Here is a 57,671-nt window from a genome sequence, read left to right on the forward strand (position 1 = left end):
CTGTTAACAAAACCTTAGTGCCTGAATAGCTTTTCTGGCTATTTCTCTCGCTTTTCTGTCCGGACTATTGATTAATTGAAATTAAGATTGAGCTACTATCAAGTGGCACTTGATGCTTGCGGAATTCATCTTCACTTACTTTTCGAGTTGTAGGAGCAACACTAATTTTCCCCTCAATGAGATTATTACCATTTATGAAAAAGTAGTCACCATTTTCATCATATTGCGGTGTTGAGTGTAATCCATCTCCGATCCTGGAGCTGTGATACTTAAGCCGAGACACTTCCCAATGCTTGGGCACTTCGCCGAGCCACTCGACGCCGGAGTCTCTCATGGGGGCGGTGGGGTCGAGGCCCTTGGTGACCGCATGGGAAATCACTGCCTGCCGCTTTTCCTTCAGCAGCTCGATCAGTCGCTCCTGCTCCGCGATCAAGGCGTCAATGCGAGTAGTCTCGTGATCGAGGAAGCGAGCGATTTGGATTTGTTCTGATACTGGAGGATAAGGAAGGTCTATCAAAACAAAATTTTGATAGTTTAAGTCCTGACCATCACGGATAAAGTTGGCTGTTGATTGCAATGCCTGAATGTAGTCTTCTGACTTAAACAAGCGTTGGTAATAACCTAGAACGAGATCTTCTCTTGGCTTCAATACAACATACGAAGAACGAATTCCTCCATCAGTCCAAGCACGTTCTAACCCTCCTTGAAAGCTTCGCATACTAATGACAAAGTCACCTACCTCTACGCGCTTTCTCTTGTCTAAGTGCTGGTTGAGTTGTACGACTCGCCTCCCTGCCAGACGCATAAATTCAGCCTGAGCAATAACACCATAATCCTGCGTAGCAGAAAGCTGCTTATCGCTTTCTGGTGCCCGTTCTTTTGACTCAGGAAAAAGGCGCTTTGAAGGAAACATTTTCCAGCGATTTGGAAAGTCACACGGCCATTTAACTTTCATGCTCATTGCCGCACCTCCACATCTGGAATTTGAGTTTTACACGCCTCATACCTCGGAAAGCTCATTCCCCCTCTCCTCCCACATTCAACGCATAAAACTCATGTAGCTTCGCCTGCAACAAGGCCTTATCCGGCAACTGCGTCTGATACTCCGCAATCAACGCAGGCGACAACGACCGATTCAGCGCATACTCCACCACCTCATCATCCTTACTCGCACACAACAACACCCCAATCGCTACATTCTCATGGGGCTTCCGCGCATCCCGATCCAACGCTTCCAAATAAAAATTCAGCTTGCCCAAATACTCTGGCTCAAACCGTCCCACCTTTAGCTCCACCGCCACCAGACAGTTTAGCCCCCGATGAAAAAATAGAAGATCTAACGCAAAGTCTCGCCCGCCTACCTGCACCGGATACTCCGACCCCACAAAACAAAAATCACGCCCCAACTCAATCAAAAAGTCCTGCAACTGCCGCAACAATGCCCGATGTAAATCTGCCTCCGTATGGCGCTCCGGTAAATCTAAAAACTCCAGCACATAGGCATCTCGAAACACATCCATCGCCGCCGGATGAGATTGTGTCACCGCTGGTGACACGTTTGCCGGATTCAACACCGTCCGCTCAAACAATGCCGCTTTCAACTGCCGCTCCAGCTCCCGCTTCGACCACTTTTCCTGAATCGCCAGCCGCAGGTAAAATTCCCGCTCCTCAGGGCGTTTGCTTTGATTGACAATAATTAAATTATGGGTCCAGGGCAATTGTCGCACCAGTGGTGCGACTTTTTCATCATCGTGGTAAGTCGCATAAAGCTTCCGCATTCGAAATAGGTTAGCCCGTGTAAACCCTCGCAACCCCGGCTGAGTCTGGGCCAAATAGTCCGCTAGCTGCTGCACCACCCCATCGCCCCATTCCGCCTGCTCCAGCTTCTGGCTAATGTAAGCCCCCACCTGCCAATACAGCTCCACTAGCTGCGTATTCGCAGTCTGGATGACCTTTTGTTTTGCCGTCTGGATCATCTCTGCCACTTCGACAAAGCTTTTCTCCATAGCAGGACTGAGCACGTCCGTCATGCCGACAGCTCCTCAATCATCTGCTTAATCCGATCCGTACAAAGCTTCAAATCGCGGTCAATCTCCTCCAACGGGCGCGGCGGCTCAAACACATAGAAATGCCGATTAAACGGAATCTCAAACCCGACAATGCCCACCTCACCATCCAGCTGATCGCATTTGCCCTGATCAATCCAGGCGTCGGGCACATGGGGCTTCACCTCCCGCTCAAAGTAGTCGGTGATCGACTCCCCCAAAGGCACATTTTCATAGTCCCGCAACCCCGTATCCGGCTCCGGCTCGCCCTTGGCCTTATCCTTAACCCGGCAAATATCCGCCTCAGGGTTACGCTCACCCAGGTTATTCAACAACGCCTTCAGCTGCGGTGCCTTTAGCTCCACATTCTGGGCCTTCAGTGCTGCCTTCAGCGCCTTGATAAACTTGCCCCGGTTGAGATGTATCGTTTCCCCATCCATCCCATTCAGTGCCGTAATCAAGCGGCTCTGCTCTTCCCCATCCAACTTTTGCATCTGCTTTTCCGCCAGGGCCGCCTTTACCCGCTCCTCCGTCACCTGAAACGCCAACTGCAACGGACGCTCAATGGTAATGCGCCGATAGCCAAACGCCTCTATGGGAAAAATCTTACTCTTAGCCGTTTCCTCAAATCGCCCGTAGATCCGCACCAGGTCCTCAATCTGCTCCTCGTTCAGGTACTGGCGCTTACTTCCCAAGGACTTTCGCATCTTGCTGAAATGCTCGGTGCCATCAATCAGCTGCACCTTCCCCCGGCGGGTCTGCGGCTTATGGTTCGACAACACCCACACATAGGTGGCAATGCCCGTGTTGTAAAACATATCCGTGGGCAGGGCCACAATCGCCTCCACCAGGTCATTTTGCAGCAGGTAGCGACGAATTTCCGATTCTCCGCTGCCCGCCCCACCGGTAAACAACGGCGACCCATTGAGAATGATGCCAATGCGCGATCCGCCATCACGGGGATCTCGCATTTTGCTTACCAGATGCAGCAAAAACAGCAGCGACCCATCCGACACACGGGGCAACCCCGGTCCAAAACGCCCATCAAAGCCCCGCTGCTGGTGCTCATCGGTCACCTGCTTTTTTACCTTTTTCCACTCCACCCCAAAGGGCGGATTACTGAGCATAAAGTCAAAGTGTTCAGAGGCCAGCTTATCTTCGGAGAGGGTATTGCCCAGCTTGATATTGCTAACCTTCTGCCCCTTGATTAGCATGTCGGCTTTGCAGATAGCGTAGGACTCCGGATTCAGTTCCTGGCCATGCAGCGAGACCGTTACCTGCTCACCAATCTCCTGGATGTATTCATCCCCCTCCGACAGAAAGCCCCCCGTACCTGCCGTGGGGTCGTAAATAGTAACAATGCTATTGGGCTTAAGCTTGTCATCCTGCCCCGTCATTACCAGGGACGTGGTCAGGCGTACGATATCGCGAGGGGTGAAGTGTTCCCCCGCCGTTTCGTTAGAACTTTCAGCAAACTCGCGAATCAGCTCTTCAAAGATAAGGCCCATGCCAAAATTTGAGATGTGCTGGGGGCTGAGATCGGTGGCCGCAAACCGCTGCACTACTTGGAAAAGCAGATTGCTAGCTGCTAGCTGCTGCACAAACTCCTCAAACCGGAAATGCTCAAAAATTTCCCGTGCATCGCTGCTAAAAGACTGCACATAGCTCATCAGGTCGTCTGCCGTCTGAGTGTCCGATAGCGTGCCCATGGTCAGAGGTGAAGCATTGTAAAACTGCTGTTTTGCCGCCCGCAGCAATAGCTTTTCCCGCACCTGGTCAGGCTTATCCTGATGCTTCTTAGCAGCATTCAGCACCGCTTGCTTGGTGGGCTCCATCACGCATTCCAGCCGTCGCAGCAAGGTAAACGGCAAAATGATGCGGCCATACTGAGATTGCTTAAAATCACCCCGCAGCAGCTCCGCGATTGACCAGAGAAATTTAGCAATTTGAGCATGGTTGATCGGATTCATTCGTTAGTCGCAAAATGAGCTTTACAGCAATTGGCCAAGGGTAAGGTCTAAAAACCGTAATAGTAGTCCTTGTAATAGCAGCTCTGTGAATTCTGCCAGTAAATATACGGTTTTTCTTCAGTAATAAGCACGTATCCGAGATGATTTGCCATACACAGTACTGATAAATCGATCTCTAATCCTTGGGTTAAGGAGCTTTAAAAGCCATCATGGAAAGGCGACCACCCCTTCTAGATCTGTATGCTCAACCTGCTTATCGGCGAAATAAAACGTACCTGGATTCAATTTATCCGGTATCCCAGCGAAATCATTGGCGGTGTGGTGATCATCACCACCGTTTTCTACGGTTTATTTATCAGCGCCCAATATATGGCGGGTCCCGCCATGAACTTTGGCGATCGCCTCGATTCCGTCGTCGTCGGCTATGTCCTCTGGACGTTAGCGCTCTACATCGTCAACGACATTGCTTTTAATATTCAATCAGAGGCCCAGACCGGTACGCTGGAACAAATTTTTCTATCGCCGTTTGCCGCCCCAAAAATCTTTTTTGCCCGGGCGGTGGCTAGCCTAGCCCTGCGCATGACCATCATTGTGCTGATCCTGTTTATCCTTATGGGCATTACGGGGAGCAAACTGTCGTTTCCGCTGGGGCTAATTTTGCCGCTATTAACCCTGCTTATGGCGGCCTACGGTTTAGCCTTTATCATGGGTTCCTGCGCGCTAATCTTCAAAAGGGTGCAACAGATTTTGCCCATTTTTCAGTTTGCCCTATTGTTTTTATTAGCCGCACCTACCGAAGAATGGAGTGGCCAAGCCAAAATAGTCGCTAACTTTCTACCCATGTTGCCCAGCACTGGGCTGTTGCGAGATCTGATGGCCCGTGGAGAGGGATTGGATATTGTGATGTTGGGTATAGCGCTAGTTAACGGGCTAGCCTATTTTGGGTTGGGGTTAGTTGTTTTTGGTTGGGCCGAACGGCAGGCAAAACGCAAAGGCATTTTAGGTGGATATTAAAGGGGACAGTATGTAGTAAATGACGCTGCACTGCACAATTGTTTGTTCTAACCTAAGTTCACTCGTATCGCAGGTAAGCTATGACATTCTGGGCTGGATGGTTCACGGTATTTGTTGTGGGGTTGGTAGCCGTCATCACCCCCGGCCCAGATTTTGCCCTCACCTTGCGCAGTAGTTTGGCCTATTCCCGTCGGGCGGGCATATTCACCGCAGTGGGCATTGGTCTGGGTAACACTATCCATGCCACTTACTGCCTGATTGGCATCGGGGCTATCATTTCCCAGTCAATCCTGTTGTTTAATGCCATTAAGCTACTGGGGGCTGGATATCTGATTTACCTGGGGTTAAGGTCTCTCCAGGCAAAGCCCGTTAAGGCTGACTCATTTCAAGACCATCGTCGCATTGTCAGTGCCTTTGCCGCATTTCGATTAGGGCTGTTGGGAAATTTACTCAACCCAAAAGCTACCTTGTTTTTCCTGGCGCTATTTACCCAAATTGTTCAGCCTGGGACACCGCTGATGGCCCAGGCGATTTACGGTGGCACGGTGGCGCTACAGTCGCTGGTGTGGTTTGTCTTGGTAGCATTGTTTATTTCCCAGGGCTGGATCAAGCAATTGCTGATCAAAGTATCCCACTGGCTAGAGCGGATGACGGGGGCCGTACTTATCTTGTTAGGCTTACGCTTAGCGGTGGCCGAACGCTAGCGGGATTGAAACATGCTGAGGCTAAAGGTGTAGCCATAGCCTGTCAGGAATAGGACCAAAAACGGTAGGGACAGATAATGGTGGTTGAGGAATGCGATCGCAATTGTCACCATTAAATACACCACCATGGTGAGTTCCAAATAGGGCACCCAGTTTTTGGCCGCTCGATATTTCCTATCGATCCATCGTTCCGTTGTGGTAACAATGCCGTGCTTGGGGGTGCGCACAAAATCATTGTTGGTGCCGATGAGGCCGTCGCATACCGCTAAGGACTGGTTAATACTCAGACCAATGCCCACCCCCATCATCAGCATCAGGTTGCGCACCAGCTGCCAGGATATCCATTTATCCTCTGGTTGGCGCTGGGCAATTAGATAAAAGCTAATTAAACTCAGGCTGGTAATGAGTGAAATTGGCACATGGAAAAATAGCGCATATTGCCAACTGTAGGGCGTTACATAGAGCTGATAGGGCAGGGCGAGAAACAACAATAACAACATTAGCAAGTAGTTGAAATTGTTAGTTAGGTGAAAAAAGGCTTCCCATTTAATATGGAGGGGAAAGTCGGCCCGTAGTATGGATGGTAACAACAGCTTGGCTACCTGGCTAGAGCCCTTGGCCCAGCGAAACTGTTGCGACTTAAACGAGTTCATTTCCATGGGCAGCTCGGCGGGTACTTGGATCTCGGGCATGTAAATACACCGCCAGCCGCACATTTGAGCCCGATAAGACAGGTCTAAATCTTCTGTTACTGTTGAATGTTGCCAGCCCCCGGCATCCACAATGGCGGCGGCGCGCCAGATGCCTGCGGTGCCGTTAAAGTTAAAAAAACAGCCGGTGCGGCTGCGAGATGTTTGCTCGGCAACAAAATGACCGTCTAACATTAGGGCCTGCAGTTCTGTTAGGGCCGAATAGCCCCGGTTGAGATGGCCCCACCGGGCCTGCACCATGCCCACCGATGGGTCTGAAAAATGATGCACCATTTTTAATAAGGTGTCTGGGACGGGAACAAAGTCGGCATCAAAAATTGCCACTAGTTCTCCCTGGGCCTGGTCGAGACCGTGGGCCAGGGCTCCGGCTTTAAAGCCTTGGCGCTGCTGGCGATGGATATGGTGAATATTGGGATTTTGGGTCTGGAGCTGTGCCACCATTTGTTGGCATACAAGCCGGGTTTCATCGGTGGAGTCGTCTAGCACCTGCACTTCTAGCTTGTCTTGGGGATAGTTGAGCTGGGCTACGGCAGTTAAGAGCCGTTTTACCACATTGATTTCGTTAAAGATGGGCAGCTGCACCGTGATGGTGGGTAAATCGACATCGGAGAAATAACGCTGGGGCTGGGGGGTGCGATGGCGATGGTGATAAAACCGCCAAATGATCAGCAGGCGATGGCAGCTGTATAGGCCGATGATGCATAGCAGTAGGTCATAGGCATTGGTAACCATGGTGGACAGGGGCATGGTGTTAGAAATCTGCGGTTAATGGGGGTGCAGGGGTATTATATTTGGCAAAATTATGAACTGCCTGGTTAGAAAATGAGTACCAGATAAATAACTGTGCTGCTGCTGGTTTACATCGGCAACGGTTGTTCTAGTCCAGGCGATGTTATGGATATTATTTTTGGCCTGTTAATGGCCTTTGTTTTTTTATTGCTGAGTGTGCTCCACGGTGTGGCGCTGGTGTGGCCCTTGGGGGCTGCGATCGCACTGTTTATCCTCATCCATCTGCGTCGCGGCTATTCCCTGGCCACCCTATGTCGCTTTTGCTGGCAGGGGGCCAAACAAGCTTGGCCCGTGTTTAGCATTTTGATGCTCATCGGTGCCCTAATGGGTACATGGCTGGCCGCCGGTACCGTACCCGCGCTGGTATATTACGGCACCCAGCTAATCCATCCACACTATTTTATTCTGTGTGCCTTTATTCTGTCGGCCCTAGTATCCACACTCATCGGCACCTCCTTTGGGGCCGCCGGTACCATCGGCCTAGCGCTGATGATTATGGCCCGCAGTGCCGGCATCGAAAACGTCGATATTGTGGCCGGTGCCATTATTGCGGGCACCTACGTGGGGGATCGCTGTTCGCCACTGTCATCCAGCGCCTATCTCGTCGCCATGGTGACCAAAACCCCCATCTATCAAAACCTCAAGCAGATGTTGCTAACGTCACTGTTGCCCCTGGCGCTGACGTTGCTGATCTATGGCGTCCTTTCCTGGTTTTATCCCCTAGAAATCTCTCAGCCATCGCAGATCAGCCGACATCTGGCCGCTGCCTTCAATCTGACGGCCATTACGCTGCTACCCGCTTTCCTAGTGTTGCTGCTGGCTAGCCTGCGGGTAAACGTAAAACTGACCATCATTTTGGGATGGATTGTCGCGGCCTGGTTAGGGATTGGGGTGCAAAACTATGGCCTAGGAGATATCATCCGCTTTACCCTATGGGGCTTTACCATCGATAACCACACCGAACTCGCCACTATTTTAGTGGGGGGTGGCCTGTGGCCCATGCTCAAGGTGTGTGCCGTTGTGTTGTTGTCCACCACCCTGTCGGGGTTGTTAACGGGAACCCAGAGTTTAGAACGGGTGGGGCGTTGGCTGCGGGTGGCGCGTCAACAGCGCACCCTCTTTGCCGGCACCTCTCTGATTAGCCTAATGGCCGGTGCCTTTGGCTGCACCCAGACGATTACCATTTTGCTGACCCATCAGCTCGTCGCCCCTGAGTATCGCAGACGGGGCTATGGAAATCAGCAGGTGGCCATCGACCTAGAAAATACAGCCGTTGTCCTTGCCCCATTAATTCCTTGGAACATTGCCGGATTAGTCCCGGCCACATTGTTAATGGCTGGCCCTGGTTTTATCCCCTTTGCGGTGTACCTCTATCTCGTGCCCCTGTGCAATTGGTTGTGGCCTAGCCGGTTAGACGCTCTGCCAATATCCACCATGGCCAACGTATCCAACGGTTAGCGCTGAGCGGCAACTGAGCCTAGGCCCGCTGGCTAGCCCATCGAGTGTGAGTCACGTTCATTCGCCATGGCCTGGCTAGAATATGCCGGCGTATTGGGCTGGTCAAAACCAATGCTAGTGGGTTCAAAGCCAACGTTAGGTTGTTCAAAACCCACATTGGTGGTTGGTCGATCGTAAACCCCAAAACGTCTAAAGAATCGACGCCAGGCTTTAGAGATTAACCATGCTCCAACTAGGGCAGGAATGACGAAAATAGCGATGGTGAGATTGGCAGAATGTTCACCTTCTAAAATTTTCGACTGCAAAATAATTAGAATTCTAGCGGGGCCAGTTTCTGTGGATACCCAATGCACAATGACGGCCATGCAAAAGCCGAAGAAGGCAAGGGGTAGAAAACAGCCGAGATTTTGTAACCAGTCTTTTAGGATTGGATGCATGCTTGTCATGGGATACAGACCCGCATAAGTGAGTATCGATAACGAAGGGACTTTGGAGCTGTTAAGAAACTACCTCACGGTTTAATCCTGAAAGGCTTGTTAAGCCATGATTTCAAGCCCATGATTTGAATTTCTGACAAGCCCTTTATACCTACAACCTTCCCGTAAATCTTCTTAAATCCAGGACTTTTGATGTGGCGTCCTTTACTGCGTACAATTCTACGTATTTTTAGGTAATAGCTGTTAGGGTTTGTTGTTTTTGTTGACTCTCTTTAATGCGGCTAAGCCTTGTGTAGATTGGCTTTTGCAGATGAAGTTAACTACAATAAGCTTCTGTGACTCATCGATGAAATTTATTTAAAGTAGATTACTGAGATTCAAAGTATCTTTTCTTACAGCCGTTTGTTGTCTGTTTTTTGGTCATATGCCCCCCAGGTCAGGCTTCTGGCTACGACATTGTGCCGATGCCGAAAACGGTGCTATGGGTTTAATAGATGTCGTTGCTGATGGAAAGGGGCAGCAACGACATAAAAATGACTCTGTATCCACACCCGGGGGGAGATACGGAGCCGGTAAAAATTTCTATATAGTGATGTGGTCAGGCGATTGTCTACAACTATAAACAGTTTTGAGACACCCTGGGGCAATGGTGGCCAGCTAACGGTGTCCTGGTTGTGGTGTCTGTTGTTACGAGAGTTTAGATCAGGGCCGCTGACTGCCAATGGGTAAAAATGTGAGTGCCTTGTACCCGTAAGGCACAGGTATCTAGATCAAAAATCATGGGGTCATATTTGGGGTTGGCAGCTTCTAGCACCACCACCGATTCTTTTTGGTAAAAGTGTTTTAGGGTAGAGCCTTGCCCGTCTACATAGACCGCAACAATTTCCCCTGGTTTTGGCAGGTAGTCGTCGGCTACTGGGCGAATGCCCACATAGGCACCATCAGGAATACCCGCCCCCACCATGCTGTCTCCTGAAATTTTGAGCACATAGTCGCTGTGTTTACGTCCGCTATATTCAATGTTGAGATAGCCATGGGCTTCGGTGGCGGGGTCGTGGCAGTAGCCTGCTGAAATTTCACCGCGAATTGGCAGACCATCGGGGTCGGGGGGACAGGGTAAATTGGCATCCTCAAAGTTAATGAGCTTAATGCTGCGGGACGTGCGTTTGCGGCGGGTAATGTATTGATGCTTTTCCAGCCATTTCAGGCTGTTTTGGATGCTGCCATGGGACCGCTCGGTGCCATTAATAATTTCACGCACCGTGGGACTATTGTGATGTTTTCGCCAGTAGGCTTCGATGAAGCTGAGTACAATTCCGTGGGGTTTGCGTACAGCCATGGGTCAACATCGTATAGGACGTTTGTATTGTAGTTCAAATGTCCTATAAATGCCTAGGGGGTAAAAAATCTGTGATTAATTGTTGTAAATTTGTTTGAACGCCGAAGTAAGAGGCTGCGATCTCAGCCCCTCACTTCGGCGTTTGATTAATAGAAATCTGTGGTCTGTGGCCTTGACTGGGCTAAGGGCGGCGACGATTCTCAATACACACCGGCAGTAGCTGGCAACCCGCAATGCGCCAGGTGGAGTCAGCCTGCTGTTGCATCATGTAAAGCGCCCGCACTAACGTGCCCCCTTTGGTCATCACCATCATCTGGAGGGTGGGACGCTTTTGGATGTGCACAATGCCTTCAAAAATCACCGCACGGGGGCTATACACTGGCTGATAATGGGTGCGCACCATTTCCATAAAGGCATGGGGTTGCCTCAGCTGGCGCTGCAGCTCGGGGCTGGCTAAGGAAAAAGCTGTTGTTGCGTCATTATCTTGAAATGCCTGTAGTTGTCGTTCGACAATGCTACGGATGGCATGCTTATCGTGGGTTGACAAATTCTTTCTATACACAATTATTTGTTGCCCCAAATCCGCTACGTGGGTGCTGTGTTTTTGAGCTTGATCGAGCCAATAAATTGAATAACAATCGCTGAATAAATTTGTTATTCATCCCTGTAAATCTATCACTCTAATGAAGGCGATAGCTGCTTCAGCCGCTGGGTTTGCGGTTTGATCAACAACATGTAAATCGTTGCTGAAGATTTCTATCCATTCCTATCGATTTGAGAGTTTCCCTTTTCAATAGACAACGCCCTCTTGATGGAATCAGGATGGATTCCCGGTGATTTGCTATAAACTTGGTCGCTGTATCGTTAAAAGATGCCTTGAGCTGATGCGTTTTGTCAGGATATCTCAGATGCCATTATCCCGAGACGTAGCGCCACCCAACATCGCCACCGTCTTATCTAATTGTAAAGTTTGTTTGATACACCCAAGTCCCTTCTCAGTGAATTAAACGTCTTTGGAGTAAGAAAAGTTCCCGGATGTCGGTGTGTGTTATATTTTGCCACCGGGGTGTGTGCTGGATTCAAGCCGATGTCTGCCATAGATGTTCAACAGTTAACCAAGGTCTATCCAGTTGCAATTAAACAACCAGGCCTCTCTGGAACGTTGCGTCACTTTTTTCAGCGTGACTATCGTCAGGTGAAGGCGGTTAATGAGGTTTCGTTTCACATAGAACCGGGTGAGGTGGTGGGTTTTTTGGGCCCCAACGGTGCGGGTAAGACCACCACCTTAAAGATGCTAACGGGGTTAATTTATCCATCTTCCGGCCAGGTGCGGGTGGCGGGGCAGGTGCCTTTTCAGCGGCAGCGTGCCTTTTTAGAGCAAATTACCCTGGTGATGGGGCAAAAGCAGCAGCTGATTTGGGATTTGCCAGCCCTCGATTCGTTGCGCATCAATGGCGCTATTTATGATCTGTCGTCCCAGGAACTGCGCCAGCGGATTCATGAGCTGGCTGAAATGCTGGACATTGCCGATAAGCTAACCCAGCCGGTACGTAAACTTTCCCTGGGAGAGCGGATGAAGGCGGAAATGTTGGCCGCCCTACTGCATCATCCTAAGGTTCTATTTTTAGATGAACCCACCCTGGGGCTAGACGTGAATGCCCAGATGGCGGTGCGCAAGTTTTTGCAGCTGTATAACCAGCGCTACCAGGCCACCATTGTGCTCACGAGTCACTACATGGCCGATATTACGGCTCTGTGCGATCGCGTTCTCCTCATCTATCAAGGCCAGCTAATTTATGATGGCTCCTTAGATCGCCTGGTGGAGCGTTTTGCCCCCTATCGGGAAGTGACCGCAGAATTAGCAGCAGAAGTATCGGCCGATGTCCTCAGTGCCTACGGTGAGATTCAGTCCATTGATGGTTGCAAAGTCGTACTCCTAGTCAAGCGCGAAGACCTAACCACAAAAGTTTCCCAGGCCCTTGCCCAGCTGCCAGTGCAGGACCTCACCGTGGCCGATCCCCCCATTGAAGACGTCATTGGCCGCGTGTTTGACGCAGGCAGCGTTTAGCTCATGGCTGAGCGCTGAGGCTTTGCTGAGCGCTCAGCCATGAGCACCTAAACCCCTTCCCCAATAAACGGCGTGCCCCAAAATTTCCAATTTTCCTTATTAAACGGAGAACGCCACTTATATATCAGGGCCGACTCCACTTTTTGCCGGGGACGGCGGTCTGCCGGCGCATGACGCCAAAATGCAATCCCTAGCTGACTATCGAGATCGTGATGGTAATGTGTTTGGCGATAGTTCATCAAATAGCGTTTGCAGTCATGTTCGCCCTTCCATCGCTGGTTCGATTTCACCGTTTCACCCACATATAGCAACAGCTCACTGTGGTAATCGACCACAAAATACAGGGCCGCCACCCCCACATCGCTAAACTGCCAACGCCAAAACTCCGTATTTTGTTGGGGCAGCGCAAACGGATCAATGGCCTCTGCCGGGTCAGGGGCCGCATCAAATAAACTGGCCTGCTCCATAATGGGTGCAGCTTTAACCGTTTTCTGGAACGTGGCAACCTTCTGTTTCCAGTCCATCAGCTCCTGTCGTCCCAGCTCGGTTTTCGGCAATAAATTCTGAAATCGAGATTGGCTAATCGCCTGTTGGGCATCCTCATTTAAGAGGGACGTTTGCTTTCGAGAACCCATGGGCATGTAAACTAAACGCTAGATGTAGGGGATGCATCATTCTTTGAAACGATGATACCTCTCTATCTAGTATCAAGAATACCTGCTTTACAACTGTCATCATTTCCTTGATCCGTAATTTTAGCCGGAGCGTTCTAGCGGCTGCGATAAATTGCCGGAAGTATAAGGTTTTACGTGATGACACGTCCTAGAAAGTGCTGGCCAGGACACAAAAATATGAAGACTCCTACCTAAACCCATGGCCTGTTTGTATTGATTGTGTAGACCCTACGCTTTTCGATGTCAGATTTGATTGTTGTTGCTTAATATTATTGACAGCGGAGGGTGGCTACCGAGTGAATACCGATTTGCATAACGCTAATTTCTATTTGCTCGTTTGGCTAAACGAGGCAAACAAAAGTTATAAATAACCCGTCTAATTGAACTTATGGGTAATCTGTAGGTTATCGATGGTTCTAAAAGTCTGTTGTAAGTATTGCTATTAGTTTTATGGTCGATAGTGTTAAGACGTCTTCTCCTGCGTCAGCTCTAATCCAATCGGAGTTTCAAACTATTCAGCTACCCGCCAATGTGACTGTGGTAGAGGCTACGGCATTCAAAAAGCAATGCCAGGATCTGTTTACTGAAAATCCCGACTTGTCCGAGTTGGTTCTGGACTTTTCGGAGACTCGCTTTCTTGACAGTAGCGGTATCGGAGCCTTAGTGATTTGCCATCGCTTAAGTGCGGCTAGAGGCGCTAGTTTGCGTCTAGTTGAGGTCCCCCCTCAAGTGATGATGGTGTTGTCGCTGACTGAGCTAGACAAGGTTTTTGATATTTCCTTAGCGGCTGAAAGTGACTCCACCGAAGGCCAGCAGATGCTGCCTGAGACCCATCCTTCAGTGAATTCCAAGGCTAAGCGTGCTTTGGACATTGTGGGCGGTCTAGTGGGACTATTGCTAACTGCGATTGTTTTTGTCCCCGTATTCATCATCATCAAGTTGGATGATGGCGGTCCTATCTTTTTTGCCCAGACCCGATGTTCTTGGCTAGGCAAGCGGTTTCAGATTTGGAAGTTTCGTTCCATGGTCACCGATGCTGAAGCCCGGAAAAAAGAGGTGGTCAATCAGGTTGAAGGCCCTCTATTTAAGAATGAGAACGATCCCCGAATCACGAAGATTGGTCGTATTCTGCGCAAAACCAGCTTGGACGAATTTCCTCAGTTCTGGAATGTACTTAAAGGCGACATGAGCCTTGTGGGTACACGGCCCCCAACACCAGACGAGATTGAGCAGTACGAAGTTGGTGCTTGGCAGCGTCTCAATGTGAAGCCCGGTATGACAGGCGAATGGCAGGTCAATGGTCGGTCTAGTATCACTAAGTTCGAGGATGTGATCAAACTCGACCTGCGCTATCAAGAGAACTGGAGTTTCTTCTACGATATCCAGTTGATTGTCAAAACCGTACTTGTGTTATTCAGCAAGGAATCTGGCGCCCATTGATATGCGCAGTCTGCATGCTCAATTGAAGCTTGAATAATTAAAAAAGCAGCAGGGTGACTACCCCGCTGCTTTTTTTTAGCTATCGGTTAGGTTTGGCAACCCTAACTTTAGCCAATTTCTACCTGGCTCGTGTCAACGGCAGTGGCGCCATCAACGCCTTTGGCAACGGTAACCATTTTGTCAAGAATCCCTTGGCTCGGTACCTTACCTTTGAGGACCACTTTGCTACTAAGCTGAGCAACCCATAGAGTTTCAACATCATCCAACTGAGAATCTTCGTCGAACGCTAGGGTGACGCGCTTAGCTAGGCCGCTCTCATCGAATTCACCGGTTAGGCCAATCTTGCATAGAGGAATATCCTCTTCTGCGGGGGCATTGTTGGCAGCGGTAGCGGTGGGTGCAGCAGCCGTGGTTTTAGGAGCTGTTTTTTTTGCACCGGGGCGACGACCAGCTTTGGTGCTAGCACCTGCAGGCTTGTCTTGCTTGAAAATACGCTTTAGAAAACCCATGAAAATTTCCTACGTGACTATCACAAGTGAGTAGAACAGATGTCTAACCCATACATAGGGTAGCGGTCGACTTTCGATCCCCGCCGCATCTTCAGAAACAAATAATTTTGATGGCGTAATTTTCTGCGCGGAATAGCAGATTTTCTTGATTCATTGGCTTAACCTCGTCAGCCTGGTACGTAATAGCTAAAGTTGATGGTGAAGCAACTTGCTATAGTCTGACAGCGGTTGCAGTATGTTTTCAATAGGGCGAACCATGGTACGAGACGGGCTGCAAACGGTCACAAATCGATATTTTGGTGGGCGGCGCGTGTCACCGATGGTGCTCAAGCACATGCGCGATAGCCTGATGAATGACTCGGAGCTAAACCGCGACTATGTGGTGATGACCATCGGCGCTTGTATCATCGCCACCCTGGGGCTGTTGTCGAATAGTGCGGCGGTGATCATTGGGGCGATGTTGGTGGCGCCGCTGATGTTACCCATTCGTGGCATGGCCTTTGGCTTTTTAGAAGGCGATATTGAGCTGATTCAGGAAGGGGCAAAGGCCCTGGGGTTTGGGACTTTAATTGCGATCGCGCTATCCACCGCCCTAGGCCTCATGCTGGGGCTATCGGAATATGGTTCCGAAGTGTGGGCCCGTTCGGAACCCACCCTGCTAGATCTGGGCATTGCCATCACGGCGGGCGGCATTAGCGGCTTTGCCAAGGTGCAGCCAAAGCTATCCAATACCTTGTCGGGCACTGCGATCGCCGTGGCCCTAATGCCGCCGGTGTGCGTCATTGGTTTGGGGTTGGCCCAGGCAAAAATGGCCCTCAGCTGGGGGGCCACCCTGCTCTATGTCACCAACCTGATCGGCATTACCCTATCTTGCATGTTGGCCTTTTGGCTCACCGGCTATGCCCCATTTCAAAAAGCACGTAAGTCGTTGCGATTTGTGTTGATGATGACAGCGGCATTGATTGTGCCGTTGGCCGTGAGTTTAGTGGAGCTGGTGCGCCAAAATCGAGCGGAGGACAGCGTGCGGGATGCGTTGGTCAATGGTACGGTCACCTTTACCCGATTAGAGCTGATCGATAGTGATATTAATTGGTTGTCCAGCCCGCCCGAGGTGCGCCTGACGGTGTATAGTGTCGAACCGGTGACGCCAAAGCAGGTGGCGTTGTTAGAGACCTATGTGAGTCAGCGGATGAAACGGGACTTTACGCTGATTTTTGAAGTGAGTGAAGTGAAGGAAGTGACCCGCGAAGAAGTGCAGCCTGCCAGTAGTGAACCGGTTAGTGAAGAATAAGCGGCTCTGGACTATATGATTTGTCGGCGGAGAGACTTTTTTATCCCTCACAGGCCAAATACACCAGAATCCCCAATAGCCGTTCCAATGGCTCCAGACCGTAGGCTTCCAAATCAATGGTCAAATCTGTTCCCTGGAGCTTTAGAAACTTCCACAGTTCACCATTGGTCACACAGCCATAAACAGTCTTCTCGGGCTGTTGGTTAAAAATCTGCGCCGCTACCATTTCAGCGGCGCACTGTCCCAAACCCGCATTCAGGTTTTCGGGTTTTGCCTCCACCATCATTATCACAGGCGATTCCAGCACTAACAACCTGGGGGAGCGGGCAATCAAAAAATCCACATACCCCACCAATTCTTGGCTTGGGTCAACGTTAAATTCTTTACCCGAAAACACACTGACCTTGGCATTGGCTAACCGTCGCACCGCAGTCAAAATTGGATTGATAATCCATTCACTGCGGGCCTTTTCATTACCCTGGGCCAGTGCCAGGGGCAAACTGTCTGCCAAGGTTGAAGTCAGCAGCGTATCTGGAGCAACCGTGGGTATCGTTGGCAAGAAGTGAATGGCCTCATGAACAACGAGACCAAACGCTTGCTGAACCTTCTGTAAGCTGAATTTGCTGTAGGGCATATGGCGACAGACCGGCTACACCGCGATCATAGCTCAGGCTTAGAACTTGCCATCTAAGGCATCCACACAGCGCTCGCAAATGGTGCTGTGCTCCGCCGACTCACCCACATGGGTGGAATAATTCCAGCAGCGATCGCACTTTTTCCCCTCCGCATCCACAATGCCAATGCCAAAGGCATCGGACTCGCTGCGATACTTGATGTCCTTGAGCCTGTCCGCACTGTCCAAAATCTCCACCTGGGACACCAGGAACAAGTAGCGGGCCTCATCCACATGGAGAGAACCGGGTGCGATCGCATCGCTAGGATTCATCGTTTCCAGCTGTTCCCGCAGCTGGGCATCGGCAATGTAGATCAGCGCCTTCGCCTGCAGCGAAGAGCCAATATCCTTGGCAGAGCGCGCCTGTTCCAACACCTTGTTCACCTCGTCCCGCAGCTCCCGCAGCTGGTTCCAGGTATTCGCCAGCTCCGGCTTGGCCCAGGCAGAATCAATGGTGAGCCAGCCCGCCTCAAACACCGACTTGGTGCCGGTCTCGTAGGGCATATGCTGCCAAATATCCTCCGCCATGTGGCACAGCACCGGCGCAACGGACTTGGCCAAATTCTCCAGGGCAACAGCAAGAACCGTTTGGCAACTGCGCCGCCGGGCAGAATTAGCATCGCTGATGTACAGCCGATCCTTGGCAATATCGAGATAGAAGTTGGAGAGATCTACCACACAGAAGTTCTGCACCGTTTGGAAGAACTTAAAGAACTGATAGGTGTCAAAGGCGGTTTCCACCTCTGCAAAAATCTCCGTCATCCGGTGCAGCATGTACTGATCCAACCCTGGCATCTCGTCATAGGGCACCGCATCCTGTTTGGGGTCAAAGTCGTGCAGGTTGCCCAACAAAAATCGCGATGTGTTGCGAATCTTGCGGTACACATCCGCCAGCTGTTTCAGGATGGTTTTACCAATGGGCACATCGGAGGAATAGTCCACCGAGGAGACCCACAACCGCAGCACATCGGCACCGTAGGGGGGATCCTGTTTTTTGTTTTTGCCGCCCTCAATAATCTCGTAGGGGTCCACCACATTGCCGATGGACTTACTCATTTTGCGACCCTTCTCGTCCAGGGCAAACCCGTGGGTTAGAACCGTTTTGTAGGGGGCATGGCCGTGGGTGGCCACACTGGTGAGCAAACTGGACTGGAACCAGCCCCGGTGCTGGTCCGACCCTTCCAAATACAGGTCCACCGGATACTTCAGGGCATCCCGCTGATCCGCCACCGCCGCCCAGGACGAGCCGGAATCGAACCACACATCCATGGTGTCAAACCCACGGATGTAGGTGCGGCCATTGTTGCGGTAGGTTTCGGGCAACAGCTCCTCCACGGACATGCTCCACCAGGCATCGGAACCATGCTCGGCAAAAATCTCCCTCACATGGGCGATGGTCTCCTGGTTCATCAGCACTTCGCCGGTCTCGTCGTCATAGAAGGCGGGGATGGGCACCCCCCAGTTGCGCTGGCGGGAGATACACCAGTCGGAGCGATCGCTGACCATGGGGGTGATGCGATTCTCTCCCTGGGCCGGGATCCACTGCACGTCGGAGATGGCTTTTAACGCCTCATCCCGAAACCCTTCCACCGAGGCAAACCACTGTTCCGTGGCCCGGAAGATGGTGGGCTTTTTGGTGCGCCAGTCGTAGGGATATTTGTGCTGGTAGGGTTCGTGCTTCAGCAGGGTGTTGGCGTCGGTGAGGGCCTTGATCAGCTCTTCGTTGGCGGTTTTCAGTACGTTCAACCCTTCAAAACTGCCCGCCTCGGCGGTGAAGTAGCCCCGCGCATCCACCGGACAGAGGATGGGTAGACCGTACTTTTGACCGACACCAAAGTCTTCCATACCGTGGCCGGGGGCGGTGTGCACCAGGCCGGTGCCGGACTCGGTGGTGATGTAGTCGCCGCCGATGACGATGGGACTTTCGCGGTTAAAGGTGTCCTCTTTGGTGTGCAGGGGGTGGTGGTAGGTGCATCCGGCCAGGTCCGCCCCGGTGATGTCCACCTTGGCGGTGAGGTCGGTGTCAAAGGAGGTGGCCAGGGTGTCGATCAGGTCCTTGCCCACAATCAAATATTTGTAGGGGGCACCGGTGGCCACTTCCACTACGGTGTAGGTCAGCTCTGAATTGACGGCAACAGCTACATTGGCGGGGATGGTCCAGGGGGTGGTGGTCCAGATGGCGACGCCCAGGTTGTCCATGTAGGGGGCTAGGGCATCCTGGGCAGCGTCGGAGGCGCTGACCATGGGGAAGCCCACGTAGATGCTGGGGGAGGTGTGGCCTTCGGGATATTCCAGCTCGGCTTCGGCCAGGGCGGTCTGGGACGACGGGCTCCAGTGGACGGACTTGAGGCCTCGGTAGATGTAGCCCTTGTGCACCATGGCCCCAAACACGTCTAGCTGGGCGGCTTCATATTCGGGCTGCAGGGTCATGTAGGGCTTGTCCCAGTTGCCCCACACGCCAAAGCGGCGGAACCCCTTGGCCTGGTTTTCCACGGTTTCCAGGGCGAATTCCTTGGCTTTTTGGCGCAGCTCCAACGGCGTCAGGCTGGCCCGCTTTTTGCGGTCAATGGTTTGCAGCACCTTGAGTTCAATGGGCAGACCGTGGCAGTCCCAGCCGGGCACGTAGCGTACTTTGCGATCGCGCAGCAGCTGGTACTTATTAATAATGTCCTTCAGCACCTTATTCAGGGCATGGCCCATGTGCAGGTTGCCATTGGCATAGGGCGGCCCATCGTGCAGCACAAACACCTCCCCCGAATTTTCCTGGGACAGGGTTTCATAAATTTTGCTCTGATCCCAAAAGGCCTGCAACTCTGGCTCACGCTTCACTGCGTTGGCCCGCATACTAAAATCGGTCTTGGGCAGTAGGACGGTGTCCTTATAGCTCTTAGCGTCGGCGCTTTTGGGGTCAGTCACGATACTGGAAAAACTAAGGGGGTTTTATCGTTTGCGCAGGAAACTAAAAGAATGAATCCAGCAGTTTCCTATATTACGCTCCAGTCATTCTGCCTTAGAAGTTCCTAATGCTTCAATAGTTTTAATTTTTTTCCCCTTGTTCAGCCCGGGCATTCCGTAAAGATGAATATCCCCAAGGAGTAGCCGGGAAATCCTGTTGGGTCACCCGTCAGCATTTAGCAGCGGCTGGGATGCTCCTTAACCCGACTGCTATGGGGGTAATTGTTTTCCCTTGGTCTAGATAGTGTGAATGGACAATCAAGTTACGTTTAATCGTATCGACGGTTACACCACTGTCCATGGATAGTTTGAAAACAATTGAGTGGGGAAACTCAATGGAAATAAGCAACTGCGATCGCTTGCCGCACTTTAAAAATCTATGCAACTTTCAAAAAAATATTCTAGCTTGGGGCTGGTTTCAGCTGCCTTTGTTATTTGGCTGAGTTTATCGTTGAGCGCATCGGCTCAATCGTTGAGCGCCGCAGACGTACAAGCGACGTTAGATAACGTTTGGGTAACCGTAGCAGCCGTTTTGGTCATTTTTATGAATGCCGGGTTTGCCATGGTTGAAGCTGGCTTTTGTCGGCGGAAGAATTCCATTAATATTTTGGCCAAAAATTTAATTGTGTTTGCCCTGGCGTCTTTAGCATTTTGGGCCACCGGGTTTGCCTTGATGTTTGGGGCCGGCAACACCTGGATTGGAAATTCTGGCTGGTTTTTAACGGACACCGTTGATAACTATATGCTGGGTGATATTAACCTGACCCTGCCTACATTTTTCTTATTTCAAACGGCATTTGCTGGCACCGCTGCAACAATTGTGTCGGGCACCGTCGCTGAAAGAATACGCTTTCGAGCCTTTCTTATTTTTAGTGTTGTCATGACCGGTCTGGTCTATCCCATTACGGGCCATTGGATTTGGGGTGGTGGTTGGTTAGGTAATTTAGGCTTTATTGATTTTGCCGGTTCGACGGTGGTGCACTCCGTCGGTGGGTGGGCCGCCTTGATGGGGGCGATTTTGTTGGGCCCCAGGCTAAATAGATATCAAGGGGTCGGCACCCTAAACCCCATGCCTGGCCACAGTTTGAGCTTAGCCACCCTCGGTTGTTTAATTCTCTGGATTGGCTGGTTTGGCTTTAACGCCGGGTCTACCTTGGCGGCAGATATAACGGTTCCTTACATTGCGGTCACAACAAACTTAGCGGCAGCGGCAGGCTTGCTCAGTAGTTTGGTGGTCGCGAGAATACGCTTTGGCACCCCCGATTTGTCGTTTGGCATCAATGGCGTGTTGGGCGGTCTGGTGGCCATTACCGCTAGCTGCAATGCGGTGAGTTATGTCAATGCCATATTAATTGGTGCCATTGCTGGGGTGTTAGTGGTTTTCTCGGTGAACCTTTTTGACCAACTCCAGGTGGATGATCCGGTGGGGGCCCTGTCGGTACATTTAGTTTGTGGTATCTGGGGCACCTTAGCCGTGGGCATCTTGTCTCAACAGGCCAGTTTTATCCAGTTTACGATTCAACTGTGTGGCCTGATTGCGATCGCTGTAGCTACCCTCTTGGTGAGCGGTTTAGTTTGGTGGGGGCTGAAGCAATTTGGTGGAATTCGAGTCTCTGCCCAGGAAGAAGAGGCAGGATTAGACCTGAGTGAACATGCTAATGTCGCTTACCTAGGGTTTTTGAATACGCCACCACGTTAGACACTGCAAAATCCCACGCTCCAAGGCAAGAGCAACCAAACCCATAGTTGTCACGGCTAGCCCTTGGGGGCTAGACGGTGTCGTATCAAATGACCACTCAAATCATGCCGAGGGAAATCAACGTTTGGAGGACGTTTTTGGGCTTGAAGGGTTTGCTCAAGAAATCTGAGGCCCCTGCCATTTTGGCCCGCATCCGTTCCGTCACACTATTGCCTTCCCCCACCATGACAATGGGGGTTTCCTTAAACTCAGGCATCCGTCGAATTTGGGTACATAGCTCGTAGCCAGTGACCACAGGCATGGCCACCTGGAGAAAGATCAGCTTCGGCTTTAGTTTCTGAATCTGTTTGAGCACCTCTAAGGGATCTGCAATGTTGCTGTAGCGATATCCTGCCGACTCAACAATGGTGGCCATTTTATGGCTATCGGCCAAACTATTATCCACGTAAACCATTCTGGCTTCCTTGGGGATGATAGTTTGTGCCAGCTTGACAGCAACATCGGTTTTGCCAGTTTTAATGGCTTTGCTAATATCGTCGCCTACGGGTTTTAGCTGGAGTGCATGATTCTGGATATGGGGCAAAATTGAAGACACAAATGGCATTAGCGGCTGATTTGTTTTCAGGGCAATATCTTGCAGGGTTTGATTGCCATCGGCTAATGCATTGAGTACCTGTAATAGCCGTGGAGAGGCCAGATCTTCCAGGGCGGCTAAATCTTCTATGACTAGGGCATCGTTGGGATTTACTTGAGCTAGGTTAGCGTTCTCCCAGGCTTGCCAGTTGCGCTTTGCTTCGGCCCATATGCGAACGTTTTGAAGATTAATGTAGGGAAAGTCGCAGGCTTTGTGGGTCTTAATCCGATAGCTCAGCTTTTGACCGGTTTGTTGCAAACACAAACTCCCCTGCTGTTGTAGGTCAAACAAAACTTCTGAGATATATCCAGAAACAATATCCGAGAAGATCTCTCGATTGAACTTTTTGCAAATTACCAAGCGTGATAACCGATTGTAGGTCCAATCGGGATAAGCACTTAGGCCATATCTAATGAGATCGGGGCGATACTTGAGTAGCTGACGATACCAGCGCCGTCTTGCATGGGTGCGGGTACTTGCCCAAGCTAGCTGGCCCGCCAAAAAATATAAGCGCCACTGGGGAATGTTCTCCCGTTTGAACGACAAAATGCCCGTCAGTTGTTTCTCTTTCGCTAGCTGTATTTTTTTGTCTAGCTCAGAAACAAGTATATTCGACGTGGCGGCGGCAGCTCCCATAAATCCTATCGTTCTTGCTCGGGCTTGTTCCCTAATTGTGCCCATAAATAAAACTAACTACAATCAGAGAAAACACTGAGAATGTAAGTATTTCAGCCTATTGGCTCGGGCCTGGGGCTAAGGGCAATATGGGGGCGATTTTGTGCAAAACGTTACGAACGCACCTGCTTGCTGGAGATAGATATTTGCGGGTGCTATGGTTCTTCGGTCAGGGGGCGGGCCTTGAGTCGAAAGATTGTTCTTTTGAACAGACGTTGAATTTTGTGAACAGACCTGGAAAAGAGAACTAAACAACATTTTTTGAAATATAAGGCTGGTTGTTGCTCGTTCGCTGGTGTTGTTATCAAAAAGTGTGCGTCAGCGCAATCTAGCAGAGACGGAGGATTACTCTATTTGTCGGTGTGCTGGTGGATTGTTCGTTGGTAAGCATGGGAAAGTCAGTCCCAAAATTCGTCATCGGGCCAATTGCTGTCTTCGTCGTCTTCCTGCGCCTCCACCTTTGATGTCCCTAAAGCTGGCTCTGTTCTAATCCTTTCTGGTTTTGGGGCCTCTAGGGGAGAGGGCTTGACATCATCGTCAGGCCAATTGCTGTCTTCGTCTTCCTGGGGCTCTGGTTTTGGTGCTCCCAAAGCTGGCTCTGTTTTGATCCGTTCTGGTTTCGGGGTGGCTAACGGGGAGGGCTCCGTATTCAAAGTCTCCCCTGGCCTGGATTCATCTAAAAGAGAAGAGGTCTTTGCTGTGTCCACAGGCGCACTGACGGTAGGTTCAGCGGGGGTAGATGAGGGTTTATTTGGGGCCGGTTCTGTATTCTCAACAATTTTTGTTGTTGCTTCAGATTGCCGATTGGGGGGAGATGGGCTGCTGGGCGACTCTGGTTTCTCTTTAGGTCCATCTGATTTTGGAATCGATGGTGGCCTTGGGGGTAGCTCAACCATGGGCTGGGCCGCTTTCTTTTTGGGGGTGACGATGTCTTTGAGCCAATTGGCAAAGATGCCAACGGCGGCCATGGGGTTGGGCTTTTCTGGCTTTTTGGCTGTGGGCGGTGCTGGCTGTGGGGCTGGGGCTGGGCTATCTGCCTCGATGACGGGTTTCGGTATCGCTGCAGGCACCACCATTGTGGGTGCGAATTCGTCTGCGGTGGGTTCAAGCAGAACCGGGCTTTCGGGATCTATGGCTGGCTCAACGGTGTCTTCGACGCCGTCTTCTACAAATTCATAGTCTTTGGCAATGGGGCGGTTGGCAGGGCGGCTGCGCTCAGTTTTGCCGAATTGAATGGGGGTTTGCTGGGCGGCTGGGGTGGTTTCCCGGCGTAGTAATAGGGTTTGGTAACCCAGCCACAGTAATAGGCCGACCGATGCGGTTTGGCCGAGCAAGACAGCCCCCTGTACCTGTCTGGCGCAGTACCAGAGCACTAGGGCATAGAACATGCCTACGCCGCTCCAGAAAAAGTCTGACCGGCGATGCACTTCTGGCAGGATGAAGGCCGATAGGTAAAAGCCTAGGCTACCTAGCCCCACTGCGATCGCTAATAGATTTGCCAACATCCGCTTCGACCCCGGCGCGATGAACAAAGGCCACTGACGCCTGGCTGGACAATTTAGACCCACGGGGGTTAATCCCATTCAGACCAAATTATTGCCGAATATCAGCAGCGCAGATTTAATTATTAACGATAAAGCCCACCTCAGCACTTAAAACTGCTGAGCACGGTTGTAAGATATCTGACTGTACTTCCCTCCCAGAACCATCATGAGTAATCAGTCCCAAATTCCTGTCGTGGTTAATGGTGCTATGGGCAGAATGGGGTGTGAAATTGTGAAGGCGATCGCCGCTGCCGACGACATGAAATTGGTGGGGGCGATCGACCGTAAGCCAGAAGCCGTGGGCCAAGATATTGGCGAAATCGCTGGCTGTGGTCCCCTTGAGGTGCCGGTGACCATGGATCTAGAAGCCACCCTGGTGATGGCCCAAAGTGAGGGCAATGCCGTCATGGTGGATGTCACCCACCCCGCCAAAATTTATGAACAGGTGCGGGCGGCGATTGCCTATGGTGTACGGCCAGTCGTGGGCACAACCGGGCTTACCCCAGAGCAAATTATTCAGCTGGCGGAGTTTGCGGAAAAGGCCAGCGTGGGCTGTTTAATTATTCCGAACTTTGCCATTGGGGTGATTTTGATGCAGCAGGCCGCCCTGAAGGCCGCAGAATATTTTGACCATGTGGAAATTATTGAACTGCACCACAACCGTAAGGCCGATGCCCCCAGTGGTACGGCGGTGAAAACAGCCCAGATGCTACAGGAAGTAAAGCCGTCGTTTAATCCACCCCAGGTGAAGGAAACGGAGACCTTGCCCGGGGCCAGGGGCGGCACCACCCCAGAGGGGATTAATATCCACAGCGTGCGCTTGCCGGGGCTGGTGGCCCACCAGGAAATTATGTTTGGTGCCCCTGGCCAGGTCTATACCCTGCGTCACGATGCCATGGACAGGGTGTGCTTTATGCCCGGTGTGCTGCTGTGCGTGCGGAAAATTTTGCCCTTAAAGTCCCTGCTATATGGTTTGGATAAACTTCTCTAGGTTGGGTCCCTAATCAAACCTACGTGATGGGGTTATCTAGGCCAATGGCGTCTTGGATATTGTCTAATCCATGGTGGTCTAGCGTTTGCACTAACCCCTGCAAAATAGTTTTCACCATCCATGGACCTTCGTAGATCCAGCCCGTATATACCTGGAGTAACGAGGCGCCAGCGACGATTTTTTCCCAGGCGTCGTCTGCGGTGAAAATGCCCCCTACCCCGACGATGGGTAGCTGACCGTTGGTTTGCCGATAAATATGGCGGATCACCTCAGTGGACCGCTGGCGTACGGGCGCACCGCTGATGCCACCGGCTTCGTCCACGACCAAATTGCCGGTTTTGTCTAGCCGTTTGGTGGCCAGCTGTGCTTTGGCAATGGTGGTATTGGTGGCAATGATCCCTGCCAGGTGATACTGCTGGGCCAGGTCTAAAATGTCGTCGATGTCCTCCCAGGCAAGATCGGGGGCGATTTTAATCAGCAGCGGTTTTTTCTGGGTGTTGGCGGTTTGTAAGGTGGCAAGGATGGGTTCTAGCTGGGATTTTGCTTGGAGCGATCGCAACCCTGGCGTATTGGGTGACGACACATTCACCACAAAATAATTGCCCAGCCCCTGCAGCCGCTGAAAGCTTTGTCGATAGTCCTCGGCTGCGCCCTCTAACGGGGTCATCTTCGACTTGCCCAGGTTAATTCCCCGAGGAAAATCCTGACTCGGAGGCAATGTCGCCAGTCGTGCTGCCAATGCCCTAGAGCCCTGGTTATTAAACCCCATGCGGTTTAGCGCGGCCTGGTCCTGGGGCAAACGAAATAATCGAGGTTGAGGATTGCCCGGCTGGGCGTGGCAAGTGACGGTGCCCAACTCCGCAAAGCCAAAGCCCATTAAGGGCCAACCAGTAGCGGCCACCCCATCTTTATCAAAGCCCGCCGCCAGACCTAACGGGTTAGTAAATGTTTGCTGCCAAAGGGTTTGACTCAGCCGCTGTGACTGAAATTGACAGCTATTTTCACACCAGGCCTGGGCAAAGCGTCGGGCGGGTTGGCTCCACCAAGGTTTGGCGTCAGGCGATTGACTAATCCAATCCAGCGTTTGTAACGTTTGCTTGTGTACCTGCTCTGGATCGGCGTTAAATTGCTTAAACAGCAGCGGCAACCAACTAAATTTATAGATATCTTGCAGCATTCACTACCCCCCCATAGCCCAATGGATTATAGCGTTCAATATCCACAGTGCTCTACGCTTCGCTGCATCCTCTAAATTACTCACACCGTATAACCAAAGAGGACCGCAGCTACTCCGGGCAATTACTGATATAAGTATGGGACCGTGATTGTGTCAGCAACTGGTCTATTCACCCTAGGGCAACGCTGATTGGGGACGTCTGGGACTTGGAACTTGGATAAATTCTACCTACTGCCCAATTTTCTAAACCTAGGCCGATTTCCGCCCATTCTCGATAATTTTGTCTGGGAAATATATCCTTGGTAGCACCATCCAGCAAGCTAGGCTAGCCTAAGCTATGTTCTGATCTTTTCCACAGGTTCATATGCCTGTTTTCTAAATTTTGAATTTTTATGGTCAGCCCTGTACCTCCTACGACGTGCGAACAACATTTGGCTAATCTTGGCCAAGTCCTCAAAAACGTGTGGGAGCAGGAAACGGTTGATGCGCAGCTACAAGAAATTGCCAGCTATATGCACCAGCTTTATCCCCATGAGCTGACGTGGATTGGTCGCTACGATGCAGACGAGCAAAGCCTATCGACGATGCTGGCCAAATCGTCTAGCGGTAAAAATTTTTTGTGGCAAACGATCCCTATCCAGCCTGACGATGCCATCCAACAGGTGATCGAACGGGGGGCTGCCGCTGCTGTTTACGACCTGCAAGAATCCTACCGGGCAGGGGAGTGGAAAGCCATCGCCAAACGCATGGGATTGCACGATGTGCTTTTATTTCCGATTCAACGGCAGCAGGATTGCTTGGGGGTCTTGCTGCTGGGCTCCAATCGCCGTGGTGCGTCGTTGTCCTCCGGCATTCAGAAAAAAACCTTTGCCATCCTAGTGTCCACCCTGGGGGCGGTTCTGCATCGCTATCGCCAAGACACCTATCTGCAGCAAGAAAAACGACCTTCTCAGCCCTTTTTTCAGTTATTAACAAAGCTAGAGGCCATTCAGGATCTAGAACCCCGTCTCCAGGCTATTGTCGACGCCACCCATAATTTTGTCGGGGCAACGCGCACCCATGGCTATTGGTTTGAGTCGCAGCAGCGGTTTTTTTGGCATCGGGTGGTCAACGGTGGCCACAATCGTTATGCCTATGCCACTCAAGAATCTGTTTTGGGGCAGCTTTCCGCCAGTGGCTACCAGGAAGTCTATCAGGCGCTGTGCTGTGGTGATGTCATCGTCATTGGCAATGACATCCATTCCCATACTGAGGCCGTGGTGGAGCCTCTGAGGTCAGGGTTTGACCGGCCATCCATGATGGTGGCACCGATTTTAATGCAGCGCGAATTGTTGGGATTTTTGCTAGTTGAGTCTAACCAACCCCGCGATTGGAGTCTGCCTGAAAAGCGCTATCTGACAGCCGCTTCCCAGGTGGTGAGTTTGGGCATGCCCATGTCCGCTTTGCAGGAACGGGTGGCAGATCTAGAGGCGAATCATCAGCTGTCGGCCGGTATTGCCCAAAGTATCCATGGCGATCGCGACTGGCAATCGGTCATGGCTAGATGTGCCGAGCAACTGATTGCAGCCCTAGACATCGATGGCTTAATGGTGCTGATTCCCGACTTAGAATGCGGTGGATTTGAAGTGGGCTACCAGCACCACGGCACCCAAAGTAAACCGACCCCAACTACCTGGCGCACCCTCCATGACATTGACTGGCAGCTGCTAGCCCGGGAAACAGTCCCGGTGTGCATCGAAAACTTGGATGACGATTTAAAGCTGCGGGCCTGGCGCTCTCAATTTTTGCAGATGGGCATGCGGGCCGCGATGGTGTACAACCTATCTCCGGGCCAGGCCCCAGAAGGAGTCTTGGTGGTTACCGATGTAGATACTCGCCGGTGGAACCAGACAGAGCAAGAGTTGCTGCAGTCAGTGGGGCGTCAGATTGGGTTGGTGTTACACCAGTGGTCTCTCCAGCGGCAAGCCCAGCAGCAATCCCAAATGAGTGAAACCATGCAGTGGGGATTGCGTAATCTACAGCGCATCTTCGATGTGCCTCAGCTAGAGCAAGCGGCTACCCACCACATTAGTCAGCTATTGCGGCTGCCCCTTGTCCTACTCCTGACCTGGGAAAAGGATCAAAGTGACGCCCGCTTGGCCTCTTCGGTCATTCGTGATAAACAGTTTGCCGCCCAAGACGAGCTGCCCATTTTAGTCAACAGCGATGCGTTGATTAATTGGGCAATTCAAACCGATGGTGTGATCCAGCTGGAGTTTGAAGATCTCCCCGATGTCACTAGGCAGTGGTTGCGCTGCCCTGCCCATGCCCAGTTGCTTGTGGTGGCCTTGAGAACTGCGCCCGAACATACCTTGAGTGGGGCGATTGTGCTGGCCGATCGAGCGGATCGGCGCTTTTCAGATCAGCAGATGAACATGCTGGCCGTGTTAGTGCATCAGCTGGCATGGTGTCGTCGTCATCTTTTGCTGACGCGGCGTCTCCACCAGCAGCGCAGTAAGCTGACTGAGCTGAATTGGTACAAGCACCACCATATGGACGATATTCGTCGCCAGGTGCGGGAGTCGCGGCGACAGCTGACCAACCTGAAGCAACAGCCCGGTGTCGGCGATCAGCCCTATTTCCATGCCCTTGAAAGTCGTTTCTCCGTGATGGAAAAGGAACTGCTACGGCTGACCGGGCGAGAACGCTGGGCAATGGCGTCGGATCTGCGCAAAGTACCGCTGGTAGCCCTGCTTAACCGCTTGATGAAGCGGGTGCAATCCCAGGTGCAAAAGAAGCAACTGTGGACCCAGGTGCACTGCGATAGCAATTTGGCTTTGCAAGGCGAAATGCAAAAAATTGAGTTTATTTTGTATGAGCTGATCTCCTCGGCCTGTCGACGTTCCCCAGCCCGAGGTCGGGTGGATGTTTGGAGCCGTCCCCTCGATCAACAGTGGATTGAACTATCGATTACGGACGATGGCGAAGTGGATACTGCCCTGATTGAGGCCCTAGCCCAGGGACATCGCCAGGATCACTTAGCCGATTCCCCCTTAGACCGGCAGCCGGGGCTAAATTTAGCCATATGTCGGTCTTTGATGTTGCGACTGGGTGGGGAATTTATTTTAGAGACACTTGAAGATAATCGGGTACGCAGCTCTGTGATGTTTCCCATGACTCAAAATAATAGCCCGCTTGGTTAGTGGCAAAACTAGACCAAGCGGGCTATGGCAATGGGGCTATCGAGCTGAGCGCTAGAACGCTTTTTTAGGCTGCGCTGTGAGGGTAGTGGCTACGGTGCCAGTGGGCTGGGCAGCCTGCAGCAGGGGCGTTTTAGTCACAGAATCGTTAGCTAGCGTAAACAGTGGATTCGACAATACCCCTGCTAAGGAGGTAGCGATCACAGCGATAATCAGGCTCACCTGCAAGGGGCGCATGCCGGGCAGATTCCACTGGGGTGCCGGGTAGTTCTTAATGGACTCCGACATTTCCTGGGGTTCTTTGACCACCATCATCTTCACCACGCGAATGTAGTAGTAGATGGAAATGACGCTGGTAATCAGACCAATGAGCACCAGGTTGTAGGCACCTGCCTGCCAACCAGCCCAGAAGATATAGAGCTTGCCAAAGAAGCCAGCCAAGGGGGGAATGCCCCCTAGGGATAGTAGGCACAAGCACAGGCAAAGGGTCAGCAGTGGATCCTTTTGATATAAACCGGCGTACTCACTAATTTGGTCGGTGCCTGTGCGTAGGGAGAACAGGATAACGCAGGTGAAACCGCCCAGGTTCATGAACAGGTACACCATCAGATAGAAAATCATGCTGGCGTAGCCGGCGTCGGTGCCAATCACTAGGCCAATCATCATAAAGCCCGCCTGGCCAATGGATGAGTAGGCCAACATGCGTTTCATGCTGGTTTGGGCCAGGGCCACTACGTTGCCTAAGACCATACTGAGGATGGCTAGGGCTGTGAATACAAAGCGCCATTCTTCGTCCACCAGGGGAAAGGTGCTCACCAGCAGTCGAATGGCTAGGGCAAAACCAGCCGCCTTGGAACCGACGGACAAAAAGGCCACCACCGGGGTGGGCGACCCTTCGTAAACGTCGGGTGTCCATTGGTGGAAGGGAACGGCGGCAATTTTGAAGGCAATACCGGCAATGACAAATACGAGGGCGACCACTAGGCCGATGGAATTATCGCCGGTGTTGGTGGCTAGGTTGGCTGCGATCGCACTTAACCTAGTCTCCCCACCAGACAAACCGTATAGCAGTGAAATTCCGTACAAAAAGATGGCAGAACTAGCCGCACCAATCAATAAATACTTCAGCGCCGCCTCATTAGAGCGGGGATCGCGCTTCATATAGCCCGTGAGCAAATATGAAGAAATACTCAAGGTTTCTAGGGCCACAAAAATAGTGACCAGCTCATCCGCCCCAGTTAGGAACATGCCCCCCAACGTGGCGGTCAGCAAAATTGCCAGAAATTCCGCTAGGGCTGTGCCCGACTGCTCCACATAGCGAATGGACATGGGCACTGTAACAGCGGCGGACAGCACAATAATGCCGCGAAACACAATGCTGAGGGCATCGCCGTTAAACTCCCCAAAAAAGGAGATGGGATTACCCGTATCCCACTGCAGCGTCAGCGCTCCCACCGCAGCTAAACAGCCGCCGATGGCAACATAGGCAACCCAGCGCGATGAGGCACGGCCTTGAATCAGATCGCCTACCAAAATGATTAAAATCGTTAAAATAACGATTGCTTCGGGCAAAATCGTACCCGTATTCAGTTGAGCAGCGAGACTTGCAACGTCCATTGGTGCAGTGGTGAAATATCCATTTGGCATCTTACCCTAGTATTCTCGCTCATCTTGAGCTTCCCCAGGTAAATTCTTGAATCAGATTAAATTCCCTTAGGGGACGTTCATGGCTAAAATTCGATGGATAAATTACCTTAGAGCTAATCAAAAACATTGACCTAATGGGACTTAGCTGCCAATTTTCTAGTCAGTTCACTGGTTTTGACCCGGTCTGACTCATAAAGAATCAGCTCAGTTTTTTAATTAAAGGTGGACGAAATTTGCCATTTCGATCTATCGATATATATGAAGTGTTCATCACGATGGATTCTTAAAACTAACGGGACGGCTTCGCTGCTCGCTTTTGATAAGTTCTGAGCAAGATGCCATGGTTATGTATAGTTAGCCAATAAAAACTGTCACCGTTATGGTCCTTCCGGGCACTCTTTCTAGGGATAAAACGACAGCGGCGTTTTATCCGCTAAATTCTTGACACCGTTAATGTTTGTAACTGCAAACAGTGGCGGCCCGCCAAGCAACCGTAGTTTGACCATTATTTTTTAGTTCGCTATATGTCCACCCTTGTTATTGTCGAGTCACCCACAAAGGCAAAAACAATTCGCAACTACCTCCCCAAGGGCTACCGTGTTGAAGCGTCCATGGGACACGTGCGCGATTTGCCCAAGTCGGCTAGTGAAATTCCGGCCAGTGTCAAGGGCGAAAAGTGGGCCCAGTTGGGGGTAAATGTCGAGGCAGATTTTGAACCCCTCTACCTGGTGCCAAAGGATAAGAAAAAGGTCGTCAAGGCGCTGAAGGATGCGCTCAAGGACGCCGACGAGTTAGTTCTGGCGACAGATGAAGACCGGGAAGGGGAAAGTATTAGCTGGCACCTACTACAGCTGCTGAAGCCGAAGGTGCCCACCAAGCGCATGGTGTTCCATGAGATCACCGAAGATGCCATTCAAGCGGCCCTCGACAGCTGTCGCGACATCGATGATCAGCTGGTACGTGCCCAGGAAACCCGCCGAATTTTAGACCGTTTGGTGGGCTACACCCTGTCTCCACTGCTGTGGAAAAAAATTGCCTGGGGCCTGTCCGCCGGTCGGGTGCAGTCGGTGGCCGTGAAATTGCTGGTGGCAAGAGAGCGGGATCGCCGGGCCTTTAAGCAGGGTTCCTATTGGGACCTCAAGGCTACCCTGGAGCAGTCCAAGAATGCATTTGAAGCAAAGCTGGTAAGCCTGGGCGGGACTCGGGTGGCCACCGGTAGCGACTTTGATGAAAATACGGGGCAGATTGCGGCTGGACGCAATGTGGTGCTACTGGATGAAACCCAGGCCCAAGCGCTCAAGCAACGCTTAGAAGCCAGTGTGTGGAGCGTATCTAACCTGGAGGAACGGCCTTCAAGTCCGAAGCCTGCGCCGCCATTTACCACCTCCACCCTGCAGCAAGAGGCGAATCGTAAGCTGCGGCTGTCGGCCCGTGACACCATGCGCACGGCCCAGTCCCTGTACGAAAAAGGGTTTATTACCTACATGCGTACGGATTCGGTGAACCTGTCCCAGCAGGCCATCGATGCGGCCCGCACCTGTGTGGAGCAAAAGTACGGCAAAGAATATCTCAGTCCGAAGCCGCGCCAATATGCCACCAAGAGCAAAGGCGCCCAGGAAGCCCACGAAGCCATTCGCCCGGCGGGAAGTACGTTTCGCACCCCCCAGGAAACGGGGCTGAAGGATCGGGAAAAAAGCCTATATGACCTGATTTGGAAGCGTACCGTAGCCTGTCAGATGGCCAATGCTCGTCAGACCCATATCACCGTGAGTATCGAAGTCGACGACGCCGTCTTTAAGGCCACCGGTAAGCGCATTGATTTTCCTGGCTTTTTCCGCGCCTATGTGGAAGGATCCGACGATCCCAACGCCGCCTTGGAGGATCGGGAGGTCACCCTACCCCAATTGAAAGTAGGTGATACCCCCAGCTGTACTGAGCTAGAACCCATTGGCCATGAAACCAAACCCCCAGCTCGATACACCGAGGCTACCCTGGTAAAAACCCTTGAAAAAGAAGGCATTGGTCGTCCCAGTACCTATGCCTCTGTGATCGGTACCATTATCGACCGCGGCTATGTGCATCCCCTGAATAACAGCTTGATGCCCACATTTACCGCATTTGCGGTGACGGACCTGCTGGATAAGCATTTTCCCGATTTGGTGGATGTGAAATTTACCGCTCGCATGGAGCGGACCTTGGATGAAATTTCCACGGGAGAAGCCGATTGGCTGCCCTATCTCAAAGATTTTTACTCTGGTGATGCCGGACTTTCGGGCCAGGTGGAATCCCGCGAGAGTCAGATTGATCCCGCTGAGGCGCGCACGGTTGATCTGGACGATTTGAGTGCAAAGGTGCGCATCGGTAAATATGGTCCCTACATCGAAGCGGTGAACGAAGAGGAAGGGGAAGAGGCGGAAACGGTCCGCGCTTCGATTCCATTAGATGTGAGCCCTGCTGATCTGAGTGATGAGCAGGTGCAAGTGCTGCTCAAACAAAAAACAGAAGGTCCAGAGAAGTTAGGTTTGCATCCAGAAAACGGCGAACCCATCTATGCCCTAATCGGTCCCTATGGCCCCTATGTGCGTTTAGGGGATAAGACCGAAGAAAATCCAAAACCCAAACAGGTTTCTTTGCCTAAGGGCGTGGCCCGTGAATCCGTCGATTTAGAAATGGCGGTGGGTTTACTGTCTTTGCCCCGTCTATTGGGCATGCATCCCGATACGGGCGCCAAGATCAAGGCCAGTTTGGGTCGATTTGGTCCCTATGTGGTTCACGACCAGGGTAAAGAAGGCAAAGACTATCGGTCTTTGAAAAAAGAAGACGATGTGTTGCAGGTAACTCTGGAGCGGGCTTTGGAATTACTCGCCCAGCCCAAGCGGGGGCGGGGACGTAAAGCGGCCAAACCCTTGCGCGAGTTAGGTAAGCACCCTGAGTCAGAGGAGCCCATCAATATTTACGATGGCCCCTATGGTCCATACATTAAGTATGAAAAGGTGAATGCATCCTTGCCAGAGGGCAAGAAAGTGGAGGACATTACCTTGGAGGAGGCCGTGGAAATTATTGCGGCTAAGGCGTCGACTAAGAAAAAGACCACCCGTAAGAAGTCTACGGCGAAGAAGTCTACGGCGAAAAAGTCCACCACGAAGAAATCCACCACGAAGAAGTCCACCACCAAGCGAGCCAGCGCTGCTAAGAAGACGGGAACGACAGCGACTAAAAAGTCTACCAGTCGTACCAAAAAGTCTACCAGTGCTAAAAAAGCAGAGAGTGAGGCTGACTAAGGCTGATTAAAACGGCGATTGTGACGATTGCTGACATGCGGATTGAGTAAACCGGTGGTAGATTAGCAAGCATTATTGCGTTTTGCTGGTTCTTTATATGGTTCTCAAACAGCGGCCTCCTTTGTTGGTAACTGTTAGTACTGCCGTCTTGTTGGTGCTGGGTGGGGCAGCGGCCTATCTGGGGATTAATCAGCGTTTGGGCAAGACCGCCCAGATCCCCCCAGGGATGGAGCTGGTTCCGGCTAATGCTCTGCTGGCCATCACCTTGACGACGGATGAAAATCAGTGGACTCGATTACGGCAGTTAGGGTCAGCAGAATCGCAAAAGATTTTGGATCGATGGTTGGTTAGCTGGCGCGATCGCACCCTAACCGATCATGGCTATCGTTTTAGGACCCACGTCGAACCCTGGGTGGGCGACCAAATGACCGTGGCGCTTTTGCCCAGGACGGATGCCGCCGCAGACACCGCAGAGCCGGTCATGTTACTTCCCATTGCCGCCCCCCTCAAAGCCCAGGAGCTATTGGGCGATCAGCAAGGGGAAGGGGCCACGCGGGACTATAAAAATGCCAAAATTCAAACCATTACCACCGATGCTGGCGAAACCCTTGAAAGCACCGTCCTAGCCAACAAATGGTTGGTGGTTGCAGCCAGTGCCGGGGGCATAGAGGCCGTCATTGATAGCTTTGGTGGAGAATCTCCAGCACTGGTGGAAAATGGAGCCTACCTAGAGGCCCATAAGTCGTTGCAAATGTCCTCTAGCTTTGCCCAGCTTTATGTCAATGCACCGGTGGCGACTGAAGTGTTTGCTGGCAGCGATGCCTTACCGGGTATTAACGGTGTGGTCGCGGCGGTGGATTTATTGCCTACGGGCTTAGATATTGAAGCCGCTAGTTGGCTAGGCCCCGAAGATCAGCCGATCTATCGTGATATGAAAAATAGTCAGGCTTGGACGCCGCGTCGGTTGCCAGCGTCGGCCGTGTTCATGCTGTCTACCGGCAGCATTGGCCCCCTGTGGCAAACCCTGGGAGAAGCCGAGAGCCTAAGTGCCCTATTGCCCATTGGCCCAGATGCGCTAGCAAAAGCCCTAAAGGCCCAAACCGGGTTAGATTTTGAAAACGACATCCTGCCTTGGCTAGGTGGGGAAATGGCCATGGGCCTATTGCCGCCCGCTGAAGAGTCTGAAGCATTGCCCATGGGGCAACTGACCATAGTGGCTGATGTGACCGATCGGGAGGCCGCAGAAACCACCTGGAGCCAGTTAGATGAAGTGATGGCCAATCGATTTCGGTTTGATGTGGAATCTGCCAAAACAGGCGATCAGCCGGTGAATCAGCTGGTGTCTTATTACGGGGGGATTGCCATGGGCCATGGCTGGCTCGATCAAGACGTTACATTTTTTGCCATGGGAACAGACGTGGTCGATGAAATCGCACCACGCCCGAGTAAGACCCTGCAAAGTAACCCGGCCTTTCAAACCCTGCTAGACATTTCGCCCCAGGAAACCAGCGGCTACTTTTTTATGGATGTGGATCGCCTGCAAGATTTCCAAGGGATCTTGCCCTTTCCCACCTTGCCCGATGCCCCTATTGTGTCGGCCATTCGTAGCATTGGCGTTACCACCAGCGTTCAAAATGAGCGCACCCTCCGCTACGACATCTTTGTGGAATTACCCAAGGGCAGACGAGTTAAACCGTTGCCCTAGTGCAGCAGCGTCAACGCTTAAAAATCATGGATTAGCCCTGAGGCAAACTAACGAGTGACGCTTTATCTCGTTGGGTGCCGTGGGGCTAATCCTAAATCCTAGGCTTGACGGAGCAACTAAGCTTCGCCGCCCGCCGAAGAATTCGTAAACGTAGGACTCAAAAACGCCACCAGGGCACCAATTAAGAACCCGGCAAAATTACGAATCAGGGGCAGTAGATCCTGGGTGCGAGTTACCACCGGGCCAATGCCAAAAGCAATGAACAGCATGCCCCACAGGGGAGAGAAAATCAGCATCCACTGCCATGAGAATACCTGACCTTCTTTGCGGGGATGGGCGGCAAAACCACAAATGATGCCCCCTAGGATTGACGTAATCAGCGTCAAAATCCACTGTTCCTGAGGTAGCCCCGGCACCACCGAGCAGCCACCGCGGGCTAGGCACGTTTCTAGGGATGAAATGGCTTGCATAATCGACTGGTCTTCGCCGTGGTCACGCACAAAGAACTGATTGCCAAAGCGCGTTTGCAGTTCAATCCAGAACACGCGGGGCAGCAATGGATAGACCGAATCGCCCACACTGAAGTTCAAAATATTGCCGCCTCGGGGGTCAGCAATCAGCATGACGCTTTTCTCATCTAGGCCCCAAAAATCCTTAACGGCCCGTCCAGGGGTTTGGTCAAACTGGGTGAGTACGCGCAGCTTCCAACCCGTCTCTTCCTCAAACTCTGGTAGATGCTTATTGAGATACTCTTCCTGAGAATTGGTGAGAATTTTTGCTAGATCAATCACCATTGTGGGTTCATCTGGCAGTAATTCTGGATTGTTGTAAGCATAGGCCGCAGGCGCTGTAGCCCCTGATATGAAGGCAATACAGCAAACTAACAAACCTCCCAACACACTAGTTTTCAACCAATTCTTAAGGCGTGTGGTCATGATGTTTACACTTATTTACCTATCTTTAATGTAAAGAAGAATACTCGTGTCCGTCAATCACGGGTTGCTGGAGGTGCGCTGGTTTTTGGGGGATTGGGGCTGGAGTCGGTGGAGTGATTTTCCAGTGGTGGCTGGGGCTTCACCGGTGGACGACGTTTGGTGCGGCCCTTTTTATTGGCGGGTTTCTGAGGGGATTTTGTTAAAACCCGCCAGGCGGCCCTAAAGCCCACTGCCACGCTGCGGGTGGTCCGTTTGGCTTGGGATGCCTGATGGCGCACATCGCTCAGGCTATGGTCCACCTGTTTAACGATATTGCGGGCGCTGCTGATGCCATCGGTCATATCATCGGCCAGTTCTCGGATGTCTGTGCCGGTGTGGCGCATGGCTTCTAGGGTGCGGGGGAGTTCTCGATCGAGGGTGTCAAAGAACTTTTCGGCACTGCGGGCAGCCCTGGCTAACCCCAGCAGCGCTGGGATAGAAACGCATACCAAGACCACTAGCCCCAGGGCCAATAGCAAGAGTGATAGACCTAGCCAGAACATCGGATTAGTCACGCTGGGAATTGGGGGCGCTGGTGGTATCTGCTGACTTAATGAATTCGTCTCGGCTGGCGGCTTGGCCCGCAATCAAGGCATCCTTTAGTCGCACTAGGGTGCTGTCCCAGTTTTGCAATGTTGTGTGGGAGAGTTTGTCGGCATGGAAATGCACGCTTGTGGAAAGGTCGTCGATGATATCGGGGATGGCATCGGCTGACTTTTTGATCACCTTGCGCGTCTGTTGCCCAGTGCGGGGGGCAATCAATAGCCCCAGGACGGTGCCGATGGCCGTACCAGCCAAGAGTCCACCAATAAAGCTATCGGAATCGTTTTGGGACATTTTCTACACCTTCTAATAACTGTTGGATTGGGGATAAGGCGGTTACCTGTCAGAGACCTCGTTTTGAAACTATGGGCTCAAAAGTTAATGATTGCAGGCATTAGAGACCTCGTTTTGAAACTGTGGGCTCAAAAGTTAATGATTGAAGGCATTAGAGACCTCGTTTTGAAACTGTGGGCTCAAAAGTTAATGATTGAAGGCATTAGAGGCCTCGTTTTGAAACTGTGGGCTCAAAAGTTAATGATTGAAGGCATTAGAGACCTCTTCGACTCATAAACCAGGCTAGTTTAAGCACTTTAGCCGTCTGGACTAGCTGCCGTTGTTGAAGCTGCCATTTTAGGTGAATGAGCTGCCACTGGCGTAGCTGAGTTCGGTGCTGGGTAAAGGCCAGTGCTTGTTCGGGGAGGGCGCTTTCAGCAAGAATGGTCCAGCGATTGAAGTCACGGGTAAGCTGAGTGATGTGGCGATGCCAGGTGACCACACGGCGGGCCAGTAGGAGACAGGCTATTGCGATCGCAACGTTAACAATGGCTAAGGCTATGGCCATGGCAGCTCCCCTAGTTTCAGCACATGAGCGTGTTGGCAATGGCTACGGATTCACACTCATTTATAAGAGTAAGGCGTCAGGTGTGATTAGGGTCCCACTGCAATGAAGATAAATTTTTCCGTCAAAATCCTCCAAGGGACGTTAACCCGCCCACATTTACCCTTACCCTGGTGGGTCATATAGCCACATAGGCCAGTCATGGTGCAAGCTCCTGCCTCTGTTTTATACGTCAATAATGTGACAGGTCGCGTTCAAGGGTCTGGGACCCGGCGCTCGCCGCTCAGGACCCTGACCCAGGCATTGGGAAAAGCCACCTCAGGCACAACGGTGCAGCTAGAGTCTGGCACCTATGGCAATGGTGAGGCCTTTCCGCTGACGGTGCCGATCGGTGTGACGGTGATGGGGTTGGGGGACGCTGTGACCATTCGCGGCGGTGGCACCCTCGCCACCGAAGATGTGGGGCCCCAGTCCGTCACACTCCAGCTACGGGATCGGGCCCAGCTGCGCGGCATTACGGTAACTAATCCCCAGTCCCAGGGGGTGGGGGTGTGGCTAGAGGATGGCTCTGCCCTGCTGACCCGCTGCCGTTTCTTGGGCTGCGGTCGCGACGGCGTGTTTGTAACCGGCGATGCCATGCCGGTGCTGTTGGATAACGAATTTTCCCAGAATCAGGCCAGTGGGCTATTTATGGCGCGCCAGACCAAAGGCGAAGTGCGCCAAAATCGATTTATTAAAACCAGCTACGGCATTGCCATTAGCGATCAATCTGCCCCGTTGCTTGTCGATAACGACGTGCTAGAAAATCGCGCGGGCATTGTCCTGTCCCGGTCTGCTCGGCCTGTGTTGCGGCAAAATCGGGTGCGGCAAAACCAATCGTCTGGGCTGTGGGTGCAGGATACGGCCCTGCCCGATATTGGCCAAAGCCAGGACCTGGGGGGCAATTCCTTCCAAGACAATCGCCAGTGGGATATTCGCAACGATGGGCGGCAGCTGATCATCTCGGCCGGTAACTTTATCAATCCCAATCGGGTGCAGGGCAATATTCGCTATGTGGCCAGTGAACTGCCAGATCCGGTCGCGGTGCCTTCGTTGTTGCTCGGCAAGGTAAAGCCGGTGGGCCCGTTGCCAGAGCCCCCGCGTCCAACCCCGCCAGAATCTAATCTAGACAGCCGCTTTCGCGATGTGATGGGCCACTGGGGGGCGCCCTTTATCAACGCCATGGCCAAGGCAGAGCTGGTAAAGGGCTTTTTTGATGGTTCGTTTCGACCCGATGCGCTGGTCACCAGGGCCCAGTTTGCCGCCCTGGTGATGGCGACATTCCCTTCCACCGGGGACAATCAGCGGCGATTCAAAGCTTTTCGCGATGTGGCCTCCAATTTTTGGGCCCGCAAGGTAATCTACCAGGCCCAGGCCCAGGGATTTATCGCCGGGTTTCCCGATGGTACCTTTCGGCCCAATGATCCCATGACTCGGGTGCAGGCCCTGGTGGCATTAATGAGCGGGTTGCGTTTTGGCCAGGGGCAAGCGTCGGAGCTGGGCGTATACGATGACCGGGCCCAGGTGCCCACCTATGCCGTAGAAGAAGTGGCCATTGCCACCCGGCGCAGCATTGTGGTGAACCATCCAGATGTGTCTAAGCTGCGGCCCATGCAGCCCATTACCCGTGCCGAAACCACGGCCCTGGTGCACCAGTGTTTAGTCAACCTGGGGCGGATGCAGCCCCCCAATTCTCCATTTATTGTGCGGCCCCAGGTGGCCAGTAGTGCCGCCAATGTGGCTGTGGCCCACTGGGCCGATGATTTTTGGCAGGCCCTGGTGGCTCAGAGCTTTCTCAAGTCCACTTGGGCGCCTACCGATGCCATGACCCGCGCCGAATTTGCCAGTTTAGTATTTGCCGCCTTTGCCCCCAAGCCTCAACGGTATCCTGTGGCGTTTCGTGATGTGCCAGAGGCCCACTGGGCTGCCAACGCGATTCAAATAACCTATCGGGCTAAGTTTCTATCTGGGTTTCCTGACTACACCTTTGCCCCGGATCAGCCCATCCTCAAGATTCAAGTTTTACTGGCCCTGGTGAGTGGCCTCAATTTACGCACAAAAGGGACGGCGGGACTGCTATCCCGTTATGAAGATCACGATCAGGTGCCCCGCTACGCTGCCGTTGCGATCGCAACGGCCACCAAACTCGGTTTAGTCTTTAACCATCCCAACCTCGATATGCTCACCCCCAACCATGTGGTCACCTGTGGTGAGGTCGCCGCCATGGTGTATCAAGGGCTGGTATTGCGCAAACGAATGCCCCCCGTGGGATCTCCCTATCAAGTGGTGATTGCAAAATAGGCAAACCCCCATGGGTTTAGAAAGGTCCTGCTGTTGTGGGCACTAACCCCGGCGGAAAGGCACACATAGGAGGCCGTAATACTTACCCTGTCCAAGGTGGATGGTTGCTTCTCAAAAGACTGCTTTGCTAGCACAATCAGTCCATAGCAAAGGCGTCAATTTTCTTCCTTCGCCAGATTTTTTTGGGTAAGTGTTTTAAACAACACTCATATGATGGGATGATGGGTCGTAACGGTTTGTTACAAATGGCTCATTAATCAAGTTAATCAATTAGAGGACAGTGCAATGGCAGAAATCCAATTTGCTCGGGGTGTAGCTGAGGAAGTGATTCCAGACGTGCGGCTGACACGGGCCAAGGATGGTAGTGACGGTACTGCAACCTTCTATTTTGATGAGCCCAAGGCCCTTATGGAAGAAGGGTTTGAAGTAACCGGTCTATATCTAGTAGACGAAGAGGGTGAACTGGTTAGCCGTGAAGTGAACGCTAAATTTATCAACGGTGCCCCGGCGGGTCTAGAGGCGCGTCTGCTGCTTAGGAGCCCTGACGAATGGGAGCGGTTTATGAGATTTATGAATCGCTACGCCGAGGAAAAGGGACTGGGCTTTACTAAGACCTAGGCAATGGTGAATTCGGAGTTCGGAGTTCGGTAAAGCGCTGGCTGCCGAATTCCGAATCCTAACCTCCGATTCCCCCATCCCAGCACAGTGAACTCCCCTTCCCATGCCCCTTCCCCACCCCGATCCAGAATTCCGACCAGCGATGTGCGGTGTGATCACCGTGAGCGACACCCGCTCTGTGGATACGGACAAAAGCGGCCAGCTGATTAAGGCCAAGCTGAAGGAGGTGGGGCATCGATTGGACGCCTATCGGCTGGTTAAAGATGAGCCCGATAAAATTGCTGCCCTGGTAAAACAACTGGCCCCATCGGTGGATGTAATTATTAGCAACGGTGGTACCGGCATAGCGCCACGGGACACTACCTACGACGCGGTCTCCACCCTATTAGAAAAAGAAATTCCTGGGTTTGGCGAAATTTTTCGCCAGCTTAGCTATGCTGAAATTGGTGCTAGGGCCATGGCCTCTCGGGCCACCGCCGGGGTGTATAAATCTACGCTGATATTTTTACTGCCAGGATCGAGTAACGCTGTCCGGTTGGCCATGGATGCCTTGATTTTGCCGGAATTGCAGCATCTGGTGCGGCAGCTGAAAAGCTAGGGGCGCGGTATTACTTTGGGACGTGGTTCGGGGTTTTCCGCAATTCCTCTAGGTTCTCTTAACCAGATCTTTACCTGGCACCCAAACGCCCCCGCTATAGTGAATCTTGGTATTTTTTGGAGTTGCTGAGTCCCGGTACGATTTGATGCGTCCTATTCAGACTAATAATCGGTTTTACCGATCGTTCAACTTACTCAATCAGCAACGTCATATTTTTCACTGTCGCCCACTGTCTACCGTGGCTCGGCTGGGAGCACTGTTTGGGGTGGTTTTCCTCAGCAGCTGTGGCCAGCACCTAAATATGTCTCGCATCGAGGCCAATATCCAGGATGATATTGAGCGCCAGGGACGTCGGCTAACCCTGAAAGATGTGATTTGTCCCAATCGTGTGGCCAAACAGGCAGAGTTATATTTTCGCTGTGTGGGTGAGTTGCCCGACGGTGAGCAGTTCACCATTAATGTGACCCAGCAAGATGACCAGGGCAATGTGGTGTGGAATGTGCCCAGTTCTAAGGCGCTGATCAACCTGGCCTCCTTAGAAGAAGCCATTGGAGCAGAGATTAAAGCTGCCGTTGGCAAGCGATTGGCCATTGACTGTGGCGATACCTATCGGGTGAATCAGCGGGGGGATACCTTTGAGTGCGACGTTGTGGGGTCTGGTACTGTGGCCTCGGGTCGGGTGGAGTCCATTTTGGTTAAAGTGGCCGCAGACAGCAATTTAGAATGGCAGGAAGTGGTGGTGGGTAGTGGGCCTGCGGCGCCTACTCCAGGGGCGGCGGTGGCGGCTTCCACACCGGCTACTGCCGCCACTCCGCCCCCAGCTGAACCCGCTGCGGCCAGTGGTGAAACGGCAAAGCCAGCCTTGATAGGCGAAGGGGATGACGAGGATGAAGGCGATCGTCAGTAGCGCTTGCTAGGGAAGACCTTAGTGGGCTAGCTGCCCGTGCAAAAGTTTGAGACCCAGTAGTTTTGATTGGCAATGTTCGATTGGCCCACAACCAAGGAGATAGGTAATGGCAACTGTATTTGACTTTCTAGCTAGGGGTGGGCCGGTGATGGTGCCCATTGTTGGGGCGTCGGTGCTAACAATTTCTTGCGCCCTAGAACGGACGCGTTTTTGGTCCGACCTGCTGCGCCGTGAAGGCAAAATTGTCAGCGATGTGCTGAATGCGGCTCCGCGGGATTTGAATGAAGCGGCTGCGATCGCAAACCAGCACAGCGACACCCCCATCGGTCGTTTTCTCCATGCCCCCTTGCGGTTGCGCAACGCCTCCCCCGAAACCTTTCGCCTGGCCATGGAAACCGCAGCGGATCGCGAATTCGTAAAAATGCGCCAGGGCGAAAAACTGCTAGAAACCATCGTCGCCATTTCCCCACTGTTGGGGCTACTGGGAACCGTAACCGGCCTCATTGCCACCTTCTACAGCTTAGACATTGGCGGCAGCGGCGGTGGCGAAGGTGCCAGTAAAGCCGCCGCCGGTATTGGTGAAGCCCTAATTACCACCGCTGCGGGCATGGTCGTCGCCATTTTGGCCCTGCTGGTCCTGCGGGTGCTCGTGTCCCTCCAGAGCCAGCAGGCCGACTACTTTTCCGAAGCCGGTAACGAACTAGAGCTAATCTACCGACAACAGTGGTACGAGCCTGCGCTGCTGGCGTCTGAGAACGGCCATACCCCCGAAGACTCTCCCGTGCCGACCAATTATCAATAAAACAACAGTCTCTACCCTCTAAAAATTTCCTATGCCCATCGGTAAACGCAGAGAAAGTAAAATCCCTACCATCGATCTGGTGCCCATGCTCACCGTGATGATGGGGGTGCTTGCCTTCTTTGTCGTCATCGCCGTTTCCTTGGGTAGTGAGCAACTGATCGAGGTGGAACTACCGCCAGAACAAACCGAGGACGTGCCACCGGATCAGCTACCCTCCGCCAATGAGATTTTCATTGTGGAGATGGATGAAAACGAAGAGACTTTTCTCAACGGCCAGCCCATGGATAGCGCCCAGTTGACCTTAGAAATTGAAGAATATCTCTCTAAGAACTCTGATAAGACGGTGTATTTAGTGCCCGACCAGGAGCTTCCCTACGAGAATGTAATGCAGTTTTTGGGTGATATGCGTGCGGTGGGCGGAGACCGGGTTTCCCTGGCCTTAGAAGATGGTGAAGAGGAGTTGTAAGAACCATGGGATTACGAACTCGCCGTGAGAATTCAGGAGTGCCAGAGGTGAACCTGGTGCCGATGATGGATGTGTTGATGACGGTGCTGACGTTTTTTGTCATCATTTCCATGGAACTGAGTGGCGTGCAGATTTTTGGGGTGAGTTTACCCCAGGCGGTGTCGGGCGTTGATGAGGACGTGGTTGAGAAGGCGGAACCCTTGGTGATTGGTCTGCGGGAAGATGGAAAGACAGTCTATAACGAAGAGGCGGTAACAACTTCAGCATTGGCTCCGATTATTCAGGGGTATTTTGCAGAGAATCCCGATGGCTTTGTGATGTTAAAGGCGGATCGGACATTGCCCTATGCGGATGTGGCCAAGTTGTTGGCGGACCTGCGGGGCATCGGTGGCAAGCGGGTTTCGTTGGCAGTGGAGTAACGAAAGCAGACTAAGTCAAAATGAAATGCCAAAGTAATACCCCTCCGTAGGCGCATTACAACAATTACCAAAAACCATCAAGACTAAGATGAAACCCAGGTAAAACAGGGTCGCCCGATAGCTGTTTGGGTTGTTGCAAAACCTCTGCTACACCATCGGGTCGATAAATCTCCACCTGTTTAGCCCTACGATTTAGCAACCAGCCCAACCTCACCCCATTTTCCAAATACTCCTCCATCTTTGCCTGGGCATCCTTCAAGCTATCCGTCGGCGACATCAACTCCATGACAAAATCCGGAGCCAGGGGCGGAAACTTCTCACGCTGTTGGGGCGTTAGGGCTAGCCATCGTTCCTGCTTTACCCAAGCAATATCTGGTGACCGATCTGCCCCATTGGGCAAATGAAAACCTGTGGAAGAATCAAACACCACCCCTAATTGGTATTGCTCATTCCACACCCCAAGGCGAATTAAAAGGTTGGCATTCCTTGCCCCGGTTTCCCCTTCTGTAGGCGCCACCACTACCAAATCTCCCTGGGAGGTGCGTTCCAATTTCCATTCTGGATTTGCCCGACACAGGTCATAAAACTGTTCCGCTGTGAATAGTGCCGTAGCCGGCATTTTCAAAATGGACTGTGTCATGGCTAAACCCGATTAACACTAAAGGTATTCTAGCGTTTACGCCTGTCCCTGATACGAACGGTCCATATTTTGTCAGGGGGCGGACGCTGTCTGATGTCTCAACGTGGCTCCACAGGACTACGTATTCGTGTCATCGGCGACTCTTTGGGCACACCCACCTACGTAATACACTATTTATGCAGTTAGTTGCTTGCCCCTCTGCGTCCTTTTGTCTCCAAAGCCCCCATGGAATCCAGTTCCCTAACCAATATTTTTCTCCCCCTAGCCCTATTTATCATCATGCTAGGCATGGGCCTAGGCCTCACCGTTGCCGACTTCAAACGCATTTTAGTTGAGCCCAAAGCCGTTATTCTGGGCCTCATCGCCCAGCTAGTGCTACTCCCCTTTGTCGGATTCGTACTGATAAGTTTCTTCTCCCCAGAGCCCCAAATCGCCGTGGGCATCATGATTTTAGCCGCCTGCCCCGGTGGCCCCACTTCAAATTTGATCAGCTATCTGGCAAAGGGCAATGTCGCCCTATCCATTACCCTAACGGCCATTAGCAGCCTGATTACCGTATTTACCATTCCCCTGGTTGTTAACCTGGCCATGCAAACGTTTCTGGGGGCTGACGCCGCATTGCGGCTGCCCTTGCTAGAAACCATTGGGCAAATTGCGGTGATTACGCTGATTCCGGTGTCCTTGGGCATGGTGCTACACAATAAAGCCCCTAGGTTTGCCGCCAGGGTGGAAACCTGGGTGAAGTGGCTGTCGTTGTTTTTCCTGGGGCTGATTATTGCGGGGCTGTTGGTAAAAGAACGGGCCAATGTGGTGGATTTCTTTGCCCAAGTGGGGGGCATTACCTTTGCCCTGATGGCCATTTCCATGTCGTTGGGCTATGGGATTGCAAAACTCGCAGAGCTCGATAACCCAAGCGCCACCTCGATCACCATTGAGGTGGGTGTTCAAAATGGCACATTGGCCATTGCGATCGCTAGCGGGGCCACATTTTTGAACAACCCCACCATGGCTATTCCCGCCGCCATTTATGCCCTCTTGATGTTTGTTGTCAGTGGCGTGTTTGCTTGGTGGGCCCAGAAACAGCCCGTGACGTTTGACGTCGCCAATAACAATTAATCATCTCATCCAAAAGCGCCTCGATGAATATACTCATCGAGGCGCTTTTGGGATCGCTGTATTATGCTGCTAGGTTAGAAGATAATACAGGCGTGGGGTTTATTGACTGCGGCGGCGCTTGGCCATAGCCAGCATGCCAGCCAACGCCATGGCTACGGTAGCGGTCGGTTCAGGGACTTCAGTCGGCTGGGGGCCAGGCTCATCCACAGGGGGCTTCTCTTCATCGGCTTCGAGCAGGGGCAAGAACCCAGAGGTATCAAAGGCCCACTGACTGGTGCGCACATCGCCGAGAAAATCACAAAATGAGCTATCGGTCTCACAGCGTGTGAAGTCGTTGGTGAAGTTACCCTCCCCATCGTGCTTAAACCCGTCTTCCAGGTTGGCGCCGCTGGGGAAGTTGTCGAACTGTGTTAGCGCCAGGGTATAGTCGCCTGCTGCCAACATCACGTCGATGAGCGCATCGTAGCCCTGGCCAGTGCTGGGGTCTGTTGCGACGGTTCCAGAAGCATCATCATCGCTGATGGCAATAAATCTACCGGTCTCATTAAACAAGCTGAGCACCGGGTCGAACCCGCCAGCAGCGATAACAGTACCGTCCGATTGGGTGCCACCACCATAAGAATAGGTTCTCACGGTGACCTGTGAATCGGTTCTTAGACTGAAGTTAAACAGCTGTACCTCATCATCTTGAGTGAATGCGCCACGGAAGGATAGGTCAGCAGCAGAGGCTACACCGCCGAAGCCGAGAGTGGTCACCATCGCACCAGTGACCATCCCCATTAGGGCTGACAATGGTTTCATTTTTTGAGTATTCTTAAAAGACTGTTGAAGCGTTTCAAATGTGCACCGCCGCTCTACAGGTATATAGATCTAAAACCTGTTTTTCAATTGTTTAGAACGGTACTAATGCAACAACGGTAGAAATCTGATAACGGTAGCCCTGCTTCTATTGGATGCGCGTAAAACCGGTAGAAGATAATCGTCCCAGCTGCTAAGAAGCAAACCATGGGAATGGTGTCCCGCCTGATAGTGATAATCTAAGTAATTTACCTGGCTACCAACAAGTCCATCGCCCCAACTTCAACAAGAACTCAATTAATCTTCGTTAGATGTGAAATTCCGCTATGTTTGCACCGTATTACCGGGAACAGTCTGGGGATTGATGCGACAGAAAGGCCTGCAAGCGGGCTGACGGTGGCCAATTTTGCTTTCTGGGGTCAACTGGCACAGCCAACCTATGGCCGTTGCCATTCGCCGATGTTCCAGGTGTGTAAATCCCAGGGGGTTAGCTCAATGCCGGTGAGCCGATTGCTGACGGCGTCGATGTCTGCCCGGTGAACGATGGGCATGACGGCATAGTCTTGAATCAGGGTATCGTTCATCTGGATTAGTAGGGCCGTGCGCCGGTTTGTATCAAGTTCTGTTGTTGATTGTTGCCAGAGGGTATCGTAGTCGGGGTTGCAGTAGCGGCTATAGTTTTGTCCAGACCAGTTGTTGGCTTTTTGGCTGCTTTCGGCGCAGGTGTAGGTTTTGAGGTAAGCGCCAGGGTCGGGGTTGGTGTTGCCGGTGGCAAACATCTGGAGGTCGGCGTAGAAGTGTTCGACGGTATCTTCGCTGGCGGGGTCGCCGGAGAAGTAAACGGCGGGGTCTAGGGAGCGTAGTTCGGTGCCCACGCCGATGGTGGCCAGGTTTTGTTTTATGATTTCCTGGGTCTTTTGCCGCACCGGGTTGACTGACGTAATGAATAGGACCTGCATTTCGGTGCCGTTGCGATCGCGAGTCCCATTGCCATTGCTGTCCACCCAGCCCGCATCATCCAGCAGCTGGTTAGCTTTATCTAAATTAAATTCATAACTAGTATTTTCCGATCGGTAGCTATCGGGCGATACCAAAAAGTTCACCGTCCCTTTACCTGCGGGGCCATAGAGCTGGTCGGCGATGGTATCTCGATCAATGGCTAGGCTAAAGGCTTGACGCACCTGGGCGTCGCTAAAGAACGGATGGGGAAACTCTTCGCTAGACCGTTCGCCACTGCTGGCGGTTTGGTTCGGATCGGTAAAATTAAACAAAATACGCTCTACTAAAGAGCCAAAGCTGGTGACAAACTGCCCCTGCCCCCCAGACTCTAACTGTTTGAGGATGGGCGCTTCCACCTGAATGTTGTAGGCAAAGTCGGCATCCCCCGTTTGCAGCACTGCCCTAGCAGCTGATGCCGCATCGCCGCCGCCCTTCAGTTCCACCCGCTCAAAGCCCACCGCTTCTCGGTAGTGGGGGTTGGGTTCATAGACCACCACATCCCCTGGTTTAAAGTCCACCACCTGGTAGGGGCCAGTGCCAATGGGCACCAGGTTAGCCGGGGCTGAGCGAATATTGGCCCCATTGAACTCCTTAAATATATGGGCCGGTAACACCATGCCGCTGGTGCCGGTAAAGACTAAAGACCAGGCGGGATTGGGCTCGCTAAAGGTGATTTTAACTTCGGTGGGGCTGAGGGCTTCAACGGTTTCAATGGTTTCATACACCCCGGCGGTGGTGCTGCCCACCTCCGGGTTGGTCAGCATCTCATAGGTAAAGACCACATCCTCAGCGGTGAACGGCGTGCCGTCGGACCACAGCACATCGGACCGCAGGGGCCAGGTGACGGAGGTGCCATCGCTGGCCACACCACCATTTTCCACCGTGGGAATGTCGGCGGCTAAAAAGGGGCGTAGGTTGCCGGCTGCGTCAAAGCTGGCCAGGGGCTCTAGGGTGATGCGGCTGGCTTCTGAATCTTTAAACCCGTTGGAGAGGTGGGGGTTCAGAATGGTGGGCGCTTGCCAGTACAGCAGCTTAAGGGTGCTGTCGTCAGCGGTTGTTCCCGGTGTGGCGTTATCGGTGCCAGGACGACAGGCCCCAAGACCGGCAATCAAACAGCAGCTAATCAACCAGCGAGCAGGGCGTTTCATGGAGGGGTTATGGAAGAAAACGAAGGCCGTTGCAGGCGGTGGCGAGCATCCAATAAATGCCATGGCCGATGCCTGCAATACTTGAGAACGTATCGTAGTGCGGATTGCTAACGCTAGGTAAAAAAAATCCCACAGTTTTAACGTTTAGAACACGTGTGATGATGAGAAATGGCATCATACAAAGGATGCGCTAAGGATTTCTATGAAGCAACTGGTTGAGTCGTTTTACTCCTGGTACCGCACGAGTCTACGCAATCCTAAATACCGCTGGTTGATCATTGCGGGCACCCTCGCTTATTTAGTGAGCCCCATCGATATCTCCCCCGATGTGTTTCCCATTGTGGGGTGGATCGACGATGGGATTTTGCTTACCTTGCTGATCGCTGAAGTGTCCCAGCTATTTCAAAGTGCTGCTAATCGAGCCGAAGAGACCCCTCCGGCAGAGGACACCGTCAAAAACGATGACGACAGTGTCGTGGTTGATGTGAATGCCCAAGAAATTCCCTAGGGGGGCGTCGGCTTTGACACTGCCCTAGCCCGTACAGCATCATTAGCCGCTTTCGCTTATGGGCATCTGGCGTTTATTCTGTGGTTTCAGCATCTTCTGTTGATGCGTCACTTTCCGAGGGCGTGCTTTCGATCTGGCTATTCTTTACGGCCCTGTCCGGTGCGTTCTCTACTGGGGTAGCCTGTTGCCAGTTGGCAATATCCCAGGTGCTGGCATCCCATGGGGTAAAGGTATAGCCCGTAATCCGATTGCTAACGGCATTGGCCAAGGAGCGATGCACAATGGGTAAAACAGCCACATCGTCCGCCAGTAGCCGGTCCATTTGGCGAAAGAGTTCATTGCGGGCTGCGGGGTCGATTTCACTGCGGGCAATATTCCACAAATAGTCGTAGTCCGAGTTGCAGTAGCGGGCGTTGTTGGGTTTTTGCCAGTTATTTTCCAAGGCGGCAATGTTGTCGCAGGTCCACCAGCTCATATAAATAGTGGGGTCAGGAATATCGTTGCCGATGGCATATTCCTGCATGTCGGCATAGAAATGGTTGATGCTGTTGGTTTGGTCGGGGTCCGCCGAGAAAAAGTCGTCGGTGCGTATCCGCTCAATTAGAACATTAATGCCAATGTCTGCTAGCTGTTGTTGCACCATGGCTTGGGTGGCTTGGCGAATGGTGCCAATGGAGGTTTGGAAGATGAGCTGGAGGGGTTTGCCGTTGCGATCGCGCACCCCATCTCCGTCACTATCTACCCATCCGGCTTCATCCAATAGGGCCTTGGCCGTTTCCACATCATGCTTAAACGGAATTGGCTGTTCCCCAGCCGGATTCGGCGCTACCAAAAGCTGTGATGTGGCCTGGCCCAGGTCGCCATATAACTGTCTGGCAATGGCTTGGCGATCGATGCCATAGTCAATGGCCTGGCGCACCCGAAAATCGCGCAAAATCGGATGGGGAAAATCCTTACTAGACCGTTCTTTTGCCTGGGTTTCCTGGTTTGGGTCCGCAAAGTTCAGCATAATGCGCTCCACCTGGCTACCAAAGGTGAGCAACAAATTGCCCGCTGCTCCAGTTTCTACCAGGTCGATCAGCGCCGCCGACTCCAGCTGAATATTGTGGGCAAAATCAGCCGTGCCATCCCGTAGTACATCACGGGCTGCCACATAGGGCGGCACATCTCCTAAAATCTCCACCCGCTTAAATCCGCTGTTGAGGGTATAGCGATATAGCTCGTTGGGGGCAAACAATAGCCGCCCCTGGGCCTGGGTGAGATAGCGGTAGGGGCCAGTGCCCACCGGTTGGAAATTGGCAGGGGCTTCCCGTGCCTTGCGGTTATTAAAGTCCTTAAATAAGTGTTCTGGCAAAATCAGCCCATTGAGGCCGGTAAATGGCGTTTGCCAACTAGCCGTGGGCTGTTTGAAGATGATTTTGACCGTGTGGTCATCCACCGCCTCTATAGATTTAATATCCCGGTAATACTGGGCTGTGACCGCCGCCACGTCCTTATTAATAATGAATTTATAGGTGAACACCACATCTTCAGCCGTGAGCGGTTCACCGTCGGACCAGCGCAGCGTTTCCTGAAGCCGCCAGGTAACGGAACGTCGATCTTCGCTAATGTCCCCATTTTCTAAGGACGGCAGATCCGCTGCCAAAATCGGGACTAACTGCCCATCAGGGCCATAGCTCGCCAAGGGTTCATAGATAATACGAGCGGCTTCAAAATCCTGAAACCCAGTGGCTAAATGCGGGTTTAAGGTGACTGGAGAACGACTATAAATCAGGGTGAGCACATCGGGGGCCGTTACGTCCGAGTCGAGGTCGTCACTGTGGGGGGAGTCAGGGGCGCCGGATGTAGACTGGGTCAGCGGTTGGCAACCACCGAGGAGCATGGCTGCGAGCAAAAGGCCAACCATCCTTCTGTTTGGTCGATGTCTGTGGTGTCCTAAAGAGATAGACCCGGAAAAAAACATGGTTGCCGTCGCGTTCTATTGGTGCCTGTCTGATACTAGCCTTTGGTGTTGCCAAGTTGGGTAGACCACTTGGGAAAGTGGCACGGTGTTTTGATTTTCTCCTGAAGTTTGTATGGTGCCTAGAAGATTTGATTGGTAGATGCACCCTGATGTCCTCCCCGGCGGGATTCCGCTGGGGATTTTTTTTGCCTTCTTTCCGTTGAAATCATCACGTCATACCCAAGGTAATCTGGCACCGTCGGCCGCAAATTAAAACAGCGCCTGGATAGTTCTATCCAGGCGCTGTTTTAATTTCGTTAGGGCACAGACCTATTATTCGGCTGCAGGGGTTTCGCCATCGCTGGCTGCAGGGGTTTCTGCTTCGGCCGCAGTTTCTTCAGCCGCAGTTTCTTCGGCAGCGGGTTCTTCACTAACCTCAGGTTCTGGTTCAGGCTCAACCTTCTTCGTCGGTCTGGGGCCACGCATTAGGGCCGGGTTCACAGGGGGCTTTTTCTCGCGTTCGTCACCCTTACCTTTGCCTTTGCCTTTGCCCCTACCTTTGCCTTTACCTCTGCCCTTATCTTGGGCGGGCTTGCGCTCCCTTTCCTCTTCGGGGGGACGATCTTTCTTCAAAATAGGCTTGTCTACCATGGCGCTCCGTCAATTCTTGCCTAGTGATCCTAACATTTGCTTAATGATTTACTTAGTTCGCTTTTCGGAAGCTCGTAAACCAAACCTCGACTAATGTACGAGTGCTTTTGAGGCTGGGGGCTTTGGGGTCGATTTAACTGGGGCGCTCAGGGCCTCTTCTAGGGGCGCAATCCCCAGTTGCTCCTCCAAAATATCCATGACTTCGCGGCCAAAATCATTGGGGTTTTGGCGAAATGCCTGGAGGCAAATGTCGCCAAAGAAAGAGCCCAGGGGTTCTGGATTCCACAGCAGCTTGTTGGCCACCCAGGGCAGGTGAATGGCTAGGGGATTGTAATCCTCTTTGAGGATATTGTTTTCGAGGGCGTAGGTTTCTAGGTGGGTGTGGGGCTGTAGCCCAATAAAGAAAATGGCGGGTTCTACTTTATCGCGACCGAAAATTTCTTCTAGGGCTCGATGGTAGGCAATGGTTTGGCGGATCGTGTCCGGACGTTCGTCGATGACATTAAAGGAATAGTTAACGGAAACTAAGTCGTTAAATCCGGCGGCTTTTAGATCGCGGCAGTTTTGTAAAACGGTGCGCAGGTTGTACCCCATGCGCATTTTTCGCACCAGTTCCTGGGACCCACTGGTAATGCCAATTTCAAAGTAGTTCATCCCGGTTTGCACCATGAGGTCACATAGTTCCGGGTTGAGATTGTCGGCACGGATATAGGCGGCCCAATGAATGTCGTCCATGCCAGAGGCGACAATCTTTTTCAGTAGATCAATGGCATCGTCTATAAACCGACGGGCTGGAATAAACTGGGCGTCGGTAAACCAGAAATTACGAATGCCGCGATCGTAGAGCTGTCGCATTTCTTTGACCACTTCGTCGGCAGGGTTGATGCGTACCTGTTTGCCTTCTACAACGGTGTAGACACAGTAACAACAGTTGTGGGGGCAGCCACGCTTGGTTTGGACACCGATGTAGAAGTCGTTTTCCTGTAGGTAGTATTGGAAATCGGGCCAGATTTTTTCGATATAGCTATAGTTGCAGGCGCTTTTTTCGATGGGGTTGGGCCACTCGTGGATTAACCGTTCGCGGGGTTCTGTTTCACCGACAATGTAGCAGCGCTCTTGGGCAATAGATTCTTGGCGTACCAATTTTTCGAGCAGTAGTTCCCCTTCGCCGACGGAGACAATCGCACCCTTGGGTAGCATACTGGCGACCTGCTCGTAGAAGACACTAACGGCCCCCCCGCCTACCACCAGTTTTGCCTCTGGCTGATAGCGTTTAGCGCGTTTAAAGCCTCGTTTAATCAGCCCTGTGTTTTGCCAAAGTTCGTTCAGGTAGGTACTTACCATGCGTAGACCACCCATCGCTCCCCGAAGCTTCACGAGGGGGTTGCGGGCATAGTTAAACTCAAAGGCATTTTGTAACGGGTTACCGCCTCGGCCGCCGACCGGTGCATAAATCTGAATATCGCGCCAGGAAAACACCAGCATATTGGGCTGAAATTTGTCGATGCAGCGATCTAAAGCGGCGCCGAAATCTAGGGGAGGAATGGTCCCTAGGTCGAAAATTTGCTGCTCTATATCAGGAAAAACTTTGTGCAGGTGGTCTGCTAAATAAACCACACCGATGGGAAAGATGGGGTTACAGGGAAGCCGTACATAGAGAACGCGGTTAGCCATTGCTGCACAAATACCTAAGCTATCGTCAAAAAATGAAATGAATTTTCAGTTTTTTCATATATCTTTACGATAGCACCGCTCATTTTCTATTTCACCGTCAGCGGAAACAATTCTTGCCTAAAGGATTCAATGCCTTAGGTGGGGCGTTGCGTTTCTAGTGCTCTGGACGGGAGCGCTGATGGGCAACGCCATAAAACTCTTTGATGATTGGCCCAGTTTTTTATAGTTATTAGCCGGTTTTATTGTCATCTTATTGGCATATTTGCAATGTTATTTAACGTGCAAAGGCTAATAGAAAAACTTTCTTGAATGGGCTAACTGTTAATTATTATTTATTGAAAAAGATAAAGCCTTTCCTATTAGGTAAGTGCCACGTTAGGATCAGTTGAAAACGTTTGTAAGCTTGGCTTTCGATGAATAATCGTTGAATATTATTTCGCGGTAGTATTTTTTGGGATCCCATGTGCAACTGTCGTCAATCGTAGCGGTTGTGACAGGTTTAATTTTTATCAAAGCCTCGTTGGTAACAGCTTTTACAGTTGTTCGGGATCGGCCAATGTTATCCTCATAGATACTGTTAGCAGACCCATGTGCTCTCTTCTTTTCCCATGACACAGACACTTGATCCCGTTCCATCTGATAGCGCTGGCAAGATTTTATGTTGCTATGTAAATAGCACCGGTAAAATTCAGGTAGCTAGAATTACAAATGTTGCTAATTGGTACTTCGAACGCGTTGTTTTTCCAGGGCAGCGATTAATGTTTGAGGCATCCGTTAAAGCGCAGCTGGAGATCCATTCTGGCTCGATGGCGAGTTCCATTGTGGAAGATACGATTCCCTGCGCTCGGTTGCAGATTGTGCAGCCAGACTCTTCTGCGGCTGAGGCGGTGGTTAATTCATCGTTGGATAGGACCGCGGTGGCTTCTGAGAAAGTGGTATCTGAGATGCAGCCTATGCATGTGAACGGTTGAGTTTTCTGGCTTAGGGCAAAAGCGTTAGCGTTTTTTGTCTTGGGGAAATAGGTTAATAGTTCCTGTTCGTCGCGGTTGCCATGGGGTAGCCGCTTTTTGTTGAGCTGGCGCTGCCGCTTTCTCCGGTGTCGACAATGTGGTAAAGCTTACACAGCTCCTGGGATCAGAGCCTTGGGGATGATTGCTACCAGTACCAGGCCTATGGATCTGCCTTCTTTTATTTGGTTATGGCGCATTGCCGCTTGGTCTATGGGGCTTTCTCTAACGTTATATATGGCGCTTTTGCTAACGGGGGGGCGAGTTTGGTATGGGCGCTCCCATCAGCAGGAACAGCCAGCTTGGCTCAGGATCACCCATTTGGTGCTGGGGGGGCTGTTGGTGGCGTTGGTGCTGCTATTGCTGAGTATCGGTATTGTTGGCACCCTCGGTGAGCACGGTAGTCTGGGGCATTCTTGGCATTTATGGGCTGGGTTAACGGTGGTGGTGTTGGTGCTATCTTCTGCGATCGCAGCCAGCCAAATCCCTAACTATGCCTGGGCCAGGTCGCTACACGTCACCCTGAATGCGCTATTGCTAATGGCGTTTTTATCCGTTACCTACAGCGGTTGGACCGTTGTACAGCAGTATTTGCCCTAGGGGTCTCCACGTTACCCCAGGGTCTGTAAACTAATGTTACGCTCTAGAAGCCTCATGTTTTCTGGTTCACAGTTATGACTTCGGCTGATTCTGCCTGCGATCGCTTTCGTATTTCGCCGTTGATTAAGGTGACATTGCTGAGCTTTTACATTGCCCTGCTGTCGCCATTGCCCTTTTTAGCCCAGGCTACAGATGCCCCCATCTCCCCGGCGGTGTTAATGGTGCTGGCGGTTTTGGGTGCCTTGTTTTTAGGGGCTGGCCTAGGGGAGCGGGTGCAGACTAACGACGAGGGCATTGCCCTGGTGTCGCCGTTGCCATGGCGGGGGTGGACCTTGGCCTGGGCCGATATTAAGGCCCTCAAGCCCCGATCTACTGGGCAAAATGGCACGGTTTACTACTTTATTACTGAGGCGGCGGATCGGGCCTACCTACTGCCCATGCGGGTGGTGGGATTTGCCCGCCTGGTGCGTACGGTCGAAGCTAAAACCGGCATTGATACTCAGGATGTGACGCCCTTGGCCCAGCCTTGGATGTACCTGTTTTTGTTGATCATGACGTTTTTTCTGCTGTTGATGGACGCTTGGACGATTTGGACGGCCACCCATTTAGGGTAGGGGAATGCCGCTGGTGCCATGGGAATAACGCTGCATAATGGATGACGCCATTCTTGAATTTGTGGATGTATCGTTGCGGGCCAGTGTGGGCATTGGGCTGCTGCTAGATCGCATATCGTTTGCGATCGCACCCCAATCCCGGGTGGCTGTTGTCGGTCCGTCGGGGGCCGGCAAAACCACATTGCTGCGTCTGATGAATCGCCTCAGCGACCCCACCAGTGGTGTTATTCGCTATCGTCAGCGGCCCCTGTCCAGCTATTCGGTGGTGGCACTGCGGCAAAAAATTGGCCTGGTGATGCAGGAAAGTCGCTTGCTGGGGCAATCTGTAGAAGCCACGCTTTGCTATCCCGCTCAGCTACAAGGGATGGATGATAGCGCCGCCCGGCAACATATTGCCCCTTGGCTAGAGCGGTTGAAAATTCCCAAGGATTGGTTGCCTCGCCAGGCGGTGGAACTATCCATGGGGCAGCGTCAGCGAGTTGCGATCGCCCGCACCCTCGCCACCCAACCCGACCTAATTCTCCTAGACGAACCCACCTCTGCCCAAGACATGGGCTATGGCCAGCATCTTTTAAATTACCTAGCTAATTCAGACAGCACCATCGTCATGGCCAATCACCAGCTAGACCTCGTCGCCGACTGGGCCACCCATGTGTTGCATATCCAGCATGGTCACTTAGCCACCTACAAACCAGTCCACGAAATTAACTGGCCCGACCTCAGACAGCAAATCGTCGCCGCTGAAAAAGCAGACAGCTGGGACGAGGACTGGGATGAATAGGCTCTACCCGACAGGGCCCCTACCCGACAGGGCCCTGTTGTCAGTTAGGGGCCCTGTTGTCAGTTAGGCATTTTACCCGA

The 57,671-nt window shown here is 52.2% G+C and carries 49 protein-coding genes and 1 pseudogene (1 of these 50 running past the window's edge); 24 read left to right on the forward strand and 26 right to left on the reverse strand.

Features of this window, described 5'->3' with window-relative positions:
* Positions 1–285: 285 nt before the first annotated feature.
* The 3 genes and pseudogenes from IXB28_RS00005 to IXB28_RS00015 all read right to left on the reverse strand — a co-directional run.
* Positions 286–961: pseudogene (locus tag IXB28_RS00005) on the reverse strand (restriction endonuclease subunit S); the annotation flags it as partial.
* A gap of 55 nt (positions 962–1,016) precedes the next feature.
* Positions 1,017–2,030 carry a PDDEXK nuclease domain-containing protein gene (locus IXB28_RS00010; protein WP_215616493.1) on the reverse strand — a complete coding sequence of 338 codons (1,014 nt, stop codon included), beginning with the start codon at positions 2,028–2,030 and terminating at the stop codon, positions 1,017–1,019.
* On the reverse strand, positions 2,027–4,015 hold the full coding sequence (locus tag IXB28_RS00015) for a type I restriction-modification system subunit M (RefSeq protein WP_215616494.1): 1,989 nt from the start codon (positions 4,013–4,015) through the stop codon (positions 2,027–2,029). The genes IXB28_RS00010 and IXB28_RS00015 overlap by 4 nt, the downstream gene beginning before the upstream one ends.
* Positions 4,016–4,255: 240 nt before the next feature.
* Between IXB28_RS00015 and IXB28_RS00020 the strand changes: the two genes are divergently transcribed.
* Together IXB28_RS00020 and IXB28_RS00025 are read left to right on the forward strand one after the other, a co-directional pair.
* Positions 4,256–5,029: an ABC transporter permease gene (locus IXB28_RS00020; protein WP_215616495.1), complete on the forward strand. Its 774-nt coding sequence runs from the start codon at positions 4,256–4,258 to the stop codon at positions 5,027–5,029.
* Between the two features lie 80 nt (positions 5,030–5,109).
* Positions 5,110–5,733, forward strand: coding sequence for a LysE family translocator (locus IXB28_RS00025; protein WP_215616496.1), 624 nt, complete (start codon positions 5,110–5,112; stop codon positions 5,731–5,733).
* Here IXB28_RS00025 and IXB28_RS00030 read toward each other — a convergent pair.
* Complete coding sequence (locus IXB28_RS00030; protein WP_215616497.1) at positions 5,730–7,190, reverse strand: glycosyltransferase; 1,461 nt, start codon at positions 7,188–7,190, stop codon at positions 5,730–5,732. The genes IXB28_RS00025 and IXB28_RS00030 overlap by 4 nt on opposite strands.
* 147 nt (positions 7,191–7,337) lie before the next feature.
* Here IXB28_RS00030 and IXB28_RS00035 point away from each other — a divergent pair, with 147 nt between their 5' ends.
* Complete coding sequence (locus IXB28_RS00035; RefSeq protein ID WP_215616498.1) at positions 7,338–8,690, forward strand: Na+/H+ antiporter NhaC family protein; 1,353 nt, start codon at positions 7,338–7,340, stop codon at positions 8,688–8,690.
* 32 nt (positions 8,691–8,722) lie between these two features.
* Here the strand turns inward: IXB28_RS00035 and IXB28_RS00040 are convergent, their stop codons facing one another.
* The 3 genes from IXB28_RS00040 to IXB28_RS00050 all read right to left on the reverse strand — a co-directional run bounded on the left by IXB28_RS00040 (position 8,723) and on the right by IXB28_RS00050 (position 11,028).
* Complete coding sequence (locus IXB28_RS00040) at positions 8,723–9,055, reverse strand: hypothetical protein (protein WP_215616499.1); 333 nt, start codon at positions 9,053–9,055, stop codon at positions 8,723–8,725.
* A 769-nt stretch (positions 9,056–9,824) separates the two neighbouring features.
* Positions 9,825–10,466: a LexA family protein gene (locus IXB28_RS00045; protein WP_215616500.1), complete on the reverse strand. Its 642-nt coding sequence runs from the start codon at positions 10,464–10,466 to the stop codon at positions 9,825–9,827.
* Between the two features lie 181 nt (positions 10,467–10,647).
* Positions 10,648–11,028: a DUF4864 domain-containing protein gene (locus tag IXB28_RS00050; RefSeq protein ID WP_215616501.1), complete on the reverse strand. Its 381-nt coding sequence runs from the start codon at positions 11,026–11,028 to the stop codon at positions 10,648–10,650.
* Positions 11,029–11,553: 525 nt separating this feature from the next.
* Between IXB28_RS00050 and IXB28_RS00055 the strand changes: the two genes are divergently transcribed.
* A complete protein-coding gene (locus IXB28_RS00055) occupies positions 11,554–12,534 on the forward strand; it encodes an ABC transporter ATP-binding protein (RefSeq protein ID WP_215616502.1) in 981 nt (326 codons plus the stop codon).
* 47 nt (positions 12,535–12,581) lie between these two features.
* Here IXB28_RS00055 and IXB28_RS00060 read toward each other — a convergent pair whose 3' ends face one another.
* Complete coding sequence (locus IXB28_RS00060; protein ID WP_215616503.1) at positions 12,582–13,169, reverse strand: GIY-YIG nuclease family protein; 588 nt, start codon at positions 13,167–13,169, stop codon at positions 12,582–12,584.
* Positions 13,170–13,658: 489 nt separating this feature from the next.
* Here IXB28_RS00060 and IXB28_RS00065 point away from each other — a divergent pair, with 489 nt between their 5' ends.
* The gene (locus IXB28_RS00065; RefSeq protein WP_215616504.1) at positions 13,659–14,648 is read left to right on the forward strand and encodes a sugar transferase; all 990 of its coding nucleotides are present in this window, start codon (positions 13,659–13,661) and stop codon (positions 14,646–14,648) included.
* 107 nt (positions 14,649–14,755) lie between these two features.
* Here the strand turns inward: IXB28_RS00065 and IXB28_RS00070 are convergent, their stop codons facing one another.
* Positions 14,756–15,157: a BON domain-containing protein gene (locus IXB28_RS00070; protein ID WP_215616505.1), complete on the reverse strand. Its 402-nt coding sequence runs from the start codon at positions 15,155–15,157 to the stop codon at positions 14,756–14,758.
* A gap of 256 nt (positions 15,158–15,413) precedes the next feature.
* Here IXB28_RS00070 and IXB28_RS00075 point away from each other — a divergent pair, with 256 nt between their 5' ends.
* Positions 15,414–16,448, forward strand: a complete 1,035-nt coding sequence (locus IXB28_RS00075) for a TIGR00341 family protein (RefSeq protein ID WP_215616506.1) — start codon at positions 15,414–15,416, stop codon at positions 16,446–16,448.
* Between the two features lie 40 nt (positions 16,449–16,488).
* Here the strand turns inward: IXB28_RS00075 and IXB28_RS00080 are convergent, their stop codons facing one another.
* The gene (locus IXB28_RS00080) at positions 16,489–17,082 is read right to left on the reverse strand and encodes a hypothetical protein (RefSeq protein WP_215616507.1); all 594 of its coding nucleotides are present in this window, start codon (positions 17,080–17,082) and stop codon (positions 16,489–16,491) included.
* Positions 17,083–17,121: 39 nt separating this feature from the next.
* Positions 17,122–19,965, reverse strand: coding sequence for an isoleucine--tRNA ligase (gene ileS, locus IXB28_RS00085; RefSeq protein WP_215616573.1), 2,844 nt, complete (start codon positions 19,963–19,965; stop codon positions 17,122–17,124).
* A 490-nt stretch (positions 19,966–20,455) separates the two neighbouring features.
* On the opposite strand from ileS, the gene IXB28_RS00090 reads away from it, so the two are divergent.
* Entirely contained in the window at positions 20,456–21,775 is a 1,320-nt protein-coding gene (locus IXB28_RS00090; RefSeq protein WP_215616508.1) for an ammonium transporter, read from the forward strand.
* A gap of 97 nt (positions 21,776–21,872) precedes the next feature.
* Here IXB28_RS00090 and IXB28_RS00095 read toward each other — a convergent pair whose 3' ends face one another.
* On the reverse strand, positions 21,873–23,045 hold the full coding sequence (locus IXB28_RS00095) for a response regulator (RefSeq protein ID WP_215616509.1): 1,173 nt from the start codon (positions 23,043–23,045) through the stop codon (positions 21,873–21,875).
* A gap of 437 nt (positions 23,046–23,482) precedes the next feature.
* Positions 23,483–24,589, reverse strand: a complete 1,107-nt coding sequence (locus IXB28_RS00100) for a Ycf66 family protein (RefSeq protein ID WP_215616510.1) — start codon at positions 24,587–24,589, stop codon at positions 23,483–23,485.
* Between the two features lie 205 nt (positions 24,590–24,794).
* Between IXB28_RS00100 and dapB the strand changes: the two genes are divergently transcribed.
* Positions 24,795–25,619 (forward strand): 4-hydroxy-tetrahydrodipicolinate reductase, encoded by an 825-nt coding sequence (dapB, locus tag IXB28_RS00105; protein WP_215616511.1) that lies wholly within the window; start codon positions 24,795–24,797, stop codon positions 25,617–25,619.
* 19 nt (positions 25,620–25,638) lie between these two features.
* Here dapB and IXB28_RS00110 read toward each other — a convergent pair whose 3' ends face one another.
* Complete coding sequence (locus IXB28_RS00110; protein WP_215616512.1) at positions 25,639–26,796, reverse strand: quinone-dependent dihydroorotate dehydrogenase; 1,158 nt, start codon at positions 26,794–26,796, stop codon at positions 25,639–25,641.
* 392 nt (positions 26,797–27,188) lie between these two features.
* Between IXB28_RS00110 and IXB28_RS00115 the strand changes: the two genes are divergently transcribed.
* The gene (locus IXB28_RS00115) at positions 27,189–29,978 is read left to right on the forward strand and encodes a GAF domain-containing protein (RefSeq protein WP_215616513.1); all 2,790 of its coding nucleotides are present in this window, start codon (positions 27,189–27,191) and stop codon (positions 29,976–29,978) included.
* A gap of 51 nt (positions 29,979–30,029) precedes the next feature.
* Here the strand turns inward: IXB28_RS00115 and IXB28_RS00120 are convergent, their stop codons facing one another.
* Complete coding sequence (locus tag IXB28_RS00120) at positions 30,030–31,592, reverse strand: NAD(P)H-quinone oxidoreductase subunit N (RefSeq protein ID WP_215616514.1); 1,563 nt, start codon at positions 31,590–31,592, stop codon at positions 30,030–30,032.
* Positions 31,593–32,146: 554 nt separating this feature from the next.
* On the opposite strand from IXB28_RS00120, the gene topA reads away from it, so the two are divergent.
* Both topA and IXB28_RS00130 read left to right on the forward strand, forming a co-directional pair.
* Entirely contained in the window at positions 32,147–34,903 is a 2,757-nt protein-coding gene (gene topA, locus IXB28_RS00125; protein ID WP_215616515.1) for a type I DNA topoisomerase, read from the forward strand.
* A gap of 97 nt (positions 34,904–35,000) precedes the next feature.
* A complete protein-coding gene (locus IXB28_RS00130; protein WP_215616516.1) occupies positions 35,001–36,608 on the forward strand; it encodes a DUF3352 domain-containing protein in 1,608 nt (535 codons plus the stop codon).
* A gap of 116 nt (positions 36,609–36,724) precedes the next feature.
* On the opposite strand, the gene IXB28_RS00135 is transcribed toward IXB28_RS00130, so the two are convergent.
* The 4 genes from IXB28_RS00135 to IXB28_RS00150 form a co-directional block, all read right to left on the reverse strand.
* A complete protein-coding gene (locus IXB28_RS00135; protein ID WP_215616517.1) occupies positions 36,725–37,543 on the reverse strand; it encodes a TPM domain-containing protein in 819 nt (272 codons plus the stop codon).
* A 53-nt stretch (positions 37,544–37,596) separates the two neighbouring features.
* Entirely contained in the window at positions 37,597–38,097 is a 501-nt protein-coding gene (locus tag IXB28_RS00140; protein WP_215616518.1) for a DUF948 domain-containing protein, read from the reverse strand.
* Positions 38,090–38,419: a YtxH domain-containing protein gene (locus IXB28_RS00145; protein WP_215616519.1), complete on the reverse strand. Its 330-nt coding sequence runs from the start codon at positions 38,417–38,419 to the stop codon at positions 38,090–38,092. Before IXB28_RS00145 ends, IXB28_RS00140 begins: the two co-directional genes overlap by 8 nt.
* A 253-nt stretch (positions 38,420–38,672) precedes the next feature.
* Positions 38,673–38,966 carry a hypothetical protein gene (locus IXB28_RS00150; protein WP_215616520.1) on the reverse strand — a complete coding sequence of 98 codons (294 nt, stop codon included), beginning with the start codon at positions 38,964–38,966 and terminating at the stop codon, positions 38,673–38,675.
* 198 nt (positions 38,967–39,164) lie between these two features.
* Between IXB28_RS00150 and IXB28_RS00155 the strand changes: the two genes are divergently transcribed.
* The 7 genes from IXB28_RS00155 (at position 39,165) to IXB28_RS00185 (ending at position 45,113) form a co-directional block, all read left to right on the forward strand.
* Positions 39,165–41,303, forward strand: coding sequence for an S-layer homology domain-containing protein (locus IXB28_RS00155; protein ID WP_215616521.1), 2,139 nt, complete (start codon positions 39,165–39,167; stop codon positions 41,301–41,303).
* 285 nt (positions 41,304–41,588) lie between these two features.
* A complete protein-coding gene (gene psb28, locus IXB28_RS00160; RefSeq protein WP_215616522.1) occupies positions 41,589–41,921 on the forward strand; it encodes a photosystem II reaction center protein Psb28 in 333 nt (110 codons plus the stop codon).
* Positions 41,922–42,024: 103 nt separating this feature from the next.
* Positions 42,025–42,519, forward strand: coding sequence for a MogA/MoaB family molybdenum cofactor biosynthesis protein (locus IXB28_RS00165; RefSeq protein ID WP_215616523.1), 495 nt, complete (start codon positions 42,025–42,027; stop codon positions 42,517–42,519).
* A 145-nt stretch (positions 42,520–42,664) separates the two neighbouring features.
* A complete protein-coding gene (locus IXB28_RS00170; RefSeq protein WP_215616524.1) occupies positions 42,665–43,426 on the forward strand; it encodes a DUF4333 domain-containing protein in 762 nt (253 codons plus the stop codon).
* A 106-nt stretch (positions 43,427–43,532) separates the two neighbouring features.
* The gene (locus tag IXB28_RS00175; RefSeq protein WP_215616525.1) at positions 43,533–44,228 is read left to right on the forward strand and encodes a MotA/TolQ/ExbB proton channel family protein; all 696 of its coding nucleotides are present in this window, start codon (positions 43,533–43,535) and stop codon (positions 44,226–44,228) included.
* 31 nt (positions 44,229–44,259) lie between these two features.
* Positions 44,260–44,694 (forward strand): ExbD/TolR family protein, encoded by a 435-nt coding sequence (locus IXB28_RS00180; RefSeq protein ID WP_215616526.1) that lies wholly within the window; start codon positions 44,260–44,262, stop codon positions 44,692–44,694.
* A gap of 5 nt (positions 44,695–44,699) precedes the next feature.
* On the forward strand, positions 44,700–45,113 hold the full coding sequence (locus IXB28_RS00185; protein ID WP_215616527.1) for an ExbD/TolR family protein: 414 nt from the start codon (positions 44,700–44,702) through the stop codon (positions 45,111–45,113).
* A 64-nt stretch (positions 45,114–45,177) separates the two neighbouring features.
* Here the strand turns inward: IXB28_RS00185 and IXB28_RS00190 are convergent, their stop codons facing one another.
* Positions 45,178–45,753 (reverse strand): Uma2 family endonuclease, encoded by a 576-nt coding sequence (locus IXB28_RS00190; RefSeq protein ID WP_215616528.1) that lies wholly within the window; start codon positions 45,751–45,753, stop codon positions 45,178–45,180.
* A 225-nt stretch (positions 45,754–45,978) separates the two neighbouring features.
* Between IXB28_RS00190 and IXB28_RS00195 the strand changes: the two genes are divergently transcribed.
* The gene (locus IXB28_RS00195) at positions 45,979–46,869 is read left to right on the forward strand and encodes a bile acid:sodium symporter family protein (protein WP_215616529.1); all 891 of its coding nucleotides are present in this window, start codon (positions 45,979–45,981) and stop codon (positions 46,867–46,869) included.
* A 99-nt stretch (positions 46,870–46,968) separates the two neighbouring features.
* Here the strand turns inward: IXB28_RS00195 and IXB28_RS00200 are convergent, their stop codons facing one another.
* Together IXB28_RS00200 and IXB28_RS00205 are read right to left on the reverse strand one after the other, a co-directional pair.
* On the reverse strand, positions 46,969–47,670 hold the full coding sequence (locus IXB28_RS00200; RefSeq protein WP_215616530.1) for a DVUA0089 family protein: 702 nt from the start codon (positions 47,668–47,670) through the stop codon (positions 46,969–46,971).
* Positions 47,671–48,104: 434 nt separating this feature from the next.
* On the reverse strand, positions 48,105–49,814 hold the full coding sequence (locus IXB28_RS00205) for a peptide ABC transporter substrate-binding protein (protein WP_215616574.1): 1,710 nt from the start codon (positions 49,812–49,814) through the stop codon (positions 48,105–48,107).
* Positions 49,815–50,016: 202 nt separating this feature from the next.
* On the opposite strand from IXB28_RS00205, the gene IXB28_RS00210 reads away from it, so the two are divergent.
* A complete protein-coding gene (locus tag IXB28_RS00210) occupies positions 50,017–50,322 on the forward strand; it encodes a YkvA family protein (RefSeq protein ID WP_215616531.1) in 306 nt (101 codons plus the stop codon).
* 73 nt (positions 50,323–50,395) lie between these two features.
* Here IXB28_RS00210 and IXB28_RS00215 read toward each other — a convergent pair whose 3' ends face one another.
* The 3 genes from IXB28_RS00215 to IXB28_RS00225 form a co-directional block, all read right to left on the reverse strand.
* Entirely contained in the window at positions 50,396–52,228 is a 1,833-nt protein-coding gene (locus IXB28_RS00215) for a peptide ABC transporter substrate-binding protein (protein WP_246559551.1), read from the reverse strand.
* 369 nt (positions 52,229–52,597) lie between these two features.
* Entirely contained in the window at positions 52,598–52,915 is a 318-nt protein-coding gene (locus IXB28_RS00220; RefSeq protein WP_215616533.1) for a hypothetical protein, read from the reverse strand.
* A gap of 90 nt (positions 52,916–53,005) precedes the next feature.
* The gene (locus tag IXB28_RS00225) at positions 53,006–54,589 is read right to left on the reverse strand and encodes a photosystem II high light acclimation radical SAM protein (protein WP_215616534.1); all 1,584 of its coding nucleotides are present in this window, start codon (positions 54,587–54,589) and stop codon (positions 53,006–53,008) included.
* Between the two features lie 608 nt (positions 54,590–55,197).
* On the opposite strand from IXB28_RS00225, the gene IXB28_RS00230 reads away from it, so the two are divergent.
* From IXB28_RS00230 to IXB28_RS00245, 4 genes are all read left to right on the forward strand, one after another.
* On the forward strand, positions 55,198–55,560 hold the full coding sequence (locus IXB28_RS00230; protein WP_215616535.1) for a DUF1830 domain-containing protein: 363 nt from the start codon (positions 55,198–55,200) through the stop codon (positions 55,558–55,560).
* 201 nt (positions 55,561–55,761) lie between these two features.
* Positions 55,762–56,196, forward strand: a complete 435-nt coding sequence (locus IXB28_RS00235; RefSeq protein ID WP_215616536.1) for a DUF4079 domain-containing protein — start codon at positions 55,762–55,764, stop codon at positions 56,194–56,196.
* A 74-nt stretch (positions 56,197–56,270) separates the two neighbouring features.
* Complete coding sequence (locus tag IXB28_RS00240) at positions 56,271–56,810, forward strand: hypothetical protein (protein WP_215616537.1); 540 nt, start codon at positions 56,271–56,273, stop codon at positions 56,808–56,810.
* A 37-nt stretch (positions 56,811–56,847) separates the two neighbouring features.
* Positions 56,848–57,591 carry an ABC transporter ATP-binding protein gene (locus IXB28_RS00245; protein WP_215616538.1) on the forward strand — a complete coding sequence of 248 codons (744 nt, stop codon included), beginning with the start codon at positions 56,848–56,850 and terminating at the stop codon, positions 57,589–57,591.
* A 72-nt stretch (positions 57,592–57,663) separates the two neighbouring features.
* On the opposite strand, the gene IXB28_RS00250 is transcribed toward IXB28_RS00245, so the two are convergent.
* Positions 57,664–57,671, reverse strand: partial view of a response regulator transcription factor gene (locus IXB28_RS00250; RefSeq protein WP_215616539.1) — the 3' portion only. It continues 733 nt past the right edge of the window; 8 of the gene's 741 nt are visible here — the last part of the coding sequence; its start codon lies beyond the right edge, outside the window — the gene reads right to left on this strand; its stop codon occupies positions 57,664–57,666.

It is taken from the genome of Leptothoe kymatousa TAU-MAC 1615 (genome assembly GCF_018739865.1).
GTDB lineage: Bacteria > Cyanobacteriota > Cyanobacteriia > Phormidesmidales > Phormidesmidaceae > Leptothoe > Leptothoe kymatousa.

What these genes read in the sequence shown, in the direction of transcription:
- IXB28_RS00225 (WP_215616534.1), bottom strand. Translation starts at nt 54,589, where the DNA reads ATGGCTAACCGCGTTCTCTATGTACGGCTTCCCTGTAACCCCATCTTT.
- IXB28_RS00075 (WP_215616506.1), top strand. Translation starts at nt 15,414, where the DNA reads ATGGTACGAGACGGGCTGCAAACGGTCACAAATCGATATTTTGGTGGG.
- IXB28_RS00220 (WP_215616533.1), bottom strand. Translation starts at nt 52,915, where the DNA reads ATGGTAGACAAGCCTATTTTGAAGAAAGATCGTCCCCCCGAAGAGGAA.
- IXB28_RS00025 (WP_215616496.1), top strand. Translation starts at nt 5,110, where the DNA reads ATGACATTCTGGGCTGGATGGTTCACGGTATTTGTTGTGGGGTTGGTA.
- IXB28_RS00065 (WP_215616504.1), top strand. Translation starts at nt 13,659, where the DNA reads ATGGTCGATAGTGTTAAGACGTCTTCTCCTGCGTCAGCTCTAATCCAA.
- topA (WP_215616515.1), top strand. Translation starts at nt 32,147, where the DNA reads ATGTCCACCCTTGTTATTGTCGAGTCACCCACAAAGGCAAAAACAATT.
- IXB28_RS00180 (WP_215616526.1), top strand. Translation starts at nt 44,260, where the DNA reads ATGCCCATCGGTAAACGCAGAGAAAGTAAAATCCCTACCATCGATCTG.
- IXB28_RS00190 (WP_215616528.1), bottom strand. Translation starts at nt 45,753, where the DNA reads ATGACACAGTCCATTTTGAAAATGCCGGCTACGGCACTATTCACAGCG.
- IXB28_RS00055 (WP_215616502.1), top strand. Translation starts at nt 11,554, where the DNA reads ATGTCTGCCATAGATGTTCAACAGTTAACCAAGGTCTATCCAGTTGCA.
- IXB28_RS00175 (WP_215616525.1), top strand. Translation starts at nt 43,533, where the DNA reads ATGGCAACTGTATTTGACTTTCTAGCTAGGGGTGGGCCGGTGATGGTG.
- IXB28_RS00010 (WP_215616493.1), bottom strand. Translation starts at nt 2,030, where the DNA reads ATGACGGACGTGCTCAGTCCTGCTATGGAGAAAAGCTTTGTCGAAGTG.
- IXB28_RS00240 (WP_215616537.1), top strand. Translation starts at nt 56,271, where the DNA reads ATGACTTCGGCTGATTCTGCCTGCGATCGCTTTCGTATTTCGCCGTTG.
- psb28 (WP_215616522.1), top strand. Translation starts at nt 41,589, where the DNA reads ATGGCAGAAATCCAATTTGCTCGGGGTGTAGCTGAGGAAGTGATTCCA.
- IXB28_RS00090 (WP_215616508.1), top strand. Translation starts at nt 20,456, where the DNA reads ATGCAACTTTCAAAAAAATATTCTAGCTTGGGGCTGGTTTCAGCTGCC.
- IXB28_RS00100 (WP_215616510.1), bottom strand. Translation starts at nt 24,589, where the DNA reads ATGTTGGCAAATCTATTAGCGATCGCAGTGGGGCTAGGTAGCCTAGGC.
- IXB28_RS00170 (WP_215616524.1), top strand. Translation starts at nt 42,665, where the DNA reads ATGCGTCCTATTCAGACTAATAATCGGTTTTACCGATCGTTCAACTTA.
- IXB28_RS00145 (WP_215616519.1), bottom strand. Translation starts at nt 38,419, where the DNA reads ATGTCCCAAAACGATTCCGATAGCTTTATTGGTGGACTCTTGGCTGGT.
- IXB28_RS00205 (WP_215616574.1), bottom strand. Translation starts at nt 49,814, where the DNA reads ATGAAACGCCCTGCTCGCTGGTTGATTAGCTGCTGTTTGATTGCCGGT.
- IXB28_RS00230 (WP_215616535.1), top strand. Translation starts at nt 55,198, where the DNA reads ATGACACAGACACTTGATCCCGTTCCATCTGATAGCGCTGGCAAGATT.
- IXB28_RS00040 (WP_215616499.1), bottom strand. Translation starts at nt 9,055, where the DNA reads ATGGCCGTCATTGTGCATTGGGTATCCACAGAAACTGGCCCCGCTAGA.
- IXB28_RS00215 (WP_246559551.1), bottom strand. Translation starts at nt 52,228, where the DNA reads ATGGTTGGCCTTTTGCTCGCAGCCATGCTCCTCGGTGGTTGCCAACCG.
- IXB28_RS00080 (WP_215616507.1), bottom strand. Translation starts at nt 17,082, where the DNA reads ATGCCCTACAGCAAATTCAGCTTACAGAAGGTTCAGCAAGCGTTTGGT.
- IXB28_RS00095 (WP_215616509.1), bottom strand. Translation starts at nt 23,045, where the DNA reads ATGGGAGCTGCCGCCGCCACGTCGAATATACTTGTTTCTGAGCTAGAC.
- IXB28_RS00200 (WP_215616530.1), bottom strand. Translation starts at nt 47,670, where the DNA reads ATGAAACCATTGTCAGCCCTAATGGGGATGGTCACTGGTGCGATGGTG.
- IXB28_RS00150 (WP_215616520.1), bottom strand. Translation starts at nt 38,966, where the DNA reads ATGGCCATAGCCTTAGCCATTGTTAACGTTGCGATCGCAATAGCCTGT.
- IXB28_RS00165 (WP_215616523.1), top strand. Translation starts at nt 42,025, where the DNA reads ATGCCCCTTCCCCACCCCGATCCAGAATTCCGACCAGCGATGTGCGGT.
- IXB28_RS00070 (WP_215616505.1), bottom strand. Translation starts at nt 15,157, where the DNA reads ATGGGTTTTCTAAAGCGTATTTTCAAGCAAGACAAGCCTGCAGGTGCT.
- IXB28_RS00115 (WP_215616513.1), top strand. Translation starts at nt 27,189, where the DNA reads ATGGTCAGCCCTGTACCTCCTACGACGTGCGAACAACATTTGGCTAAT.
- IXB28_RS00020 (WP_215616495.1), top strand. Translation starts at nt 4,256, where the DNA reads ATGCTCAACCTGCTTATCGGCGAAATAAAACGTACCTGGATTCAATTT.
- IXB28_RS00110 (WP_215616512.1), bottom strand. Translation starts at nt 26,796, where the DNA reads ATGCTGCAAGATATCTATAAATTTAGTTGGTTGCCGCTGCTGTTTAAG.
- IXB28_RS00030 (WP_215616497.1), bottom strand. Translation starts at nt 7,190, where the DNA reads ATGCCCCTGTCCACCATGGTTACCAATGCCTATGACCTACTGCTATGC.
- IXB28_RS00060 (WP_215616503.1), bottom strand. Translation starts at nt 13,169, where the DNA reads ATGGGTTCTCGAAAGCAAACGTCCCTCTTAAATGAGGATGCCCAACAG.
- IXB28_RS00130 (WP_215616516.1), top strand. Translation starts at nt 35,001, where the DNA reads ATGGTTCTCAAACAGCGGCCTCCTTTGTTGGTAACTGTTAGTACTGCC.
- IXB28_RS00120 (WP_215616514.1), bottom strand. Translation starts at nt 31,592, where the DNA reads ATGGACGTTGCAAGTCTCGCTGCTCAACTGAATACGGGTACGATTTTG.
- IXB28_RS00185 (WP_215616527.1), top strand. Translation starts at nt 44,700, where the DNA reads ATGGGATTACGAACTCGCCGTGAGAATTCAGGAGTGCCAGAGGTGAAC.
- IXB28_RS00135 (WP_215616517.1), bottom strand. Translation starts at nt 37,543, where the DNA reads ATGACCACACGCCTTAAGAATTGGTTGAAAACTAGTGTGTTGGGAGGT.
- ileS (WP_215616573.1), bottom strand. Translation starts at nt 19,965, where the DNA reads ATGCGGGCCAACGCAGTGAAGCGTGAGCCAGAGTTGCAGGCCTTTTGG.
- dapB (WP_215616511.1), top strand. Translation starts at nt 24,795, where the DNA reads ATGAGTAATCAGTCCCAAATTCCTGTCGTGGTTAATGGTGCTATGGGC.
- IXB28_RS00015 (WP_215616494.1), bottom strand. Translation starts at nt 4,015, where the DNA reads ATGAATCCGATCAACCATGCTCAAATTGCTAAATTTCTCTGGTCAATC.
- IXB28_RS00210 (WP_215616531.1), top strand. Translation starts at nt 50,017, where the DNA reads ATGAAGCAACTGGTTGAGTCGTTTTACTCCTGGTACCGCACGAGTCTA.
- IXB28_RS00155 (WP_215616521.1), top strand. Translation starts at nt 39,165, where the DNA reads ATGGTGCAAGCTCCTGCCTCTGTTTTATACGTCAATAATGTGACAGGT.
- IXB28_RS00195 (WP_215616529.1), top strand. Translation starts at nt 45,979, where the DNA reads ATGGAATCCAGTTCCCTAACCAATATTTTTCTCCCCCTAGCCCTATTT.
- IXB28_RS00035 (WP_215616498.1), top strand. Translation starts at nt 7,338, where the DNA reads ATGGATATTATTTTTGGCCTGTTAATGGCCTTTGTTTTTTTATTGCTG.
- IXB28_RS00235 (WP_215616536.1), top strand. Translation starts at nt 55,762, where the DNA reads ATGGATCTGCCTTCTTTTATTTGGTTATGGCGCATTGCCGCTTGGTCT.
- IXB28_RS00245 (WP_215616538.1), top strand. Translation starts at nt 56,848, where the DNA reads ATGGATGACGCCATTCTTGAATTTGTGGATGTATCGTTGCGGGCCAGT.
- IXB28_RS00045 (WP_215616500.1), bottom strand. Translation starts at nt 10,466, where the DNA reads ATGGCTGTACGCAAACCCCACGGAATTGTACTCAGCTTCATCGAAGCC.